Source organism: Sinorhizobium chiapasense (assembly GCF_045277575.1).
Taxonomy (GTDB): domain Bacteria; phylum Pseudomonadota; class Alphaproteobacteria; order Rhizobiales; family Rhizobiaceae; genus Ensifer; species Ensifer chiapasense_A.
In genome coordinates this window covers 2,722,501-2,778,340 of sequence record NZ_CP144205.1, presented here as the reverse complement: position 1 = coordinate 2,778,340, position 55,840 = coordinate 2,722,501, and the positions used below count along the sequence as shown (strand labels likewise).

At 62.9% G+C, this 55,840-nt stretch carries 53 protein-coding genes, 1 tRNA gene and 1 pseudogene (2 of these 55 running past the window's edge); 29 read left to right on the top strand and 26 right to left on the bottom strand.

Annotated elements, in window-relative coordinates:
- The 3 genes from QM996_RS13460 to ftsE all read right to left on the bottom strand — a co-directional run.
- A protein-coding gene (locus tag QM996_RS13460) for a YdcF family protein (RefSeq protein WP_500267911.1) crosses the window boundary here: on the bottom strand, positions 1-455 show its 5' portion. Its footprint begins 244 nt before the window's first position; 455 of the gene's 699 nt are visible here — the first part of the coding sequence; it begins with the start codon at positions 453-455; its stop codon lies beyond the left edge, outside the window.
- Positions 456-552: 97 nt separating this feature from the next.
- The gene (locus QM996_RS13455) at positions 553-1,500 is read right to left on the bottom strand and encodes a cell division protein FtsX (RefSeq protein WP_500270311.1); all 948 of its coding nucleotides are present in this window, start codon (positions 1,498-1,500) and stop codon (positions 553-555) included.
- Positions 1,501-1,567: 67 nt separating this feature from the next.
- Positions 1,568-2,227, bottom strand: a complete 660-nt coding sequence (ftsE, locus tag QM996_RS13450; protein WP_173520545.1) for a cell division ATP-binding protein FtsE — start codon at positions 2,225-2,227, stop codon at positions 1,568-1,570.
- 312 nt (positions 2,228-2,539) lie between these two features.
- On the opposite strand from ftsE, the gene QM996_RS13445 reads away from it, so the two are divergent.
- The 3 genes from QM996_RS13445 to QM996_RS13435 all read left to right on the top strand — a co-directional run bounded on the left by QM996_RS13445 (position 2,540) and on the right by QM996_RS13435 (position 4,395).
- Entirely contained in the window at positions 2,540-3,202 is a 663-nt protein-coding gene (locus QM996_RS13445; RefSeq protein ID WP_500267910.1) for a hypothetical protein, read from the top strand.
- A gap of 63 nt (positions 3,203-3,265) precedes the next feature.
- Positions 3,266-3,811 (top strand): hypoxanthine phosphoribosyltransferase, encoded by a 546-nt coding sequence (hpt, locus tag QM996_RS13440; protein ID WP_429819963.1) that lies wholly within the window; start codon positions 3,266-3,268, stop codon positions 3,809-3,811.
- Between the two features lie 224 nt (positions 3,812-4,035).
- On the top strand, positions 4,036-4,395 hold the full coding sequence (locus QM996_RS13435; RefSeq protein ID WP_173520548.1) for a response regulator: 360 nt from the start codon (positions 4,036-4,038) through the stop codon (positions 4,393-4,395).
- A gap of 199 nt (positions 4,396-4,594) precedes the next feature.
- On the opposite strand, the gene QM996_RS13430 is transcribed toward QM996_RS13435, so the two are convergent.
- The 4 genes from QM996_RS13430 to argH all read right to left on the bottom strand — a co-directional run bounded on the left by QM996_RS13430 (position 4,595) and on the right by argH (position 10,501).
- Positions 4,595-7,249: a TIGR02302 family protein gene (locus QM996_RS13430; RefSeq protein ID WP_500267909.1), complete on the bottom strand. Its 2,655-nt coding sequence runs from the start codon at positions 7,247-7,249 to the stop codon at positions 4,595-4,597.
- 202 nt (positions 7,250-7,451) lie between these two features.
- Positions 7,452-8,720, bottom strand: coding sequence for a diaminopimelate decarboxylase family protein (gene lysA, locus QM996_RS13425; protein WP_500267908.1), 1,269 nt, complete (start codon positions 8,718-8,720; stop codon positions 7,452-7,454).
- A gap of 73 nt (positions 8,721-8,793) precedes the next feature.
- Positions 8,794-8,988 (bottom strand): LPS translocon maturation chaperone LptM, encoded by a 195-nt coding sequence (lptM, locus tag QM996_RS13420; RefSeq protein WP_500267907.1) that lies wholly within the window; start codon positions 8,986-8,988, stop codon positions 8,794-8,796.
- Positions 8,989-9,097: 109 nt separating this feature from the next.
- The gene (gene argH / locus QM996_RS13415; protein WP_500267906.1) at positions 9,098-10,501 is read right to left on the bottom strand and encodes an argininosuccinate lyase; all 1,404 of its coding nucleotides are present in this window, start codon (positions 10,499-10,501) and stop codon (positions 9,098-9,100) included.
- A gap of 26 nt (positions 10,502-10,527) precedes the next feature.
- Here argH and tlpA point away from each other — a divergent pair, with 26 nt between their 5' ends.
- The gene (gene tlpA, locus QM996_RS13410; protein WP_500267905.1) at positions 10,528-11,187 is read left to right on the top strand and encodes a TlpA family protein disulfide reductase; all 660 of its coding nucleotides are present in this window, start codon (positions 10,528-10,530) and stop codon (positions 11,185-11,187) included.
- A 3-nt stretch (positions 11,188-11,190) separates the two neighbouring features.
- Here tlpA and QM996_RS13405 read toward each other — a convergent pair whose 3' ends face one another.
- From QM996_RS13405 to QM996_RS13370, 8 genes are all read right to left on the bottom strand, one after another.
- Complete coding sequence (locus QM996_RS13405) at positions 11,191-12,546, bottom strand: alkaline phosphatase family protein (protein ID WP_500267904.1); 1,356 nt, start codon at positions 12,544-12,546, stop codon at positions 11,191-11,193.
- Between the two features lie 159 nt (positions 12,547-12,705).
- A complete protein-coding gene (locus QM996_RS13400) occupies positions 12,706-13,578 on the bottom strand; it encodes a 3-hydroxybutyryl-CoA dehydrogenase (protein WP_500267903.1) in 873 nt (290 codons plus the stop codon).
- Positions 13,579-13,727: 149 nt separating this feature from the next.
- A complete protein-coding gene (locus QM996_RS13395) occupies positions 13,728-14,657 on the bottom strand; it encodes an electron transfer flavoprotein subunit alpha/FixB family protein (RefSeq protein ID WP_500267902.1) in 930 nt (309 codons plus the stop codon).
- 23 nt (positions 14,658-14,680) lie between these two features.
- Positions 14,681-15,430 (bottom strand): electron transfer flavoprotein subunit beta/FixA family protein, encoded by a 750-nt coding sequence (locus tag QM996_RS13390; RefSeq protein ID WP_500267901.1) that lies wholly within the window; start codon positions 15,428-15,430, stop codon positions 14,681-14,683.
- Positions 15,431-15,721: 291 nt separating this feature from the next.
- Positions 15,722-16,513, bottom strand: coding sequence for a rhomboid family intramembrane serine protease (locus QM996_RS13385; RefSeq protein WP_500267900.1), 792 nt, complete (start codon positions 16,511-16,513; stop codon positions 15,722-15,724).
- Positions 16,514-16,575: 62 nt separating this feature from the next.
- Entirely contained in the window at positions 16,576-17,154 is a 579-nt protein-coding gene (locus tag QM996_RS13380; RefSeq protein WP_500267899.1) for an ATP:cob(I)alamin adenosyltransferase, read from the bottom strand.
- A 128-nt stretch (positions 17,155-17,282) separates the two neighbouring features.
- Positions 17,283-17,486, bottom strand: a complete 204-nt coding sequence (locus QM996_RS13375) for a twin transmembrane helix small protein (RefSeq protein WP_429820712.1) — start codon at positions 17,484-17,486, stop codon at positions 17,283-17,285.
- A gap of 24 nt (positions 17,487-17,510) precedes the next feature.
- The gene (locus QM996_RS13370; protein WP_500267898.1) at positions 17,511-18,344 is read right to left on the bottom strand and encodes a Rossmann-fold NAD(P)-binding domain-containing protein; all 834 of its coding nucleotides are present in this window, start codon (positions 18,342-18,344) and stop codon (positions 17,511-17,513) included.
- A gap of 182 nt (positions 18,345-18,526) precedes the next feature.
- Between QM996_RS13370 and QM996_RS13365 the strand changes: the two genes are divergently transcribed.
- Positions 18,527-19,435, top strand: coding sequence for a YihY/virulence factor BrkB family protein (locus QM996_RS13365; protein WP_429820708.1), 909 nt, complete (start codon positions 18,527-18,529; stop codon positions 19,433-19,435).
- Here QM996_RS13365 and gluQRS read toward each other — a convergent pair.
- Complete coding sequence (gene gluQRS / locus QM996_RS13360; protein ID WP_500267897.1) at positions 19,424-20,305, bottom strand: glutamyl-Q tRNA(Asp) synthetase; 882 nt, start codon at positions 20,303-20,305, stop codon at positions 19,424-19,426. The genes QM996_RS13365 and gluQRS overlap by 12 nt on opposite strands.
- 54 nt (positions 20,306-20,359) lie before the next feature.
- Between gluQRS and QM996_RS13355 the strand changes: the two genes are divergently transcribed.
- On the top strand, positions 20,360-21,007 hold the full coding sequence (locus tag QM996_RS13355; protein ID WP_500267896.1) for a DNA-3-methyladenine glycosylase family protein: 648 nt from the start codon (positions 20,360-20,362) through the stop codon (positions 21,005-21,007).
- Between the two features lie 107 nt (positions 21,008-21,114).
- Positions 21,115-21,672, top strand: a complete 558-nt coding sequence (locus QM996_RS13350; RefSeq protein WP_500267895.1) for an HNH endonuclease — start codon at positions 21,115-21,117, stop codon at positions 21,670-21,672.
- A gap of 121 nt (positions 21,673-21,793) precedes the next feature.
- On the opposite strand, the gene QM996_RS13345 is transcribed toward QM996_RS13350, so the two are convergent.
- Positions 21,794-22,306 carry a disulfide bond formation protein B gene (locus tag QM996_RS13345; RefSeq protein WP_500267894.1) on the bottom strand — a complete coding sequence of 171 codons (513 nt, stop codon included), beginning with the start codon at positions 22,304-22,306 and terminating at the stop codon, positions 21,794-21,796.
- A 216-nt stretch (positions 22,307-22,522) separates the two neighbouring features.
- On the opposite strand from QM996_RS13345, the gene QM996_RS13340 reads away from it, so the two are divergent.
- From QM996_RS13340 to QM996_RS13330, 3 genes are all read left to right on the top strand, one after another.
- A tRNA-Leu gene (locus tag QM996_RS13340) sits at positions 22,523-22,607 on the top strand.
- A gap of 420 nt (positions 22,608-23,027) precedes the next feature.
- The gene (locus QM996_RS13335; protein ID WP_500267893.1) at positions 23,028-23,381 is read left to right on the top strand and encodes a hypothetical protein; all 354 of its coding nucleotides are present in this window, start codon (positions 23,028-23,030) and stop codon (positions 23,379-23,381) included.
- A 191-nt stretch (positions 23,382-23,572) separates the two neighbouring features.
- Positions 23,573-25,213 (top strand): acyl-CoA synthetase family protein, encoded by a 1,641-nt coding sequence (locus tag QM996_RS13330; protein ID WP_500267892.1) that lies wholly within the window; start codon positions 23,573-23,575, stop codon positions 25,211-25,213.
- A 42-nt stretch (positions 25,214-25,255) separates the two neighbouring features.
- Here QM996_RS13330 and QM996_RS13325 read toward each other — a convergent pair whose 3' ends face one another.
- The gene (locus tag QM996_RS13325; protein WP_500267891.1) at positions 25,256-26,530 is read right to left on the bottom strand and encodes a GNAT family N-acetyltransferase; all 1,275 of its coding nucleotides are present in this window, start codon (positions 26,528-26,530) and stop codon (positions 25,256-25,258) included.
- Entirely contained in the window at positions 26,527-27,918 is a 1,392-nt protein-coding gene (locus QM996_RS13320; RefSeq protein WP_500270310.1) for a lipopolysaccharide biosynthesis protein, read from the bottom strand. The genes QM996_RS13325 and QM996_RS13320 overlap by 4 nt, the downstream gene beginning before the upstream one ends.
- Positions 27,919-28,045: 127 nt before the next feature.
- Here QM996_RS13320 and QM996_RS13315 point away from each other — a divergent pair, with 127 nt between their 5' ends.
- Positions 28,046-28,279, top strand: coding sequence for a hypothetical protein (locus QM996_RS13315; RefSeq protein ID WP_500267890.1), 234 nt, complete (start codon positions 28,046-28,048; stop codon positions 28,277-28,279).
- A gap of 171 nt (positions 28,280-28,450) precedes the next feature.
- Here the strand turns inward: QM996_RS13315 and secA are convergent, their stop codons facing one another.
- Positions 28,451-31,165, bottom strand: a complete 2,715-nt coding sequence (gene secA, locus QM996_RS13310; protein ID WP_500267889.1) for a preprotein translocase subunit SecA — start codon at positions 31,163-31,165, stop codon at positions 28,451-28,453.
- 242 nt (positions 31,166-31,407) lie between these two features.
- On the opposite strand from secA, the gene QM996_RS13305 reads away from it, so the two are divergent.
- The 5 genes from QM996_RS13305 (at position 31,408) to QM996_RS13285 (ending at position 35,604) form a co-directional block, all read left to right on the top strand.
- Entirely contained in the window at positions 31,408-32,274 is an 867-nt protein-coding gene (locus QM996_RS13305) for a peptidylprolyl isomerase (RefSeq protein ID WP_500267888.1), read from the top strand.
- Positions 32,275-32,493: 219 nt separating this feature from the next.
- On the top strand, positions 32,494-33,735 hold the full coding sequence (argJ, locus tag QM996_RS13300) for a bifunctional ornithine acetyltransferase/N-acetylglutamate synthase (RefSeq protein ID WP_500267887.1): 1,242 nt from the start codon (positions 32,494-32,496) through the stop codon (positions 33,733-33,735).
- Between the two features lie 135 nt (positions 33,736-33,870).
- A complete protein-coding gene (locus tag QM996_RS13295; protein WP_500267886.1) occupies positions 33,871-34,686 on the top strand; it encodes a GNAT family N-acetyltransferase in 816 nt (271 codons plus the stop codon).
- A 4-nt stretch (positions 34,687-34,690) separates the two neighbouring features.
- Positions 34,691-35,104 (top strand): 8-oxo-dGTP diphosphatase MutT, encoded by a 414-nt coding sequence (gene mutT, locus QM996_RS13290; RefSeq protein WP_429820681.1) that lies wholly within the window; start codon positions 34,691-34,693, stop codon positions 35,102-35,104.
- Positions 35,105-35,283: 179 nt separating this feature from the next.
- A complete protein-coding gene (locus QM996_RS13285; RefSeq protein WP_173520573.1) occupies positions 35,284-35,604 on the top strand; it encodes a hypothetical protein in 321 nt (106 codons plus the stop codon).
- A 156-nt stretch (positions 35,605-35,760) separates the two neighbouring features.
- Here the strand turns inward: QM996_RS13285 and QM996_RS13280 are convergent, their stop codons facing one another.
- Complete coding sequence (locus tag QM996_RS13280) at positions 35,761-36,639, bottom strand: methyltransferase domain-containing protein (RefSeq protein WP_500267885.1); 879 nt, start codon at positions 36,637-36,639, stop codon at positions 35,761-35,763.
- Between the two features lie 58 nt (positions 36,640-36,697).
- Here QM996_RS13280 and QM996_RS13275 point away from each other — a divergent pair, with 58 nt between their 5' ends.
- The 5 genes from QM996_RS13275 to QM996_RS13255 all read left to right on the top strand — a co-directional run bounded on the left by QM996_RS13275 (position 36,698) and on the right by QM996_RS13255 (position 39,821).
- Positions 36,698-37,474 carry a ComF family protein gene (locus tag QM996_RS13275; RefSeq protein ID WP_500267884.1) on the top strand — a complete coding sequence of 259 codons (777 nt, stop codon included), beginning with the start codon at positions 36,698-36,700 and terminating at the stop codon, positions 37,472-37,474.
- A gap of 47 nt (positions 37,475-37,521) precedes the next feature.
- Positions 37,522-37,779 carry a glutaredoxin 3 gene (gene grxC / locus QM996_RS13270; protein ID WP_173520577.1) on the top strand — a complete coding sequence of 86 codons (258 nt, stop codon included), beginning with the start codon at positions 37,522-37,524 and terminating at the stop codon, positions 37,777-37,779.
- Between the two features lie 87 nt (positions 37,780-37,866).
- Positions 37,867-38,724 (top strand): carbon-nitrogen hydrolase family protein, encoded by an 858-nt coding sequence (locus QM996_RS13265; protein WP_500267883.1) that lies wholly within the window; start codon positions 37,867-37,869, stop codon positions 38,722-38,724.
- A complete protein-coding gene (locus QM996_RS13260) occupies positions 38,721-39,149 on the top strand; it encodes a DUF1178 family protein (RefSeq protein ID WP_500267882.1) in 429 nt (142 codons plus the stop codon). Before QM996_RS13265 ends, QM996_RS13260 begins: the two co-directional genes overlap by 4 nt.
- Before the next feature lie 105 nt (positions 39,150-39,254).
- Positions 39,255-39,821 (top strand): GNAT family N-acetyltransferase, encoded by a 567-nt coding sequence (locus QM996_RS13255; RefSeq protein WP_500267881.1) that lies wholly within the window; start codon positions 39,255-39,257, stop codon positions 39,819-39,821.
- A gap of 25 nt (positions 39,822-39,846) precedes the next feature.
- Here the strand turns inward: QM996_RS13255 and ubiG are convergent, their stop codons facing one another.
- Positions 39,847-40,593 (bottom strand): bifunctional 2-polyprenyl-6-hydroxyphenol methylase/3-demethylubiquinol 3-O-methyltransferase UbiG, encoded by a 747-nt coding sequence (ubiG, locus tag QM996_RS13250; protein ID WP_500267880.1) that lies wholly within the window; start codon positions 40,591-40,593, stop codon positions 39,847-39,849.
- Positions 40,594-40,704: 111 nt separating this feature from the next.
- Positions 40,705-41,109 (bottom strand): annotated as a pseudogene (locus QM996_RS13245) (dihydrofolate reductase family protein); the annotation flags it as partial.
- Positions 41,110-41,247: 138 nt separating this feature from the next.
- Between QM996_RS13245 and QM996_RS13240 the strand changes: the two are divergent.
- Positions 41,248-41,811: a class I SAM-dependent methyltransferase gene (locus tag QM996_RS13240; protein ID WP_500267879.1), complete on the top strand. Its 564-nt coding sequence runs from the start codon at positions 41,248-41,250 to the stop codon at positions 41,809-41,811.
- 23 nt (positions 41,812-41,834) lie between these two features.
- Here QM996_RS13240 and QM996_RS13235 read toward each other — a convergent pair whose 3' ends face one another.
- On the bottom strand, positions 41,835-43,367 hold the full coding sequence (locus QM996_RS13235; protein WP_500267878.1) for an ABC-F family ATP-binding cassette domain-containing protein: 1,533 nt from the start codon (positions 43,365-43,367) through the stop codon (positions 41,835-41,837).
- A gap of 643 nt (positions 43,368-44,010) precedes the next feature.
- On the opposite strand from QM996_RS13235, the gene QM996_RS13230 reads away from it, so the two are divergent.
- From QM996_RS13230 to QM996_RS13210, 5 genes are all read left to right on the top strand, one after another.
- Positions 44,011-45,285 (top strand): aspartate kinase, encoded by a 1,275-nt coding sequence (locus QM996_RS13230; protein ID WP_500267877.1) that lies wholly within the window; start codon positions 44,011-44,013, stop codon positions 45,283-45,285.
- A gap of 87 nt (positions 45,286-45,372) precedes the next feature.
- Positions 45,373-47,640 carry a phosphoenolpyruvate--protein phosphotransferase gene (gene ptsP, locus QM996_RS13225; RefSeq protein WP_500267876.1) on the top strand — a complete coding sequence of 756 codons (2,268 nt, stop codon included), beginning with the start codon at positions 45,373-45,375 and terminating at the stop codon, positions 47,638-47,640.
- A 71-nt stretch (positions 47,641-47,711) separates the two neighbouring features.
- On the top strand, positions 47,712-48,794 hold the full coding sequence (prfA, locus tag QM996_RS13220) for a peptide chain release factor 1 (protein ID WP_500267875.1): 1,083 nt from the start codon (positions 47,712-47,714) through the stop codon (positions 48,792-48,794).
- 3 nt (positions 48,795-48,797) lie between these two features.
- Positions 48,798-49,667 carry a N5-glutamine methyltransferase family protein gene (gene prmC / locus QM996_RS13215; protein WP_500267874.1) on the top strand — a complete coding sequence of 290 codons (870 nt, stop codon included), beginning with the start codon at positions 48,798-48,800 and terminating at the stop codon, positions 49,665-49,667.
- Positions 49,668-50,000: 333 nt separating this feature from the next.
- On the top strand, positions 50,001-50,660 hold the full coding sequence (locus QM996_RS13210; protein WP_500267873.1) for a DUF4167 domain-containing protein: 660 nt from the start codon (positions 50,001-50,003) through the stop codon (positions 50,658-50,660).
- A gap of 198 nt (positions 50,661-50,858) precedes the next feature.
- Here QM996_RS13210 and QM996_RS13205 read toward each other — a convergent pair whose 3' ends face one another.
- Positions 50,859-51,443 (bottom strand): TetR/AcrR family transcriptional regulator, encoded by a 585-nt coding sequence (locus QM996_RS13205; RefSeq protein ID WP_500267872.1) that lies wholly within the window; start codon positions 51,441-51,443, stop codon positions 50,859-50,861.
- A 129-nt stretch (positions 51,444-51,572) separates the two neighbouring features.
- On the opposite strand from QM996_RS13205, the gene QM996_RS13200 reads away from it, so the two are divergent.
- Both QM996_RS13200 and clpB read left to right on the top strand, forming a co-directional pair.
- The gene (locus QM996_RS13200) at positions 51,573-52,595 is read left to right on the top strand and encodes an SDR family oxidoreductase (protein WP_500267871.1); all 1,023 of its coding nucleotides are present in this window, start codon (positions 51,573-51,575) and stop codon (positions 52,593-52,595) included.
- A 270-nt stretch (positions 52,596-52,865) separates the two neighbouring features.
- On the top strand, positions 52,866-55,472 hold the full coding sequence (gene clpB, locus QM996_RS13195; protein ID WP_500267870.1) for an ATP-dependent Clp protease ATP-binding subunit: 2,607 nt from the start codon (positions 52,866-52,868) through the stop codon (positions 55,470-55,472).
- Between the two features lie 125 nt (positions 55,473-55,597).
- Here the strand turns inward: clpB and QM996_RS13190 are convergent, their stop codons facing one another.
- Positions 55,598-55,840, bottom strand: the end of a protein-coding gene (locus QM996_RS13190) for a M23 family metallopeptidase (RefSeq protein WP_500267869.1). 1,719 nt of this gene lie beyond the right edge of the window; only the last 243 of its 1,962 coding nucleotides appear in the window; the start codon falls outside the window, past its right edge — the gene reads right to left on this strand; the stop codon is at positions 55,598-55,600.

Sequence of the window (55,840 nt, the reverse complement as noted above, 5' to 3'; positions counted from 1 at the left end):
TTGTTGGTGACGACGAGCACGCTCGTATAGCCGCGGTCACGAATCCATTGCGCCGTCTCCGTGGCGTTGCCGATCGTATCGATCGCCTCATGGCCGATGTCGACGCAGCATTTGAAAAGATCGGCGGAACTCTGGGTGTTGCGCCGGATCTGGCTGCCGGTGGTCGTCGGGTGAACACCGGAGATCAGCAGGCGCCTGCCGGCGCCGCCCTTCAGGAGATCAACCGCCTGGTCGATGCGCTGGAAGCCACCGGTCAGGACGACGATCGCATCCGCCTTGGGATGCACGGGTGGCTGCAGCGATGCGACGGTGTCGGCAAAATTCAGGAAGGCGGCAATCAGGAGCGCGAGCGGCAGCAGCAGGACGAAGAAGGTTCGCCGGAGAATCTTGCGCAAGAGGCTGCGGGGCCGCCGGCGGTCGTCGGCTCTCCCCTGCCATTTGCCTCCTCCGGTCATCCCGTTCCCGCGTAATTCTCGCGCCATCATGATTCTCTTTCACATAGCCGCAGATTGCGGCAAGGAATAGATCGAGGCATAGCGAACATCAGGCGGATCAGCTTTGATAGAGGTCCGTGCGGCCGGGGTCCGAACGGATGAGATCGATCTCGTAGATCGTGCGCATGACGGTCAAGCGCGCGGTCACTGTTGTCAGGATGGCGATGACGACGATGATTGCGGCGATGCCGAGGTAGCCGCCATAGCCGATGGTGAAAGTGCCGAAGAGCGCGGTTGCCTGGTCGGTCTGCGGTGTCGCCAATGTCTGCGACTGCCAGAAGCCGGCAAGCGCGAAGGACAGCGCGGCCAAGAGGCCGCCGGTGCCGGCACCCTTGAGACTGATCCTCAAGAAATGCTTCTGGAACACGGAGGCGACGAAACCGGCCTCGGCACCGACGAAATGCAGGACCTCGACGATGTGGCGGTTGCCGGACAGTGCGCCGCGGGTGGCGAAGATCACGGTCAGCACCATGGCCGAGAAGACGAGCGCCAGCACGCCAGTGCCGATCATCGCCGTGGTGTTGGCCATGGCGACGAGCCGGTCGACCCAGGTGCGGTGGTCATCGAGGAAGGCCTGCGGAATCGTCTCCGTCAGCGCCTTGCGCATGGCGGCGAAATCGGGCGGATTGTTTTCGTCGATGGTGATGATGATCAGCCTCGGCACCGGCAGCTCGTCGAGATCGAGACCTTCGCCGAGCCAGGGTTCCAGGAGGCGCGCCGTGGCGGCGCGATCGACGATCTTGCCATCCGTCGTACCGCTGAAGGTCAGGGCCAGGTCGCGGGCGTCGGCAAGCGCCTTCTCCATGTCCAGGCTGTCGTCCGGCTTGATCTGGATGGTGATCTCGCGGGAAATCTGCGACTGCCAGCTCTGGGCGGTTGCCCGGACCATGCTGACGCCGCCGAGCGTCAGGCAGGCGAGGAACGACATGATGGCGATGACGCACATCAGCGCATGGCCGGAGACATTGGTCGAGGGCACGATCGGCCCGGTTGGCCGCACGCGCATTTCCGTCCGGCGGGGCTGCTGTTCCGGCTGCTGCTCGGCTGCGCTGTTCTGGCGTTTCGTGCGGCTGTCACTCATAGATGTCGAGCCGTCCCTGCGAAAGGATCATGCGCCGCGCCTCCACCTGATCCATCAGCGACAGATCGTGGGTGGCGATCACCACCGCGGTGCCAAGCCGATTCAGTTCAAGAAAGAGATTGAGGAGGCGCCTGGCCATTGGCGGATCGACGTTGCCGGTCGGTTCGTCGGCAAGCAGGATCTCCGGCCGGTCGATCAGCGCCCGGGCGATCGCCGCGCGCTGCTTCTCGCCGCCTGAAAGGACCGGCGGCAGGACATTGATGCGCTCGCCAAGGCCGACCCATTTCAAGAGTTCCAGCACGTCGGCGCGATAGCTCGATTCCTCCTTGCCGCGGACGCGCAGCGGCAGAGCGACGTTCTCATAGGTGGTGAGGTGATCGAGCAGGCGAAAATCCTGGAAGACGATGCCGACGCGCCGGCGCAGCATCGGGAATTCCTCGCGCGGGATCGACGAGATGTTGCGGTCGAACATCCGGATCAGGCCGCGCGTCGGCTGCAGCGAGAGGAAGAGCAGTTTCAAAAGGGTGGTCTTGCCGGCGCCCGACGGGCCGGTCAGGAACTGGAACGACCGGCGCGGAATATCGAAGGTCAGGTCCCGGAGGATTTCCGGTCCCATGCCATAACGCAGTCCGACGTTCTCAAAGTGAATCAAGCGGCAGCCCAGTCTCTCTCACGGCCCTGCAACCGATGGCCGGTTCCGGTCCTCCGCGCATAGGACGACCAGCCTCGAAAGGCAAAACCGCCAGCGGAATCATGGTTAAGCAGCGGTTAATTTTTCATGAAAAGGCGCCGCTTTCGCGACGTCTTTCCGAAACATTAACCATTCCGGTTTACGTGTCGGAAAGATTTGATGCAATGCCTAGATTCTTGCAGGCAAAGGGTCGGCATTGCCCGATGGTTTCGCGGTCGAGGCGGTAGGTCGAGTGGGCCGTGCCGTCTCCCTGTGGGACAGGAGGAACTGGTCATGCATGCGTTCCGGACCAAAACCGCTGGCACCCCGGCGGACTTCCTGCCGCCCGAACGGGGCGGACGTGAGGGAGCCGCAATGCCGCGACGCGTCGACTATGTCGATGCCGAGTTCGAGGTGATTGCTGCCTCTTCGCGCCGAGCGCCATATCCGGTGTTCAATGACAAGGCCAGGGTCGGAAATCAGAAACGGCCGGCCTTGACGGTCGTGGCCGACGAAACGTCGCTTACCAGCCGACTGCTGAGCCTTGCCGAAGCGCGGCTTCGCGATATGCCAACGCGCCGCTTCGCCGGCTTGGTCGCCGGTTTCGCGTTTGCATCCTTTCTGGTGATCGTCGGTTTCGCGGGTGACGGGCAGGCCGATGTCCAGCCGCTCACGATTTCAGGGGTGACGAGTTCACTGGATTATTCCGGCGGCATGCGCGTGCTTTCCGTCTACGGCTCCATCGACAACCGTTCGGATGCCGAACAGCGCTTGCCGCTCGTCGTGGTGGGGGTGGCAGCCAACGGCCGCCAGGTGACGACGACGCGAGTGATGCCCGAAGGGGCGGCGATCGCAGCGGGCGAGAGCCGTCATTTCATGACGCGGCTGCCCTATGCAGGTGGAAAAATGCCCGATGTGACCGTTTCCTTCGCTGAAAACGGTGTTTCAGCCCGCTGATTGTGCTAAGCGGCGCGGATGGGAAGGCCCAGGTCTTCCGGATGAAACGCTGGAGAAGCCTTGATGCCCGTTGTTCGCGGTAAGAATATCGAACCTCTCTACACGGCCGAAACGATTGCAGCGCGCAACAGCGAGCTGGCCGGGATGATCGTCAACGGTCCGCACAAGGATCTGCTGGTGATCGCGGTGCTCAAGGGATCGTTCATCTTCGCCGCCGATCTGATCCGCGCCATGCATTCGGCCGGTCTTGCGCCGGAAGTCGAGTTCATTACCCTGTCGAGCTACGGCACCGGCACGGTTTCGCAGGGCGTCAAGATTACCAAGGATATCGACAGCGACGTGCATGGGCGCGACGTGCTCTTGATCGACGACATTCTCGAATCCGGCCGGACGCTGCGTTTCGCCAAGGAGCTGATGTACGAGCGCGGCGCGCGCAACGTGACGATCGCCGTGCTGCTCGACAAGCGGGTCAAGCGCAAGGTCGAGCTCGAAGCCGATTATGTCGGTTTCGAGTGCCCCGATCACTTCGTTGTCGGCTATGGCATGGATGTCGCCTATGCCTTCCGCGAGCTGCCTTTTGTCGGCGTCGTCACCGGTGATGCCGAGTAGGGTGTGTCAAAACAGCACGCCGATCCTGAAATCCGGTCGCTCAGCGTTTACCGAACACAAACGAAAAACTGATTGGTTGGGGATGCGCCGCGTGGTGATTCCCTATCGGATTCGCGGTGCTGCAGCGCCGTCATGTCCCGTCGATGACTGACGCCCGCTGTAACCTTTTGGATCAGGTGCGGGCGTCGGCGTGAGAGCCGCGCCTCGGAAACGCGGAGGCCATGATGGCGAAGATCCTGATTACCGAGGACGAGGATGCGTTGCGTTCCTTCGTCGCGCGGGCATTGAAGCTCGACGGCCATGAGACGGTCGAGGCGGGCGACGGTGCCGACGGCCTTGCCTGCCTCCAGACCGAGGCTTTCGATCTTCTGCTTTCCGATATCCGCATGCCCGTCATGGACGGCATCGAACTGACGCATCAGGCGTCGGCCGCCTTTCCGGCAATGAAGATCCTGCTGATGACCGGCTATGCCGAGCAACGCGAGCGGGCCGACGATCTCGCCGACAAGATCGTTGACGTCATCTCCAAGCCCTTTTCCCTTCCCGATATCCGCAAGGCCGTTGCGCTTGCGCTGGCTGCCTAACGAAGCCCAATCCGGCGATTGAGTGCTGTCCCGCTTGCGGGGCCCAACGCCGCGTTCCGCTTCATAGCGTACCAGTGCATGTCGCGCAGAAGTGCGCAGCCGTTTTGCGCGACAATGACTGAAGGGGGGCAGGCAGCGACACTGATAGATCGCGACATGCCTTAGATCAATTAATTGGTGCCAAACCGGCTCACAGGCCTCACTGCATATCGAGCAGGCGCTCAAGATATTGGCGTTCCACTTCCGGCGACAGGTTATCCCCGAGCCGGCGGCGGATTTCTTCGAGGATCTGACGGGCGCGTTGCGTGTCGAATTCCTCGGGCACCTTCACGTGGTCGCCAAATTCCGGACCCCGGTTGTTCTGGGGCCGGCCGAGCGGATCGCGTCCGTTCTGGCCGAATTGCGGAACGCCCATGCCGGGGCCCTGACCCTGGCTCTGCATCTGGTTCATCATGTCCTGGGCGCCCTGGCGTAGTGCCTGCAGCGCGCGACCCTGGTTGCCAACCGCCTGTTCGCCCTGGCCCTTGCCGAGCGCGCCGGAAGCGCCGTCCATCTCCCGCTGGGCTTCGCCGAAGCCCTTGCCCGGTTTGATGCCCATGCTTTCAAGGCTCTTGTTGAGTTCGCCGAGCTGCTTGCCGAGCTCATCCTGCTGCTGCTTCAACTGCTTCAGCGCATCCTTCAACTGTTCGGCCGTCATGTCGTCGAGCGGGTTGGGCTGGCCGTTCGGATCGCTGCGCTGTCCCGGGTCCTGCGGCATCTCCTGGCCGAAGAGTTCATTGTCCTCGCCCTGCAAGGGGTCGCCGCGTTGCATGCGGTCGCGCTGCGCCTGGTCGAGCTTGAACGTCTCATCCATAAGCTGCTGCTGCTGCTGCATCAGTTTGCCGAGCTTGTCCATCTGCTGGCGCATGGCGTCGTTCTGCTCGCCCATCTGCTGCTGGCCGCGGCCGGCCTGCAGGTTGTTCATCATGCGCTGCAGCTCCGAGAGCATCTGGCGTGCCTGATCACGTGCGCCGGAGCGCGCCAGGTTCTCGATCTGGTTCATCATCTTTTCGAGATCCTGTTGGCGCAGGATGTTGTTCGGGTTCATTTTTCCGGCCATGCGCGGGTCTTTCGCCGCCTGCTGGGCGAGGGCCTGCATGTATTCCTGCATGGCCTGGCGCAACTCCTGCATCAGCTTGGCGATTTCCTGGTCGGAGGCGTTGCGCTCCAAGGCGTCCGAGAGCGCCTGCTGCGCGTCACGCAGGCGCCGTTCGGCGAGCGAGAGGTCGCCGTCTTCGATACCGAGCGCAATCTCCCAGAGGTATCCGGCGGCGTCACGCAGCATGTCGTCGTTGTAGGCAAGCGCCATGCGTGTCCGCGCCGACTTCAACAGCAGGAAATGCGTGAGGTTGGGGATCCAGTCCTCGGCAAGGGAGGCCACGGCGTCGTTGAGGTCGATGGCGCGCGGCAGATCGTTGGCATCGAGCGCGAAGACCTGGCGCTGTTCCGCCACGGCGCCGGCGAGCGGCTGGGTGAACTGGCGGGCGGGCAGGATCATGTCCTGCGGCGGGCTGCGGCCCTCCTGGCCCGCGGCGTCGCGGGCGACGAGCGTGACCCGCACGCGCTTGCCCGCAAGCGGATGTTCGCTGAGGTTTCGGCTGGTCGTGCCCTTGGCCTCGCGCGCGTTGCGGCGCGGCAGGTCGAGCCGGTATTCGGGCAGCGGATAGAGCGGACGGGCCCCCTCCGCGGCTTCGTCGATCGGCTTGATCTCGGCCCAGGCCTGGGCGATGCCGTAGTCATCTGTCGCCGCGAAGGTGATTTCCAGCGCCGCATTGACGGTGGGACGGGGAATGCCGTCGAAGGAGATCTGCGGCACGCCGTCCGGGATGATCTTGAAAGCCCAGCGCCGATCCCCGACGACAAGCTCGCCGTCCTTGACGACCTTATAGACATGGTTGCGCACGGCATTCGGGTTGCGGGCAGGCGCCGGCGCAGCGACTTCCGCGACCTTCGGTCCGGCTTCGCCCACCTTCGGCTTGGGCTTCGTTTCCTCGGCTTTCTCGCCGGCTGCGGGAATGGCGATTGCCTTGGCCGCGCCACTCTCGGCAAAGCGGACGACCTGGTCCGGTCCTGCCCCGGTGACCCGGACGGTCAGATCGCTGAATTGCGGGATGGTGATGGCTCCGCCGTCCGCCGCCGCAGATGCCGTCTCCGGCTTGCCGGTGAGGAAGATCGGGGCGCGGCCGGTATAGGCCGGCGGCGTCACCCAGGCATCAATGCGGATGTCAGCCGTTTCGACCGAAGCCTGCGGCAGGCGCAGCGCGTCGCTGAGCAGGCCGGCGCGGTTGGAATAGGAGTAGGCAAAGGCGAGACAGGCGAGAAGAACCGGCACGGCACGCAGGGCAAAAGGGTCGTGCCGGGCAATATCAGGACGCGGAAGCCCCGTATCGAGCGCGCCGATCATTCGTGCCATGCGGGCCTGGTGCTCGCGCCAAAGCGCTTCGCCGAGGGGATTGTCGGTTGCCGGCCGGTCGTCCTGGACGCGGATTGCCTGATGGGGCAGGGCGTTGCGCTCTTCCAGCATGCGGTCGGCATCGACATTTCCGGGCAAGCGGATCCGCGCCAGCGGCACCAGGGATGCGAGGAAGCCGATGGCGAAGACAAAGAGCGTCACGGCATGCAGCCAGAACGGCGCCACGCGGAAGAAGCCGAGCCAGGCGAAGGCGAGAAACAGAAGGACGATGGAACCGGGTAGGAGGATGCGCGGCAGAAGCTGTTCGGCGACCAGCACCGAGCGCGCCAGCCATCTCTTCAGTGCCAGGGTTCTCGAAAACGGCTTCGGTTGTGGCGTTTCATCCTGCCGGAATTGCGTCATCCGCCCAAGTTTCCTTTCGGTCGCCCATCAACGCTCGTGGCTGACCCAATATAGTAAAGCGAGATGCGGCTGGAAACGGCACGCAGCTTCGCTTAGCGCGCTGGCCTTCAGGATACCATCGTTTGTGGCGAAGGCGAGGGCGCAAACAGAATCGTGATCGCCCGGGTGGCGACCACAGATTGTCGTCGTTGGTGCGGGTGCCTCAGGCGAGCCAGTCCGGAACCGAGTCGAGGCCGATCAGGGCATCGTAATCCTGGCGTGGGCGAACCACGTGGAAGCGGTCGTCCTTGACCAGAACTTCAGGGATCAACAGACGGGAATTGTAGGTGCTGGCCTGGACGGCGCCGTAGGCGCCCGCCGAGCTGATCGCGAAGAGGTCGCCGGGCTTCGGCATGGCCATCTCGCGATCGAGCGCCAGATAATCGCCGGTTTCGCAGACCGGCCCGACGACGTCGGCGCGGATGCGTGGGGCATTGGCGGCCGAAATGCGAACAGGGCGGATCTCGTGATAGGCCTCGTAAAGCGTCGGGCGGATGAGGTCGTTCATCGCGCCGTCGACGATGACGAAGGTCTTGTCGCCGCCATCCTTCACGTAGATCACTTCGGTCACGAGGATGCCGGCATTGCCGACGATCAGCCGGCCCGGTTCGGTGACGATCTTGCAGCCAAGCGATTGCAGCTGGCTCTTGACGATTTCGGCATAAGCGTCCGGCAGCGGCGGCGGGTTGTTGTCGTCCTTGTAGGGAATGCCAAGGCCGCCGCCGATGTCGACATGGTCGATCGAATGGCCGTCGGAGCGCAGCGTATCGACCAATTCACGCAGCAGCTTGAAGGCGTCGTCGAAGGGCTGCAACTCGGTGATCTGGCTGCCGATATGCATGTCGATGCCGGTCACCTCAATGCCGGGCAGGGTGGCGGCATGGGCATAGACGGCGCGGGCGCGCTCCCAGGAAATGCCGAACTTGTTTTCCTTCTTGCCCGTGGAAATCTTGGCGTGGGTCTTGGCGTCGACGTCCGGATTGATGCGGAAGGAAACGTGGGCGCGCTTGCCGGCGCGCACGGCACGCTGGTTCAGCACCTCGAGTTCCGGTTCGGATTCGACGTTGAAGCAATAGATGCCGGCGTCCAGCGCCAGGTCCATTTCCTGCGGCGTCTTGCCGACGCCGGAGAACATGATCCGGCTTGCGGGAATGCCGGCGGCAAGCGCGCGGCGCAATTCGCCACCGGAGACGACGTCGACGCCGGCGCCGAGGCGACCGAGCGTCTTCAGCACTGCCTGGTTCGAGTTGGCCTTCATGGCATAGCAGACCATCGCGTCCACATCGGCGAAGGCCTTTGAAAAGACCGTGTAATGGCGCTCGAGCGTGGCGGTCGAATAGCAATAGAAGGGTGTGCCGACGGCGCGCGCGATGTCGGTGACCGGCACGTCTTCGGCGTAGAGGATTCCGTCGCGGTACTGGAAGTGGTTCACGGGCTGCAGCTCGGCTTTCAGCAATTCCGGGAAAGTGTGATGCGATCTTCTCTCCGGAATTGCGTAATTTCAACTAGAGGAGGGGATCGAGCAGGAAAGGGCGATCGTCCGGCTTTTCCTTCTGCTCGACGGTTCCGGCGGGCGTCTTGGTATTGATCGGCGCCGTCGAACCGGGGCGGTCAAGATCACCCTTGCGTCCGCAACCGACAAGAACCAGCCCGGGGATCGCCAGCAGGAGCGCAAGCCGGGCCGCCTTCGTGAATGTCATCGTGATTTTCCTTCGCGGGACTGATGCTGGTGCGATGTCTTATCGATTTTTCCGGCGCTTGTGCACCCTGAATTTGCGGGCGGAAACCGCCCGCAGCTTCGTCCGTCCCTTAGTTGCGGGCGCGCCACCAGGCGATCTGCTTGCGAACCTCCTTGGGGGCCGTGCCGCCGAAAGAAGTGCGGCTGGCAACCGAGGCCTCGACCGTCAGAACGTCGAAGACCTTCTCGGTGATGTCGGCATGGATCGACTGAAGGTCGGCAAGCGAAAGATCCGCCAGATCGCAGGCCTTCTGTTCGGCGAGCGCGACGGCACGGCCGGTGACGTGGTGGGCATCACGGAAGGGCAGTCCCGCCTCGTGCACCAGCCAGTCGGCAAGATCGGTCGCGGTCGAATAACCGGAGCCGGCGGCCGCTTTCATGCGGTCGGCGCGAACAGTCATGTCGCGCATCATGCCGGTCATGGCGGCAATCGCCAGTTCGAGGCTTTCGGCGGCGTCGAAGACCTGTTCCTTGTCTTCCTGCATGTCCTTGGAATAGGCGAGCGGCAGGCCCTTCATGACCGTCAGCAGCGCGATCAGCGAACCGTTGATGCGGCCGGTCTTGGCGCGCACCAGTTCCGCGGCGTCGGGGTTCTTCTTCTGCGGCATGATCGAGGAGCCGGTCGAAAACGCATCCGACAGGCGGATGAAGCCGAATTGCGGCGTCGACCAGATGACGATCTCTTCGGCGAGACGCGACAGGTGGGTGGCGGCAATCGATGCCATCGACAGGAATTCGAGCGCGAAATCGCGGTCGGAGACGGTGTCGATCGAGTTGCGCGTCGGGCCGGCGAAGCCGAGCGCCTTGGCGGTCATGTGCCGATCGATCGGGAAACCGGTGCCGGCCAGTGCCGCCGCGCCAATCGGGCTCTCGTCCATATGCTCGATAGCGTGGCGCACGCGCGAGCGGTCGCGGCCGAACATTTCCACATAGGCCATGCAATGGTGACCGAAGGTGACGGGCTGCGCCGTCTGCAGATGGGTGAAGCCCGGCATGACGGTGTCGGCATGTTCCTCGGCGCGGTCGAGGAACGCGGCGATCAGCGCCGTCAGCGCCTTCTCGGTCTTCTGCAGCTCTTCCTTGACCCAGAGGCGGAAGTCGAGCGCCACCTGGTCGTTGCGCGAACGGGCGGTGTGCAGGCGGCCGGCCGACGGGCCGATCAGCGCCGCCAGCCGCGCTTCGATGTTCATATGGATGTCTTCGAGGCGGCGCGAGAACTCGAACTGGCCGCTTTCGATTTCTGACAGGATCGTGTCGAGACCGTGAACGATCTTGTCTTTGTCTTCAGCCGAAATGATGCCTTGATGCGCCAGCATGGTCGCATGCGCTATTGAGCCGCGGATGTCCTGGGCATAGAGCTTCTTGTCGAAGCCGATCGAGGCATTTATCTCCTCCATGATCGCGTCCGGACCCGAGGCAAAGCGACCGCCCCACATCTGGTTGGAGGATTTCGTCTCGGAATTGCCGTCAGTCATGAAGAATGCCCGCCTTGGAGAATGAAATGCCCGACCAGAGGAAATCCCCCCCGGCCGTGAAACTGTTCGCGCTCGCCGCCCTGTTCGGCGTGATCATCGGTGCGGCAGCGGTATACGTGAAGGAGACCGGGTCTGGCAATGGTGAGGAGACCGAAACGGCCAGTGCCAACTGCCCGCTGACATCAGCCAAGGTCGCATCGCTGACGCCATTGATGAAGGGGCAGGTGGCCGCCATGGCGCCAGCGTCGTCACCGCGGCCGATCGCACTCGACTTCAACGGTCCCGACGGCAAACCGACGACCGTCTCGGCCTTCGCCGGCAAGACCCTGCTCGTCAATCTCTGGGCCACCTGGTGCGTGCCCTGCCGCGAGGAGATGCCGGCGCTCAATGCGCTGCAGAAGTCGCTCGGCAGCGACAAGTTCGAAGTGGTGGCGATCAATATCGACGTCGGCGACGACGAGAAGCCGAAGGCGTTTCTCGACGAGATCGCCGTGCACGAGCTTGGCTATTATCGCGACGCGTCGATGGGCGTGTTCAACAACATGAAGAAGGAAGGCCTCGCCTTCGGCCTGCCGGCAACGCTGCTGCTCGACGACAAGGGCTGCCTCCTCGGCTCGATGAATGGCCCGGCCGCCTGGGACAGCGACGACGCAAAGGCGCTGATCGCGGCCGTCATTGGAGAGTAGGGGTCAATCTCTGTCCGATACACCCCGATTGTCGCGCAGCAGGTACCACTGAACCTTGTGGGGTGTGAAATGCGCTGCCGCTGCACGATTCCATAGTGGCGTGGTGTGGTCGCCGACGATGAAGATGTCGGTCGGCGGCAAGCCCGGGTCCTTGGCGATCGTTGCGACGCTGTCAAAGACGTCGGCCCACAACTCGGTCAACTCGCAGACTTGCGTGTGTGCTATCGCGGCTGCATCGCTGCCGCACTTTAGCTCGCCTTCCTGCTTGCGCACGTAAGGTATGTGGGAGTTCAGCGTCAGCCAGTACAAGAATTTCCGCTCGGCCGGTTGTTCCGTCAGCCGGTCGCGGATGGCGTCCGCGACATCCTTGTCGCACAGGCCCGCAAACACGCTGCCGCAGCGCCGGCGAAACCTATCATCGGTGCTCGTCAGACTCTCGAGGAAGTGCAATTCCTGAAAACCAATTCGTGGATACCACGTCTCCCGTTCGAACATCTTTTGAGAAAAGCCGTGATAGGAGATGGTGCGGTAGCCGCGATCAGCCAGTGCGGCCGGGAGGCAGTCATAGGCGGTCTGGTCAAGATAATCCGTGTGATCACCCCATTGCCCGCAGAGTTCGCGAGATTCAGCCCCGGTTGTCGAACCCTCGAAATTGCTGAGACCGCTCGAAAGCCTGTAGCGCCCGGTATCGAGGGCCGCCTGAAGGCGGTTTGAGAGAATTGCAGCATGCGCGGGGTTGGACAATGCACCAAGCCCCTCCACCATGACGAACAGCACGTTGCGACCACCGTCCGCTATGGCTGCGGCGTTGAAGTTATTGATCGAGAGGGCGCTCTCGAATGATTGAGCAGGCTGCTTGAGGAAAGGGCGATTGATATGGCGCTCAAACGACGCCAGGCCGATTGCGACCAGAACCGCTGGCAGCATCATTGCGCCTTGCAAGGCCTGACGATTGCGGTTCACGAGGCAGGCGATTGCAACGCCATTGGCGACAAAGAAGCCGAGCACCACCAGGTAGAAGACCGATGAGGTGAGATCCAGAGACGCCATGTAGCGCATGGACTGGATCGCAGTATCGAACGGCAGATGGAACGCCGCCATGGCCACGAGGCTCAAATCGGCGACGGCAATGAGTGGGAATAGAAGGTAGGCCAGCGCAGGTCGGGCGCGCAGTGCAAGTGGGCCTGCGAATACGTAGAGGAGTGGTGAAAGCGGTCGCGCGGCCACGTAGAACGGCAAGACCAGAAGCATTGCCAGATTGGGCGCCACACCGAGGATCAATGCAAATCGCCACGCCCTCGCATTCAACAATGAGGGCACCGACCGCGCTGCTATCGCGGATATGGCTTGCGAACCCATTCTCTTTCTCTCTCCCGCTTGGTTGGGAGAGGATAACGGCACCTTCTTTAGATTATACTACCATCGCTGCGGGCATTTTCTTCTGAAGATGTATTCAGAGTCGAGTTCGCCCCGAGCTGAGCAGGCATCCCCTATTGAAATGCCTCCTTGGTACAAGACTTACCGGGTCGGAATCGGGACGTCGCCGCGATAGTCGTAGAAGCCGCGGCCAGACTTGCGGCCGAGCCAGCCGGCTTCGACATATTTCACCAGGAGCGGGCAGGGGCGATACTTCGAATCCGCCAGGCCGTCATAGAGTACCTGCATGATCGACAGGCAGGTATCGAGGCCGATGAAGTCGGCAAGCTGCAGCGGGCCCATCGGATGGTTGGCGCCAAGTTTCATGGCGGTGTCGATGGCCTCGACGCTGCCGACGCCTTCGTAAAGCGTATAGATCGCCTCGTTGATCATCGGCAGCAGGATGCGGTTGACGATGAAAGCCGGGAAATCTTCGGCGACCGTCACGGTCTTGTCGAGCGTCGCGACGAATTCCTTGGCGGTCTTGAAGGTCTGCTCGTCAGTGGCGATGCCGCGCACGAGTTCGACGAGCTTCATGACCGGAACCGGGTTCATGAAGTGGATGCCCATGAAATGCTCGGGGCGATCGGTGGCCGAGGCCAGGCGGGTAATCGACAGAGAAGAGGTGTTGGTCGCCAGAATCGCTTCAGGCTTGAGGATCGGACAAACCTGGCCGTAGATCTTGCGCTTGATCGTTTCGTCTTCGGTGACGGCTTCGATCACGAGGTCGGCCTGCGACAGGTCGTTGATGTCGGAGGAACCCTTGATCAGCGCAAGCGCCGCCTTGCGCGCCTCGTCGGTCATCTTGCCGGAGGATACCTGGCGGGCGAGGTTGCCGTTGATGGTGGCAAGGCCCGCTTCGATCCGTTCAGCGGCAAGATCGTAGATCTGCACCTTGTATCCGGCGATTGCCGAAACATGCGCAATGCCGCAGCCCATTTGCCCGGCACCAATAACTCCGACCGTCTTGATCATTGCGGCGAACATCCATCTTCAAGTGGGCGGCCAGGCCGCCTCAGACACGCAAACCGGGCCGGTTTGGCCGGCCCGGTAGATTGTTAATGCCAAGTCCACGCTTTTGCCAGCCCTTTTCATGGGCGGCGGCGGGCGGGTCTTGCCGTGGGTTACAGGGCCTTCTGCAATTCCGGCAGGGCGTCGAAGAGATCGGCAACCAGGCCGTAGTCGGCGACCTGGAAGATCGGCGCCTCCTCGTCCTTGTTGATCGCGACGATAACCTTGGAGTCCTTCATGCCGGCGAGATGCTGGATCGCACCGGAGATGCCGCAGGCGATGTAGAGATCGGGCGCGACCACCTTGCCGGTCTGGCCGACCTGCCAGTCGTTCGGGGCGTAACCGGCATCGACGGCGGCGCGGGAGGCACCGACGGCGGCACCGAGCTTGTCGGCGACCGGCAGGATGACTTCCTGGAACTTCTCGGAGGAACCGAGGGCGCGACCGCCGGAGATGATGATCTTCGCCGAGGTCAGCTCCGGACGGTCGGACGACGACAGCGCGTCGGCGACGAAGGCGGAGACGCCCGGGTTGGCGGCCGCCGCAACGCTTTCGATCGCAGCCGAACCGCCTTCGGCAGCGGAGGCGAAGGCGGCGGTGCGCACGGTGATGACGCGCTTGGCTTCCGTCGTCTGCACCGTCTGGATGGCGTTGCCGGCATAGATCGGCCGCTTGAAGGTGTCGGCAGAGACGACCTCGATGATTTCCGAGACCTGAGAAACGTCGAGCAGGGCGGCGACGCGCGGCATGACGTTCTTGCCGACCGAGGTCGCGGCGGCAACGATCGTGTCGTAGCTGCCGGCGAGCGAGACGATCAGCGCCGCCAGCGGCTCGGCGAGGTTGTTGGCGAGCGAAGCGTCGGCGGCGACGAGCACCTTCGCAACGCCGGCAAGCTTGGCGGCCTGTTCGGCCGCCGTCTTGGCGCCGGCACCGGCGACCAGCACATGCACATCGCCGCCGATCTTCGAGGCAGCAGTCAGCGCCTTGGCGGTCTGGTCGGAAAGGTGGTTGCTGTCGTGGTCAGCCAGAAGAAGAATGGCCATGATGATATCTCCCTTTGCTGAACTTAGAGGACGCCGGCTTCGGTCTTGAGCTTCTCGACGAGCTCGGCGACCGACTTGACCTTGATGCCGGCCTTGCGGCCCGACGGCTCCTCGGTCTTCAGCACCTTGAGGCGGGCGGCGGTGTCGACGCCGAAGTCGGCAGGCGACTTCTTGTCGAGCGGCTTCTTCTTCGCCTTCATGATGTTCGGCAGCGAGGCGTAGCGCGGCTCGTTCAGGCGCAGGTCGGTGGTGACCACCGCCGGCAGCTTGATGTCGATCGTCTGCAGGCCACCGTCGACCTCGCGGGTGACGGTCGCCTTGCCGTCGCCGATCTCGACCTTGGAGGCGAAGGTGCCCTGGGCCCAGCCCAAGAGGGCCGACAGCATCTGGCCGGTCTGGTTCGAGTCGTCGTCGATCGCCTGCTTGCCGACGATGATCAGGCCCGGCTGTTCGGCCTCGGCCACACCCTTGACGAGCTTGGCGACGGCGAGCGGCTCGACCTGGTCCTCGGTCTCGACGAGGATGGCGCGGTCCGCACCCATGGCGAGCGCGGTGCGCAGCGTCTCTTCGGCCTTGGCCGGACCAACGGAAACGACGACAACTTCACTCGCCTTGCCGGCTTCCTTCAGTCGCAGCGCCTCTTCGACCGAGATTTCGTCGAACGGGTTCATCGACATCTTCACATTCGCAAGCTCGACGCCCGAACCGTCTGCCTTCACGCGGATCTTGACGTTGTAGTCAACCACCCGCTTCACCGTCACAAGTATTTTCATGGATTCTTCCCTCCAAGAGCTTTCGCAGGAAAATGCGCCTTAACGGAGCCGCCTGATTGTCGGTTGGCGACATCGATACGCGTTTTTTCTCCAATTACAATCGCTGTGCATGGCGCTAAATCGATATAACCCCGAGAATTGGAATGACGTTTACGTACACGTAAGATAGGCGGATGGCAAGCGGCTTCCGAGGCCGGTCGCCTGCAGGTCGTCAAGGCATGGCCAGTGTCAGGCAAGTCCTTGAAATGGCGCCCGATCCGGGCCGAATGAGTGGGAGCGGCGAGGGCGCGCTCAGGTCTGGCGCCCCCAGGGCATCGGCGGTTTTGTCGCATCCGCAGGCGGCTGTTGTCCCGCCGTAATGGGTTCCGCCTTGTGCCGGACGGCGCGCGGCGTGACGAGGGTGCGGTCGAAAAGCGGCACATCGCGGCGTCGCAAAATGACCACCAGGACGAGGCCGGCGACAATGCCGCCGACATGGGCGCTCCAGGAAACGCCGCTGCCGGGATCGACGACCAGCATGAAGAACTGCTGGCCGATCCAGAAGGCCAGCGGAATGGCGGCTGGCAGGGGCAGTGGGATGCGGAAGAACACCAGAACCCAGACCCGCACCTTCGGATGCAGAAGGAAATAGGCGGCAACGACGCCGGAGATCGCGCCGGATGCGCCGATCAGCGGTGCTTCGGACGCCGGATCGAAAAGCCCGTGGGCGAGCGCCCCTGCGGCGGCGCAGAGAAGATAGAAGGCGAGATAGCGGAAATGCCCGAGCGCGTCCTCGACATTGTCGCCGAACACCCAGAGAAACAGCATGTTCATCGCCAGGTGCATGAAGTCGCCATGCAGGAAGGAATAGGTGACGAAGGTGAAGCCGTCGGGAACGATGACCAGCGAAGGGTCGAGTTGGGCATAGTCGAAGATGAGCGCCGGAATATAGCCGAAGCCGAGGATGGCGGCGTTGGCGATCTCTTCCGAGGCGATCGGCCCGGTGATCAGCCAGACGGCGATGTTGATGGCGATCAGGCTGATGGTGACGTACTGGACCTTGATGTGCTTCAGGGTGTTCGTATCGTGAAGCGGTATGAACATGCGATCTCCCGAAGCGCGGATCATGCCAAAGTTCCCCGCGGGGAACTTTGTGGAAGCGGACGTTATCTGTTTTTTCCGGGAATCCAAAGGACGTCGGCTTGACCTTTGTCATTTGCCGAGCGCGCCGCGACGAACAGGAAATCGGAGAGCCGGTTGATATAGGCGATCGCTTCGGCACTGACGATCTCGCCTTCGACATTGGCGAGCGCCACCATCTGCCGCTCTGCCCGCCGCGCCACGGTGCGGGCGACATGCAGCGCGGCGGAAGCGGGGCTGCCGGCCGGTAGCACGAAGGAGCGCAGTGGCTGAAGGTCGGCATTCAGCCGGTCGATTTCGGTCTCGAGCCAGGTCACCTGCGCTGCGACGATGCGAAGCGGCTCATATTGCGGCGGCTCGCCCGTATCCGGGGTCGCCAGATCGGCGCCGAGATCGAAGAGGTCGTTCTGGATCCGCATCAGCGCGTCGTCGAGTGCGGAGATATCGGCCGTGTGCTGTCGCGCCAGGCCGACGAAGGCGTTGGTTTCGTCCACCGCGCCATAGGCATCGACCCGGAGGTCGCTCTTGAGGCGGCGCGGACCTGCAACGAGCCCGGTGGTGCCGTTGTCACCCGTCCGGGTATAGATCTTGTTGAGCTTCACCATCTATCGTCACGGTCCTCTAGGGCAATTCCAGGAAAGGTGTGGAACGGCTTTCCGTCCGGAATTGCGTCATCCAGGTCGGGCAATTCCAGGAAAGGTGTGGAACGGCTTTCCGCCTGGAATTGCGTCATCTAGGTCGGACGGCCGCCGCCGGTGAGCCACAGCGTCACCATGATCAGGACGATGGCGATCGCCTGCAACAGCACGCGTGCCTGCATCAGCTTGTTGGAGGTGTTGCCGCTGCCGCCCTTCGCCATGTTCACGAGACCACGGATCAGGACGATCACGACCAAGCCCATGATGAACAGGGTCAGGCCGGTAAAGAAGCTGGACATCGAACTCTTCCTTGCAATTCTACTTCAGCCAAGTCGGCCGATGATGCGATAAAACAATGCAGCCGGCAGGAGTTTTTTCAGAAGCGCGCCCTGCCTGGCGGGCCTTGTTACAATATAGTGCGGTTTGGGTTTCTTTGCTGTCAGCGCGTGCTTCAAAACCGCATAAACCGCATCGGGGCCGAGCTTGCCCGGGGCGGGTTTGCCTTCGCCCCTGAGGCGCCGCATCTGTCGTTCGTATTCGGCGCGGTGCACCGAATTCTTGAGATCGATGAAGCGCTCGATATAGCCGATCGCATTGGTCGTGAATTTAGAGGCGATCGGCCCGGGCTCGATGAGGCTCACCTCGATGCCGCTGCCGGCAAGTTCCATCTTGAGGGTGAGCGACAGCCCCTCGATCGCAAACTTGGAGGCGTTGTAGGCGCCACGCCAGCGATAGGGCACGATGCCGAGGATCGAGGAACACTGCACGATGCGGCCGCGCCCACGCGCTCGCATGGCCGGGATCACCCGCCGCGTCAGGTCGTGCCAGCCGATGACGTTGGTCTCGAGTTGAAGCCGAAGCGCTTCGGTCGGCAGGTCCTCGACCGCACCCGCCTGGCCATAGGCGCCATTGTTGAACAGCGCGTCGATCCGTCCGCTGGAAAGCGCGAGCACCGTGTCGGCCAGGGCGGCAATGGTTTCCGGCTTGGTATAGTCCATCAGGAAGGTTTCGATGCCTTCGGCCTCAAGGGACTGGCGGTCTTCTTCCCGACGCACGGTCGCAAAGACCCGCCAGCCATCGGCGTGGAGCGCGCGCGCGCAATAGGCGCCGATCCCGGATGAACATCCGGTGACAATGATTGTGGGGCGATCAGTCATCCGATCGATTCCTGTAGAAATCCTGCCTCCGTTTCCCATATTCATCGGCGGGATACAATTGAATTGCGCAAGCCGGAACCCGCCAGCGTTGTCGCCGTTGCGATTGTGTCAAGCCAAGGAAACGGTACCGGGACAACGGCGCGGGAGCGTGCGGTCTCGGGGCCCTTTAGGATTGGAGTGGAATGCCAGCATTCATACGCATCACCTGGAAAGTCGTATTCGATGCGCTCTGGCATTTCAGCCTCGATGACGGTTGGGCGATGGCAAGCCATGTGGCTCTGTCGTCGCTGCTTGCCGTCTTTCCCTTTCTGATCTTCGGCACTGCGCTTGGTAGCTTTCTCGGCGCCGATCAGTTCGCCGAAACGGCTGTACACCTGATATTCGACGCCTGGCCGGAATCGATCGCCAAACCTGTCGCCGACGAGATCGTGCGGGTGTTGACGATCCCGCGCGGTGGGCTCTTGACCGTTTCCGTTCTCGCCGCGGCCTATTTCGCCTCCAACGGCGTGGAGGCGCTGCGCGTCTCGCTGAACCGCGCCTATCGCGTCAGCGAGAGCCGCTACTGGTACGTGACCCGGCTTGCGAGCCTTGGCTTCGTGCTTGCCGGCGTGCTGATCCTGGCGGCGCTCAGCATCCTCTTGGTCGCGGTGCCGCTGGCGGTACGTTACGCCGGAGAATGGTGGCCGTGGTTCGGCGGCGTGCTGGCAACCGTCGACAACTGGAGCCTGCCGCTCGCCCTGGTCGTTTTGACCGGTGGACTTCTGGTGTCGCATCTCTGGCTGCCCGATGGCCATCGCAAGGTGGTCGACGTGCTGCCCGGCATCGTGCTGACGCTCGTCTGCTGGACGATCGGTGCCTACGCCTTCGCTTCCTATCTCGCGACCTTCGCCACCTATGTCTCGACCTATGCGGGCCTGGCGTCGATCATGATCGTGCTCGTGTTCCTCTACATGATCGCGGCGATCTTTATCATCGGCGCCGAGATCAATGCCGCGATCCTGAAATACCGGGTCAAGCGCATGGTGCGGCGGAGCTTTCAGTTCCGCAATGGAAACGAGGCCGTTCGCGAAGAACAGGATCTAGACGATTAACGCCCGGACCTCTTCCGGAGTGCGACCGGCGGCGCGGAACGCCGCTATGCCGGTATCCTGGTTGCTCTTGGACAGCTTGCGGCCATCCGGTCCGAGGATCAGCCGGTGGTGGTGGTAAAGCGGCTGCGGTAGCTCCAGAAGCCGCTGCAGCAGCCGGTGCACGGAAGTCGCATGATAGAGATCGCGGCCACGCACGACATGGGTGATGCCCTGCAGCGCATCATCGACGACGACGGACAGATGATAGCTCGACGGTGCATCGGAGCGCGACAGGATGACGTCGCCCCAGGCGGTAGGGTTGGCCAGGATGACGCCAGCTTCGCCCATTGGGCCGGCACCGCTCTCGTCCCAGGTGAGAGGGGTGCCTCCGAGGAGACTGATCGCCCTCTGCATGTCGAGCCGCCAGGCATAGGCTCTGCCGCTTGCGAGCAAGTCTGCTCGCTCGCGCGCCGAACAGGTGCGTTCGCGACCGGGATAGAGCGGGCTGCCGTCCGGATCGCGCGGCCAGCTCCGGCCGTCGACCTCGGCCTCGGCGACGGCCGCCTTGATCTCGCCGCGGGTCATGATCGAAGGGTAGACCACGCCGAGCTCGTTCAGCCGTTCGAGAGCTGACGCATAGGCATCGAGGTGGTCCGACTGGCGGCGCACGGGACGCTCCCAGTCCAGGCCGAGCCAAGCGAGATCTCTCAAGATTGCGGCCTCGAATTCCGGGCGGCAACGGGTCTGGTCGATATCCTCGATGCGCAGCAGGAAGCGGCCGTTCGTGGCCTTCGCCATGTCGTGGTTCAGCACCGCGGAGAGCGCGTGGCCGAGGTGTAGCAGGCCGTTCGGGCTGGGGGCAAAGCGGAAAACGGGTGGCGTGTCTGGCATCCTTTCCCTTTGCCATGGAAGGGGTATAAAAATCATCCGCTTTGTGGAGGCATCATGCGGATCATCCGGACACATGAGGATATCGAGGCCGGGCTTTCCGGTCTGGTGATGCTGGATGCGCGCCTGGAGCACGTGGTCGCCAAGGCCGGGCCGGTGCCGCTTCGGCGAACCGATCCCGGTTATCGCGGCCTTGCCAGCATCATCGTGTCGCAGATGGTCTCGAAGGCGAGTGCCGCGGCGATCTGGCGGCGGATGGAGGAGAGGCTCGGCGAGGTCACGGCATCCGGGGTGATTTCGCTCAGCGATGAGGACTGCCGCGCAATCGGTCTTTCACGCGCCAAGGCGGATGCGCTGCGTCGCGTCGCCGAGGTGGTGGTTGCAGGCGAAATCGATCTCGATGCGATCTGCGACGCCGAGGCGACCGAGGCGATCCGGGACCTGACGGCGATCAAGGGCGTGGGACGATGGACGGCGGAGGTCTATCTCTTGTTTTGCGCCGGCCACCCGGACGTCTTCCCCTCCGGCGACATAGCGCTGCAGAACGCGATCGGCCACGGACTGGGCCTCGAATTGCGCCCGACCGCACGCGAAATTGATTCGCTCGCCGCCTCCTGGTCGCCTTGGCGCAGCGTCGCCGCGCGGCTCTTCTGGGCCTATTACGCACAGGAAATGCGCCGCGATGCTGTTCCTGTGACACCTTGAAGGAAAAAGCGAATCCAGCGAGCGCATTTTTCTTTCCGGCTTCACAATCCTGTTGCAACGGGCCTAATATAGAAGGTGCAGATGCCGAATCGATCAGGAGAATACGCTTGACGATTGCAGTCTCACCACAGGCCTTACCAGCGCTCGTCTTGAACGCTGACTATCGGCCGCTGAGTTACTACCCCTTGTCGCTTTGGTCCTGGCAGGACGCGATCAAGGCAGTCTTCCTTGACCGCGTACACATCCTTGCCGAGTACGAACATTCGGTGTCGTCTCCGAGTTTCTCGATGCGACTGCCGAGCGTTGTTTGCCTCAAGAGCTACGTGCAGCCCTCGCGCCACCCGGCCTTCACCCGGTTCAACGTGTTCCTGCGCGATAAATTCGAATGCCAGTATTGCGGTTCGCCCGACGATCTTACCTTCGATCACGTGGTACCCCGCGCTCACGGCGGCCAGACGACATGGGACAACGTCGTCGCAGCCTGCTCTCCCTGCAATCTGCGCAAGGGCAGCAAGCTGCCGAAGCAGGCCGGCATGTTCCCGCACCAGAGGCCCTACCAGCCGACGGTACAGGACCTGCACAACAACGGCCGGCTCTTTCCGCCGAACCATCTGCATGAAAGCTGGATGGACTATCTCTACTGGGACGTCGAACTGCAGCCCTGACGCTGTTCGTGCCTTCTTGCCGGATCAAGCCCCGGAGGGGGATCAGGGCAGGTGCGTGCGTTCGCCAACCCCTCGTCGGGTTGTCACGCGATGCTGTCCGTTTTCCTGGAGCGATCCGGGATCAGCGCGCCTTCGCAGCGCCGCGAAGCGCGATCGCTGCAAGGATCAGGCTGGCGATCACGTTCCATCCGGCGAAGGAAAGGCCGAGCACCCGCAATGCGGCTTCCGTGCAGGACGGGCCATGCTTCGAGTCAAGGTCGCCGAGCAGGTCGCCGACATTGGACGACACACCCTGCGCCGTCGTGGCACAGGTGGACGGCCCTTCCCAGAAGTGCCATTCCGCGCCCGCGTGATAGACGCCCATGCCGGCGCCGACGAGCATCAGGATGCCGATGATGGCAAGCAGCGTGCGCGTCAGCCATACGGGCAGCTTCAGCGCGCTGGTGATGATGGCGAGGATGCCGACCGGAATGCCCCAGTAATAGGGGTCGCGCTGCAGCAGGCAGAGCGCGCAGGGGATGTAGCCGCCAATATGCTCGAAGCCAAGCGCCCCGCCGACGGTTGCCGCCATGCCGAGGGTCACGACAATGGCGATCAGCAGGTGCTGGCGGGATTGGGTGGCGGCGTCGATCATCTATACCTCGCGGGCGGCAGGCCTATGGAAACCGGCACTTGCCGCGGTGCAGACTGGATGGCGTCTTCTTAGGCAGGATCGCTCGCGCTGTAAATCGCGGTGGCCGCGACAAGTCCGCACGCTTTCGTGATTGTCCGCGTGGCATCTTGAAAATGATGGTTGACCATCGCGAAATCCTTCGTGTAAATCCGAGCCGCTGATATCGCACTTCCCTGAGCCCCATTGGCGGAATTGGTAGACGCGCTCGACTCAAAATCGAGTTCCGAAAGGAGTGCTGGTTCGACCCCGGCATGGGGCACCAATACTAAAACAGCATTGTTTTTGTTGATTTTTTGCCTCTAGATATCCAGAAAACTTCCACCATCCTGAAAAGCTGGACACTTTTGTTCCGGTTTTGATCGACCCTATTCTTCCTCAACATCCTTATTCATCAGCCCGACAGCGCTCCTGGCGAGACGTTTTTGATTTGCCGCCTTCGTGTAGCGGGTCACCTCTTTCGCGGTCGCGTGTCCGGTGATCGACTTGACCTGATGCTCTGTCGCGCCGCGATCGGCATCAGCTAAGCGCCAGGCGGGGCCTTGGTGATCAGACCAATATGCGAAGGCCGCCGACGGAGTGCAATGTGCCGCCCGAAAGGGCTAATGTGATTGCTGCCGGCCTTCGGGTACTGTCTTGGAAAGCGCAAATTTTACGGTGTCCCGTCCTTTTTAGGAGTGACCCGATGACCTCCAGAATGTCGGCGATGTTCGTTCTGATCGCGGCGGTTTCGTCTGGTCTCGTCAGCAATGCCGATGCCCACCAGGCGCGCGCACACTGGAAATACCCGCCCGCGTGCTGCAAAGGGAATGAGGTACGTGGGGATTGCGAACCAATACCCCGCGCCGAAATCAGGAAGGGGCCAAAAGGGTTTTCGGTTCACCTCCATGCCGGCGATCACCACCTTGCAACGAGAGAGCACTGGTTTTTCGTTCCCTACGGAAACGAGCTTCCATCCGGCGACAGTGATTTTCACATTTGCCTTCACCCGACCGAAGACTACGTGAATTGCTTCTTTGCCCCACCGGACGGATTCTAAGCGGAACAAAAAAGGCCCGGCGACGTTCTCGTTACTATCCTTTGGTGCCGGTACATGCGCGGTCGACGGCACCGGGCGGCAATTTTCGGTATCATTCTCAGTCCACCCCGCTTGGACGCCGCTCTGGTTATTGAAGAGGGGCAAGCGAAGGTGTTAGGTGCGCTGCAGCACAAATCTGTCATGGCAGCGTCATGTTACCGAAAATCGAGATCTACGACGAACTCTACCGCGCCTTTCGCTGGCAGATCCCGGAAAAGTTCAATATCGGCGTGGCGGTCAGTGACGCCTGGGCTGCACGGGAGTCGCAGCGCGTCTGTCTGCAGCATTTCGATCCCGGTGGCGCGCATCGGACGCTGACCTACGGCGCCTTCGCTCGGCAATCCTCCGCCTTTGCGCAAGGGCTCTCAGGAGAGGGCATTGCGCCGGGCGAGCGCGTCGCGATCCTGCTGCCGCAAGGGTTCGAGGCGGCGATCGCCCATGCGGGGATCTATAAGCTCGGTGCCATTGCACTGCCGTTGGCACTTCTCTTCGGTGTCGAGGCGCTCGAATACCGGCTGAGGGATGCCGGCGTTTCGGCTGTTGTCACCAACAACTTTGGCTTCGAGCGCGTGGCCGCAATCCGGGATCGGTTGCCGGAGCTGCGTCTGGTGGTGTTGGCGGAAGAACAGCCGCAGCCGGGTACGATCACCTTTTCTTCACTTGCCTCGGGTGATCCCGTTGGCTTCGTGCCGGCGGATACCGGTCCGGACGATCCGGCTTTAATGATCTACACCTCGGGCACCACGGGGCCGCCGAAGGGCGCGCTGCACGGGCACCGGGTGCTGCTCGGTCATCTGCCGGGCTTCGAGTTTCATCATCACTTCCTGCCGCAGCCTGGCGACCGGATGTGGACGCCGGCGGACTGGGCCTGGGCGGGAGGGCTGCTCAACGCGCTGTTGCCGTCGCTGCTGCATGGCGTGCCCGTCGTATCGTCGCCGGCGCAGAAGTTCGACCCGCATACGGCGTTCCGTATCTTGGAAGAAATGGACGTGCGCAACGCCTTTATTCCACCGACGGCGCTTCGGCTGATGAAGGCGGTGGAGAAGCCGCGCGAGCGTTATCGCCTCAATCTCCGGACCATCGGCTCGGCCGGGGAATCCCTCGGCCGCGAGACCTATGAATGGGCGAAGGCAGCGCTCGGTCTCGAAGTCAGTGAATTCTACGGCCAGACCGAGTGCAACATCGTCATCTCGTCAGCCGCCGATCTCGGCGTTGTCAAGCCGGGATCGATGGGTAAGGCGGCACCGGGCCACCGGGTGGCGATCATCGACGGCGAGGGTCACGAACTGCCGCCCGGCAGTGTCGGCCAGGTGGCGGTGGGGCGGCCGGACCCGGTGATGTTTCTCGGCTATTGGGGCAACGAGGCGGCGACCGAGAAGAAATTCATCGGCGACTGGATGACGACGGGCGACCAGGGGGTGATGGACGAGGAGGGGTATTTCACCTTCTTCGGCCGCGATGACGACGTCATCACCTCGTCCGGTTACCGCATCGGCCCCGGCGAAATCGAGGATTGCCTTGCCGGTCACCCGGATGTGCAACTGGCCGCTGCCGTCGGCAAACCCGATCCGGTCCGCACGGAGATCGTCAAGGCCTATGTCGTCCTGCGGCCTGGCGTGGACGGTGACGAGCGGGTTGCGACCTCCATTCGCGAGTGGGTGAAGACCCGGCTGTCAATGCACGAGTATCCGCGCGAAATCGCCTTCGTCGACAGCCTGCCGCTGACGACCTCGGGCAAGGTTATCAGACGGTTCCTGCGTGAACGGGCGGCAGCGGAGGCGCGCGGCGACTGAGGCCGCGAGCGGCGGCGCGGCTCTGCCGGAACGGCTCTCAATTTAGCGCCCGGCCAGTGCCTTGATCTTGTCGCGCAGCATGCGCGCCATGTTGCGGGTGTTGCGGTAGAGGTGGAGCTGGGCTGCGACCTGACGCACGTCGCGGTCACGGGTCTGCTGCAGGCCGATGACCAGCGTACCCATTTCCTCGCGCTCCTGCCAGAAGCGGCTCATGACCGGGTGATCCGGCACGGCGCAGGAATCGGAGCGGGCGATGTTGGCATCGTCGAGGTGCCATTCCGTCAGCTCGGCCAGCAGCAGCTTACCCGGGGAGAACTTGGCATAGCGTTCGTCATAGGCCGTCTTCCAGGTATAGGCCTCACCCGACATCAGGAACACCACCATGGATGCGATCGCCCGGCCATCGAGGTCGAGCGTGTGGATGCGCACGCTGTCGCCGTCAGCAAGATTGGTGATCGCCTCGCGGGCAAAGGCCGCACGGAACCGGTCGAGCACCATGGCGCTGCGACCCTTTCCCTTCCATCCGGACGCTTCGAGCGCCAGGAATTCCTCCATGCGCAGGCGGATCTCGGCGGGTTGACGGGCGACGGAATAGTTCAGCGCGCCCTGTTTTTCCAGGTTGTTCCACTGCCGCCGCAGCTCGCGGAAATGCGCCGGGCTGATGGCGTTGCGCAGATAGGTCGGGCCATCGAGCAGGCTTTCGAGCATGGGGCGGCTGTAGGTGTCCGTTACCGTCAGCGGCAGGTTGCGGCCGATGGCAACGGCGCGCGTGAGGCGGGCCACCTTGCCGTTGAGGCGCATGTCGGGAAGGACGAGCACCGAGGGCAAGCCGCCGGAGGGGGCGGCTAAGGCCTCGAACAGATTGTCGAGGGTCTCTGCCGCATCCTCCGCGTCCAGCAGCGGGACGCCGAGCGGACCGAAAGGGTTGGACCAGGCGCGAATGATCGGCGCGCCGATCGAGAAGCCCGGCTTTTCGATCGAGAACGGCATCAGGAACCGTAGCCGGCTGCGGCGTTCATCGTTGTCACGCATGATCGCGAGGCGGATCACCCGGTCTTCGAGGCGGGGCATCGCGGGGGCGAGAAAGCGCCCGGTGAAGAAAACGTTCGGTTCCAGGGCCCGGTTCGACAGGAAGTCGAGCTCGCGTTGCAAATCGTAGCCGGCCTTCGCCGGGTAGATGGCGAGATGGCGTCCAGGGCGGCCGACCTCGATCATATGTTCCGCGGTCGGGCCTGCATCGCCAGGTTGCGCCAGCCCGCCAAGGACTCGGGCGGCCCGACTGTTTGCATCGCTCGGAAGATTGGTATTGCCGATCATGGATGGACAGTCCCGTTGTTATCATTGCCGGCGCGCACGCTCGCGAAGGCGAAAAGCGCGAAACCGAAGGTATGCCGGACGGCGATATGCAGCAACAGCGCCTCGACGAACATTGCACCTGCGGTTGCAAGAGCGGCGCCGGTCAGTCCGAGGAGAGGGATGAGGCTGAGGTTGAGTGCGATGTTGGCAACCAGCGCGCCGGCGTAGAGGATCACGCAGAGTGTCTGCTGGCCCGCCATGGTCAGAAGCGTTTCCGCCGGCCCGACGAAGGCCTTGGCGAGAATGCCGCCGAAGAGGATCATCATCAAGGGCATGCCGGTGACGAAGGCCGGCCCGAAGAGCGAGAGCAGGAACGGGCCTGCGAGCAGCACCAGCGCGCCGACCAGCAGCGACGGCCAGAAGGCCCAACGCGCGCTTTCGATCGCGATACCCGCGAGCTGCCTGCGGTCACGGGCCATGGCGTTCGAAACGCGGGGGCCCGCCGCCGCCTTGACGGCGAACATGACGAAGTGCACCAGCGCCATGGTTTTGGCGGCGGCGAAATAGATCGCGACGTCATCGGGATCGAGATAGAGGCCGACGATCACGACGTCGGAGTTGGTCAGCAGAAAGCCGAAACCATCGACCAGGAAAATGGGGATCGAAACCCGGAGCCAGCGGCCAAGCTCGGCACGCCGCGGCCCTTCCTCGTAGCGCGAGCGGAGACGATAGGTCAGCACGAGGAACTGCGAGACGGTGGTGGCATAGGCGGCGGCCATGGCAGCGACCATGGCGGTTTGCGCCGTGTGCGGCGCGCCCGCCGAGACCGCCAGCACCATGAAGGCGAGGACCAGCAGGGGACGAATGATGAAGGTGGGGCTCATGGCCGAGAGCGCCCAGCCATGGGCCCGCGACGTTCCGTCCATGACGTCGCCAAGGGCGATCATCGGCAGGGTGAAGAGGCCGAGATGGAGCGGCACGAGATAATAGGCCTCGACGTGCTCTGAAAAGAGCCAGATGCCGAGCAAGCCGACGACGGCGACCGCGGTGGCGGAGGTGAGGGCGAAAACACGCACTGTCGTCGTCACGCCGCGGATTTCGTCGAGTGCGGCAGTCGCCTGATATTCCGGCAGGAAGCGGATCACGACGGAATGGAAGCCGACGCAGGAGAGGCTGCCGAAGAGGATCACCAGGACCCAGACGAAGACGAAGATGCCGTATTCGAACTCGCCCATCATCCGGGCCAGGATGATCTGCGACAGGAAAGCGATGGCTGCGCTGAGGATGCGAACCGTGAAGGCGACGATCGCCATGCGGCGAGCCGTGTTCTTCATGTCGGAGCCGGTCAGGATGGCAACAACTGCGCCGATCATCGCGGACAGGCGGTGTCTCATCGCCGACGGCAGCATTCGTCCGGCCGTTTGACATACCGCCATGAACACGAGAACACCCTGAGATTACGCAATACAGGGTTTCACTACTGCCAGAACAGCGTTAACAAAGGGTTCAGTGCGGTTGTATTGGCGAGATGAGGCCATGCCGATAAGCGATGGTGAGCGAGAGCGGATGATGCGGGCGAAATCGATCGGCCCGCGCATGATTGGCTATCTCGAGGAGATCGGCATCGAGCGGCTTGCTGATCTGAAAACGGCGGATGCCGAGGAGCTCGCCTTCCGCATCAACGCCACGCTCGGTCGCCGCCACATCAATCGCCTGGGCATTCACGCGCTCGAAAACCTCATCGCCTACGCCAAGTCGTTCGATCGTTAAGTAGCTCGCGGTCTTTCAGATCAGCTGCTTGCGCTTTGAGTTTTGATAGACTGCTGCGCACTTTTGCGCCTTGGAAAGCGCGTAAGCCGAAACGAAAATGCCGCCCGAAGGCGGCACTTCTTGCAAAAGGGCATGGGCGCGGGCGAAACCCCAAGCTATCTCTCGTCTCGCTTATGCCTCGTAGACGCCGTGGCAGTGCTTGTACTTCTTGCCGGAGCCGCAGGGGCAGAGTTCGTTGCGCGAGACCTTGCCCCAGGTCGACGGATCGTTCGCATCGCGTTGCACGGGAGCGGGGGCCAGAAGCGTTCCAGCGCCGCCACCGAAATCGTCTTCGCCGGTCAACGGATCGATATGGTGGCCGTGCATGACCGGCGGTGCCGGCTGCGGCGCTTCGGCTGCTTCGCGCACCAGCTCGACGCGCATGAGTTGTGCGGTCACCGCCTGGCGCAGGTTGCCGAGCAGGGCCTGGAACAGTTCGAAGGCCTCGGACTTGTACTCCTGCAGCGGATCGCGCTGTGCGTAGCCGCGGAAGCCGATGACCGAGCGCAGATGGTCGAGGTTGACGATATGCTCGCGCCAGAGATGGTCGAGCGTCTGCAGCACGACCGAGCGTTCGACATATTGCATGATCTCGAGGCCGAAGCGTTCGGCGCGATCTGCCGCTTCCTTCTCGGCAGCGGCGGTGACGCGCTCGAGAATATCGGCCTCGTCGATGCCTTCCTCGGCAGCCCATTCGACGACCGGCAGATCGAGATTGAGGTATTGCTGCACGTCGGCCTTCAGGCCCTCGACGTCCCACTGCTCGGCATAGGCGCGCTCCGGGATGCGCTTGCTGACCATGTCCTCGATGACTTCGGTGCGCATGTCGGTCACGGTTTCGGTGACGTTCTCGGCATCCATCAGTTCAATGCGCTGCTCGAAGATCACCTTGCGCTGATCGTTGAGAACGTCGTCGTATTTCAGGAGGTTCTTGCGGATGTCGAAGTTGCGCGCTTCGACCTTCTTCTGGGCGCGCTCGAGCGCCTTGTTGATCCAGGGATGGACGATCGCTTCGCCTTCCTTGAGGCCCAGCTTCTGCAGCATGCTGTCCATGCGGTCAGATCCGAAGATGCGCATCAGGTCGTCCTGGAGCGAAAGGTAGAACTTCGAACGGCCCGGGTCGCCCTGACGGCCAGAACGGCCGCGAAGCTGGTTGTCGATGCGGCGGCTCTCGTGACGCTCGGTCGCGAGGACGTAGAGGCCGCCGGCAGCAAGCGCCTGCTCCTTCAACTTCTGCACTTCGGCGCGGATCGCTTCGATGCGCTGGTCGCGCTCTGGACCCGGCTCGACGTCGGCAAGCTCCTGCTGGATGCGCATGTCGACGTTGCCGCCGAGCTGAATGTCGGTACCACGACCGGCCATGTTGGTGGCGATCGTGACCGCACCCGGCACGCCGGCCTGGGCGACGATGAAGGCTTCCTGCTCGTGATAGCGGGCGTTCAGCACCTGGAACTTGCCGAATCCGGACTTCTTGAGGAGATCGGCCAACTGCTCGGACTTTTCGATCGAGGTCGTGCCGACCAGCATCGGCTGGCCGCGCTCATGTGCCGACTTGATTTCGTCGATGATGGCCTTGAGCTTTTCGCCGGCGGTCCGGTAGACCTCGTCGTCCTCGTCGATGCGCTGGATCGGCAGGTTGGTCGGCACTTCGACCACTTCGAGGCCGTAGATGTTGCCGAACTCTTCCGCTTCGGTCGCCGCCGTACCGGTCATGCCGCCGAGCTTGGAATACATGCGGAAATAGTTCTGGAAGGTGATCGAGGCGAGGGTCTGGTTCTCGGGCTGGATCTGCACCTTTTCCTTGGCTTCGAGCGCCTGGTGCTGGCCTTCGGAATAGCGCCGTCCCGGCATCATGCGGCCGGTGAACTCGTCGATGATGACGATCTCGCCGTTGCGGACGATGTAGTCCTTGTCGCGGGTGAAGAGCTTGTGGGCCTTGAGCGCGTTGTTGACGTGATGGACGATCGCGACGTTTTCGATGTCGTAGAGCGTTTCACCCTTCAAGAGACCCGCCTGACGCAGCAGGTTCTCGAGCTTCTCCGTGCCGTCTTCCGAGAAATTGGCGGAGCGCTGTTTCTCGTCGATTTCGTAGTCCTCGGGCGAAAGCAGCGGGATGAAATCGTTGATCGTGTTGTAGAGATCGGAGCGGTCGTCGAGCGGACCGGAGATGATCAGCGGCGTGCGCGCCTCGTCGACCAGGATCGAGTCCACTTCGTCGACGATGGCGAAGAAGTGACCGCGCTGGACCATCTGTCCGCGTTCGTACTTCATGTTGTCGCGCAGATAGTCGAAGCCGAGCTCGTTGTTGGTCGCATAGGTGATGTCGCAGGCGTAGGCGTCGCGGCGCTGCTCGTCGGTCAGACCGTGGACGATGACGCCGGTCGTCATACCGAGGAAGCCGTAGACGCGCCCCATGGTGCCGGCGTCGCGCTGGGCGAGGTAGTCGTTGACGGTAACGACGTGCACGCCCTTGCCGGCAAGGGCATTCAGGTAGACGGGGAGGGTCGCGACGAGGGTCTTGCCTTCACCGGTCTTCATTTCGGCGATCGCGCGTTCGTGCAGGATCATGCCGCCGATGAGCTGAACGTCAAACGGGCGCAGACCAAGAACGCGCAGCGCGGCTTCGCGCACGACCGCAAAGGCCGGAACCAGGAGGTCATCGAGCGTCTTGCCCTCTTCCAGCTGCTTGCGGAACTCCACCGTCTTGGCTGCGAGCGCCTCATCCGACAAAGCCTTCATTTCGGCTTCAAGAGCGTTGATGGCATCCACCCGACCCTTGTAGCCGCGGACGCGGCGATCATTGGCGGAACCAAACAACTTGCGGGCTAGGCCGCCGAGACTGACCATATGAATGGTCCTTTCTTTTTTGTTGCCTAGGGTCCCATGGCCGCGCCGCAAAAACCGCGCAATGCCGCGAAACGCCCGGAAACTGTTCTGGACGCGAGGTTGCGTGACAGATAAGAGGGGGGTCGAATTATGTCAACGCACTTGCACTGCCGGACGGCTACAGAACCGCCACATTCTGGTGGTGTGCAGCCGCTACAAGCCGGACGCAATCGCGCTGAAGGCCAATTGAAAGGTAAGTGAGCATGTCCAAGTTGAAAACCCTGGCTGCTGCGGCACTGGTTGCGGCAATGGCCGCTCATGGTGGCGCACGGGCGGAAGACGCCGATCCGGTGATCGCGAAGGTTGGCGGCGAGGAAGTGCGTCAGTCCGAACTCAACCTGGCGCTGGGTGGTCTTGACCCGCAGCTTCAGCAGATGCCGGACGAACAGAAGCGTGCCGCCGCCCTCTCGGCGATCATCGACGTCAAGCTCCTGTCGAAGACGGCCGAAAAGGAAGGCCTGCAGGAAGATGCGACCTTCAAGCAGCGCGTCGCCTACCTGACCGCGCGCGAACTGCACAACGCCTACTTCAAGAAGCACGTGGTCGACGCGATCACCAAGGAAGAGGTGAAGGCGCGCTACGACAAGGAGATCGCAGCGATCCCGGCGCAGGAAGAGGTGAAGGCTCGCCATATCCTGGTCAAGACCGAGGATGAGGCCAAGGAAATCATCAAGGAACTCGACGCCGGCAAGAGCTTCGTCGAACTGGCCAAGGCGAAGTCTTCCGATCCGAACAAGGACGATGGCGGCGATCTCGGCTACTTCACCAAGGGCCGCATGGTGCCGGAATTCGACACGGCTGTCTTTGCCCTCGAAAAGGGCGCCTATACCAAAACCCCCGTCAAGACGCAGTTCGGCTTCCACGTGATCCTGGTCGAAGACAAGCGTCCGCAGGCGCCGCCGACGCTGGAGCAGGTCGAACCGCAGGTTCGTCAGCTTGTCATGCGTGACAAATACGTTGAGCTGCTTGCTGCCGCCAAGAAGGATGCAAGCGTCGAGATTTCCGATCCGGCCCTGAAGAAGGCCTATGACGAGGCCAACAAGGCGCAGGGAACTCAGGAAGCCAAGTAAATTCGATTGGCAGGTCCTGCCCTTGGCGGGGCCTGCCATCACCGCTTTTTGCTGATGCCCGGCGGTGAAAACCGTTCGGGCATTTGTCGCAAGATAGATCGGGAGCGGGTTCGGTTGTAAATCGCTCCAGATCTTTGTTCTTACGCATTTCCTGACGGAAAGCCGCTCCGCAGTTTTCCTGGAAATGCTTTGGCCCCAACACGTCACAGCAGGTTTCCCATGTCCGGCTCAGTCTCCCCGCTCGCTCCGAAAACCTTCGCCGAAATGCCATCCGTATGCGGTGTCCGCATGGCGACCGCTGCCGCCGGCATCAAGTACAAGAACCGCACCGACGTGCTGATGATGGTGTTCGACAAGCCGGCGGCTGCCGCCGGCGTTTTCACCCGCTCCAAGTGTCCGTCCGCTCCTGTCGATTTCTGCCGCCAGAACCTTGCCGGCGGCGTCGCGCGCGCGGTCGTCGTCAATTCCGGCAACGCCAATGCCTTCACCGGCAAGAAGGGACGCGAGGCGACGGAGCTGACCGCGAAGTCGGCGGCGAAGGCGGTCGGCTGCACTGAGAGCGAAGTTTTCCTCGCTTCCACCGGCGTCATCGGCGAGCCGCTGGATGCAACCAAGTTCGCCGGCGTGCTCGACGATCTGGCGGCGGCCGGCAAGGAAGATTTCTGGTTTGAGGCCGCCAAGGCGATCATGACGACGGACACCTATCCGAAGGTCGCCACCCGCACGGCCGAGATCGGCGGCGTCAAGGTCACGATCAACGGCATTGCCAAGGGCGCCGGCATGATCGCGCCCGACATGGCGACGATGCTCTCCTTCGTGGTGACCGATGCAGACATTGCCCCGGCAGCGCTGCAGGCTCTGCTTTCGGCCGGCGTCGGCCCGACCTTCAACTCGGTCACCGTCGATAGCGACACGTCGACCTCCGACACGCTGATGCTCTTTGCGACGGGGGCTGCGGCAGCGGACGGACAGCCGACGATCTCCGACGCGGCCGATCCGCGCCTCGATGCATTCCGTGTGGCGCTGAACGACCTGCTGCGCGACCTGGCGCTCCAAGTTGTGCGTGACGGCGAAGGCGCGCGCAAGATGGTCGAAGTCACGGTCGAAGGCGCTGAAAACGACGCTGCCGCCAAGCGCATCGCGCTATCGATCGCCAACTCGCCGCTCGTCAAGACCGCCGTCGCCGGCGAGGACGCCAATTGGGGGCGCGTGGTCATGGCTGTCGGCAAGTCCGGTGAGATGGCCGAACGCGATCGGCTGGCGATCTGGTTCGGCGATGTGCGCGTGGCCGTCGAAGGCGAGCGTGATCCCACCTATTCGGAAGCGGCAGCCACCGCCGTCATGAAGGCCGAGGACATCACGATCCGCGTCGACATCGGCCTCGGGTCCGGCCGCGCAACGGTCTATACCTGTGACCTGACGAAGGAATATGTCGAGATCAACGGCGACTACCGGAGCTGAGGTTCCGGTCCAGGCTGGCTACAGTGCCGCGCGTCTTGTCAGACATGCAAAGGTCGCTGTAGCACTTTGATTTTCTGCATGTCTTCGTCCTTAACTCGAGATCGATTTGAGGAGACATGCAGTAGGGGTAGCAAGATGACATCGAGTGATACGCGGCCGGCGGGCAACGTCGCGGCCGAAGGTGGGGAAGCGGTAATGGTTGATCTCCCGAGCGTGCGCCGTCTCGAGGCCGTGGGCTTCCGGGCCTGGCCGGCAGCGTCGGTGCAATATGACGGCAGCTGGCTGATCCGGCTCAATGCAGGGCATGATTCCAAGCGTCTCAACTCCGTCAACCCGCTCGATCCATCCGACTATCGCGACATCCCGGTGCGCCTTGAAAAGGCGGCCCGGCGTTTTGCCGACTACGGTCGATCCCTGACCGTGCGCCAGACGCCGCTGACGCCGCCGCAACTCGTTGCCCATATGGATGCGCAAGGTTGGACGGCCTTCAGTCGCAGTCTGGTGATGACGACCGATCTTGCCGAGCGTGAATTCGGCGACGGCATCGACCATCTGCCGATCAAGGACACCGGCCGCTTTGTCGATGCCTGTATCGGTATCGCCAAGGGCGATCCGAAGAGAAAGGCCGCGCTCGCCGAGATCATCAATGCGATCAAGCCGGAAAGCGGCCTCTTCCTATTCGAAGATGCCGAGACCGGGCCCACCGCCGTGGCTCTCGTCGTCCAGGACAATGATCTCGCCGGCATCATGCAGTTTGCCGTCGACGCACGGGTTCGCGGGCGCGGCGTCGGCAAGGCGATGCTCGACGTCTGCCTGCGTTGGGCGCGGCTGCGCGGCGCCAGGAAAGCCTGGCTGCAGGTCGAGGCGGAGAACAGCGCGGCGCTGGCGCTCTATCGTGGCGCCGGGTTCTCCGAGGTCTACAGCTACATCTACAGAACGCCTGGGGCTTGAGGTGATAGACGTCAACGGAAAGAAGATCGTGCTCGTTGCGGCCTGTGCTCTGGTCGATGCCGACGGCCGTATCCTGCTGGCGCAACGGCCGGAAGGAAAGTCGCTGGCCGGTCTCTGGGAGTTTCCGGGCGGCAAGGTCGAAGCCGGCGAGACGCCCGAGGAAACCCTGATCCGTGAATTGGACGAGGAACTCGGCATCCGCACCAAGGTCGCCTGCCTCGCGCCACTGACCTTCGCCAGTCATACCTATGAGGACTTCCATCTGCTGATGCCGCTCTATGTCTGCCGGCGCTACGAAGGGGTGGCGACCGGACGGGAAGGCCAGGCGATCAAATGGGTGCGGCCGAAGGCCCTGCGCGACTATCCGATGCCGCCGGCGGACGAGCCGTTGATCCCGTTTCTGATGGATTTGCTCTGAACCTACCCGAAATCTGATTGATTATTAATCGATCGTTTATCTCCCTCGCGCAAAGATAGCTCAATTCATTTTCGGTACGCATTGTTGGTGAACGGCGTATTGATTTCAGGCAGTACGGTGGAACCAAGCTTGGGAAGGGCGCTTGCGTTCGCCGTGCTTTGTGCGTTTGTGAGGCTGGGATGGTGGACGACGATTTCTGGAGCACGGTTCAGGAAAAGGATCTGATGAACAATCAGTCCCGCCGGACGGGTGTGCTCAATCTGTCCCTGCTGTTTGGAACGGCAGTGATCGCGCTGACGCTGATCCTGACGCCGATGCTGTCTTCGAAGAACGACAGGCGCATCATGGCGAACACGCCCGTCGATTACGACAACATTTCCACCGGCTCCATCCCTTCGAGCGGGACTACCAAACGCTACACGGTACGGCGCAGCGTGCTGCAGGAAATGCCTGGGGCGGTCTGCATCATCGATGCGGATGGCCGCAAGAGCGGGTGCTGAACTAACGCCATCCGGTTTTCCGGTGCGTTTCGGAACACGCTTCTTGGTCCCGAACAGGTCCGCGACGCGCTGAGGGCCGTCCTCAACCTGCTGGCGACGACATTCCAGAACGCACAGGTCTGAAGGCCTCGCCGGAACGAACGCCGCCGGCGTCCGTCAGAGCGGCTGCTCCTTCGTGCCGAGTGCAGTCGACAGCCGCTGCTTCGCGGAGCCTGGTTTCAGCGGCTTCTGCTGGCTTTCATGCGGTGCCCAGCCGGACAGGTAGATGATCGAAAACGTCGCGCGAACGCGGCCGTCCGGGTCGGAGAAGCGTTCGGCGTAGATTTCAGCAGCCCGCAGGAAGAAGCGCCGCGAGACGGGCACGCGGCTGCGCGCTGTCAGCGGGCTGGTCATGCCCATGGCGCGCAAGTCGCGGATCAGGGCAAACAGCGAATCGTAACGCACCGTGTAGGTTTCTGTGTCGGCGACCGGCAGCGCGAAGCCGGCGCGTTGCAGCAGGGCGCCGATATCGCGGACGTCGGCGAAGGGAATGACGCGCGGACTGGCGCCGCCCGTCAGCTCCGCCTCGGCGGCCAGAAGCGCCTCGCGCAGTTCCTGCAGCGTGCCGCTGCCGGGGATGGCGGCGAGGAAGAGCCCATCGGGTTTCAGTGCCCGACGAACCTGGATGAAGGCGCCCGGCGTATCATTGGTCAGGTGCAGGGAGAGCGGCGAAACCACCAGGTTGAAGCTCTCCGCTTCGCCCGGAACCTCTTCGAGCGAGGCGATCGTTACCGGTGCCTGGTCGGAGCCAAAACGCGCATCCGTTTCCACGCGCTCGACGGCACCGACCTTGCCGGTTGCCATGAGGTCCCGCGCTGTCTGCCCGGTATAGCCGTGCAGTTCCAGCGCGCGGTCGAAGTGACGTTCGACGACGCTGACGCGTTCGGCAAGTTCCTGCGCGACGATATCGAGAAGGAAGCCGGCTTTCGAATCGGCGTTTCTGAGCGCTCTTGCCCGATGTGCCTCGACGAGGCTCTGGTCAAAGATTTTTTCCACGATACTGTCTCCGCAAGCTGGCCAGCAAAGAGACCGTCGGAGGTTCAAAGTCAACAGTATGGCATGGGAGAGACCGCGGTTTCCGGAGGAGGGGTGGGGGCGCGTTCTGCGGGGGCTCGTGTCAGGGGTCGTCGATATCGTCTATCCGCCGGTCTGCTGCGGCTGCGGCCGGATGGTTGGCAATCATCGCGCGATTTGCGCCCCTTGCTGGTCGACCCTGCCGCTGATCGAGCGCCCCTATTGCGATGTTCTTGGGACACCGTTTTCGGTCGACCATGGGCCGCGCTCGGTTTCGCCTGAAGCCATTGCCAATCCGCCCGCTTTCGATCGGCTGCGGTCGGTCGCAATCCATGAGGGCATCGCCCGCGATCTGGTGCACGGGCTGAAGTATCGCGACCGCACCGATCTCGCGCCGATGATGGCGGAGTGGATGATCCGGGCGAGCGACGGTGCGGTGGCCTCGGCCGACGTTATCATTCCGGTGCCATTGCATGCCTTCCGGCTCTGGAGGCGCCGGTTCAACCAATCGGCGGAACTGGCGCGGGCCATCGCGCGGCTCTCCGGCAGGCCCTACCAAGCCGATGTGCTCATGCGTATCCGACGCACGAGCCGGCAGGTGGGCCTTGCCCGGCAGGCCCGTGAAGACAATGTGCGCGGCGCCTTCGCGGTCTCGGAAAGCGGCAAAGTGGGTCTCCGTGGGAAAAGCATCGTTCTCGTTGACGATGTATATACGACCGGTGCAACCGTCTCGGCAGCGACCCGCGCGCTGAAACGGGCGGGAGCCGGGCCGGTCACGGTTTTGACCTTTGCAAGAGCCATATCCGGTCCTATATGACAATCAGTTGTCCGGCACGGTTGCCGGCGAAGGAGCAAACCAGGATCATGGCTTCAGTGGTCATTTATACGCGTCAGTTCTGCGGCTATTGTTCGGCCGCCAAGAAACTACTGGAAACCAAGGGCGTGTCCTTCCTCGAACACGACGCTACCTATGATCCGACGGTTCGGCAGGTGATGATCGAGAAGGCGCACGGCGGCACGACGTTCCCGCAGATCTTCATCAACGACATCCATGTCGGCGGCTGTGACGACCTGCACGCGCTGGAACGAGCCGGCAAGCTCGACGCGATGCTTGCCGCCTGAAGCGCCTGACGACCCGATGTTCTGCAAGCCGCTAGAGCGAGAGAGGCCGTTCGCTCTGGAGCGGCGTGCGCCAGGAGTTAAAGCAAGATGACCTTCAAGGCCGCAGCCGTTCAAATGTGTTCCGGTGTCGATCCGCGCAAGAATGCGGAGACGATGGTGCGACTGGTGCGTGAGGCGGCTGCCCAGGGCGCGACCTATGTCCAGACGCCGGAAATGACCGGCGCGCTCCAACGAGACCGGGCGGCTCTGCGCGCGGTCCTGAAGGACGAGGCAAACGATATCATTGCCGGCGACGCGGCGAAGCTTGCCGGTGAACTCGGCATCTATCTCCATGTCGGCTCGACGCCGATCGCGCTTGCCGACGGCAAGATCGCCAATCGCGGCCTGCTGTTCGGACCGGACGGCAAGAAGATCTGCGACTACGACAAGATCCACATGTTCGACGTCGACCTCGACAACGGCGAAAGCTGGCGGGAAAGCGCCGCCTATCAGCCCGGCAGCACGGCACGCATCGCCGATCTCGACTTCGGCAAGCTTGGTTTCACCATCTGCTACGATGTGCGCTTCCCGGAGCTTTTCCGGCAGCAGGCGGTGGCCGGCGCTGAGATCATGTCGGTGCCCGCCGCCTTCACACGCCAGACCGGCGAGGCGCATTGGGAAATCCTGCTTCGTGCCCGTGCGATCGAGAACGGCCTCTTCGTCATCGCTGCCGCGCAAGGGGGCACGCATGAGGACGGGCGCGAGACCTTCGGCCACTCGATGATCATCGATCCCTGGGGCAGGGTGCTTGCTTCCGCCGGCCCGACCGGTGAGGCGATCGTGCTTGCCGAAATCGATGTCGCCTCCGTGCATTCGGCACGCGCCAAGATACCGAATTTGAAGAACGCCCGCAGTTTCGTGCTCAACGAAGTGGCGCCAACCGGGAAAGGAGGCGTCGCCGCTTGATCCGCTATACGCTTTCCTGTGACAACGGCCATTCCTTCGAGGGGTGGTTCTCGTCGAGTGACGATTTCGACCGCCAGGTCGGTCGCAAGCTGGTTTCCTGTCCCTCTTGCAGTTCAACGTCCGTTGCCAAGCAGTTGATGGCGCCGTCCGTCGCGACCGCGCGCAAGAAGGAGGCAACGCGGGCGGTGATCATGGATCAGGCGCAGAAGGAAACGATCGCCAAGATCCGCGAATTGGTAAAGACCGTGCGCGAGAACGCCGAGGATGTCGGCGAGCGCTTCCCCGAGGAGGCGCGCAAGATCCACTATGGCGAAGCGGAAGAACGCGGCCTGATCGGCAAGGCGACGGCGGAAGAGGCCGTGGCGCTTCTCGAAGAAGGAATTGCGGTCGCGCCTCTGCCGGTCCTGCCGGACGAGGTCAACTGAAGCGCGGTCCAACGCCTGCCCGATGGGGCAAACTTTGCCGACGGCTCTTTAAAAACAACGCCTTGCTTCCCATTTCGCGGCTTCGCAATGGGAGATTTTCAGCCAATGACATTGTCCGAGCTACGCATTTCCACCGATCGCCTCGTCATCAGGCCATTCGCGCCCGACGACTTTCCGGCCTTCTTCGCCTATCATCGGCTGCCGGAGGTCTATCGTTATCTCTATCAGGAACCGCTGGACGAAACGGCGGCGCGGGCGAAGTTCGTCAAGGCGTCGAAGCCGCGCCTCGACGAAGACGGAGATGTCGCAGTCTTTGCCGTCGAGCGGCAGGAGGATGGCACCCTGATCGGCGAGGTGCTGCTGAAGCTCGCAAGCCGGGCGGCGAAGCAGGCGGAGACCGGATACATCTTCAGTCCCGCCTTTGCCGGCAAGGGCTATGCGACCGAGGCGATGCGGGCCGTGCTCGAACTCGGTTTTTCGACGCTGCGCTTTCACCGGATCTTCGCCCGGCTGGATGCGCTCAACAAGGGTTCGGTCGGCGTGGTCGAGCGTCTCGGCATGCGTCGCGAGGCGCATCTGATCGAGAACGACCGGTTCAACGATACCTGGGGCGACGAATTCGTCTATGCGCTGCTGAGACGTGAATGGCAGGCCAAGTCGCAGGTCGGTTGAAACTGTCGGAGCCGTTCGACAGCGTTTACAGCGGGCGCTTGGCGACGATCATATAGTTGACGTCCATATCCTTGGACAGGTTCCACTGATTGGCGAGCGGGTTGAAGAAGACGCCGGTGCGCTCGGTGACTTCGAGCCCGTTGGCCACAAGCGGCTTCTCCAGTTCTTCCGGGCGCACCAGCTTTTCATACTGGTGCGTGCCGCGCGGCAGCCAGCGCAACACGTTCTCGGCCGCGAAAATGGCAAGCGCCGCCGCCTTCATCGTGCGGTTGATGGTGGCGACGAACATCAGGCCGCCGGGGCGCACCATATGGGCGCAGGTGGTCATGAAGAAATCGACGTCCGCAACGTGCTCGACCACTTCCATGTTGAGCACGATATCGAAACTCTCGCCGGCTTCGGCGAGCGCTTCCGCGGTCACGGCGCGATAGTCGACCGTCACGCCGCTTCCGGCCGCATGCGTCTTGGCGATGCCGATGTTCTTCTCGGAGGCATCAGCACCGAGGACGTCGGCGCCCATGCGCGCCATTGGCTCCGACAGGAGGCCGCCGCCGCAGCCGATATCGAGCAGCCGCAGACCTTTCAGCGGTTGCGGGCTCCTGGGATCGCGGCCGAAATGCTCGGCCACCTTGTCGCGGATATAGGCGAGGCGAACGGGGTTGAACTTGTGCAGCGGCCGGAACTTGCCGGTCGGATCCCACCATTCCGCCGCCATGGCGGAAAACCGGTCCACCTCGCTCTGGTCGATCGTCGTGCGTGCGGTCTCGCTCATGTCGCCGTCTCCTTCCATCTTTCCTGGTGAAGTCGGACGATCAGGCAGGGAAGTCAAGAGCCGGCGATGGGCCAGATGAGCGCAGATCAGGCGGGAGCGATGTTCTGTCTCCTACAGCGCGTCCGTCTCCGGTTGGTAGTGGAGGATGACGACGCCCGATTTCAGCGGGCGTGTGTCGGTCAATTTCAGCTTCGTGCGCTTCAGGCCCGGCCTGAACAGGGGCACGCCGCTACCGAGAAGCACGGGATTGATGCCGAGACGATACTCATCGACGAGGCCCTTCTCGATCAGTCCTGTTGCGAAGTCCGCACTGCCGAATACGAAGATCGTGCCGCCATCGAGTTGCTTCAGTCGCTCGACTTCCTTGGCGGCGTCGCCGGTCACGAGCGTTGTCCTGTGCCAATCGGCGGATGTCAGCGTGCGCGAGAAGACGAACTTCTCGACGCCATTCATGAAGGTGGCGATGTCGCCCTCTGCGGATGGCCAGTAGGCGGCCATCATCTGCGTCTTTCTCCCGTTGTGGTGCGTTTGTTTGGAGGAGACTGTCAAAACTGATCTATTTTTGCAAGTGGTTTAATTATTGCATCAGATTAGTTCGCGCCGAAGCACGTCACCGTGCTAGTTTCGTCGAATCTGCAATGCAGGGGAATCCAGATGTCGTTGGACAGGATCGGCTGGGCAGTCGACGTCGTTGCGCCGCAGTCTTCAGATCAGCTTCTCGAAATCGGCTGCGGCCACGGCGTTGCGGTGACGAAGGTTTGCGAGCGGCTCGTCGACGGGGAGATCGTGGCCATCGATCGTTCGGCCATCATGATCGCGGCGGCAGCGCGGCGAAACAACCGATATGTTGCTACCGGTCGGGCCATTTTGCAGGTCGCTGACCTTGGGTCACTCGATCTGGGTGGTCGTCGTTTCGACAAGGCATTCGCGATGCGCGTCGGCGTGTTCGCGCGGGGCGATCCCACCCGTGAGTTTGCCGCACTGGTACGGCTGTTGAAGCCGGAAGGGCGGCTCTTTCTCTTCCATGACGAGCCGTCCACGGATGCGGACGAGGTCGTTGCGCGGCTCGAAGCCGCGGCCCTTCGTCATCGATGGATCGTCGAGGCGCGGCTGACGCATGTTTGTGAAGGTGGCGAGGTTGCCTGCGTGATCGCCCGGCCGCCTTCCGAGGATCCGATCGGTGACGCCCGCCCTTCGCGGGCGTCACCGATGCGATGAGTGCGGCTTCGCTGACGCGATCGCTACCCGAGCTCGCTCGCCGCGGCCGACGCGAAGAAGTCCTCCGGGTCCTCGACTTCGACGAGACGACGCTTCTCGATCAGCCAGAAGCGATTGCCGACGTTGCGTACGAAGCTGCGATCGTGGGAAACCAGCAGGCAACTCGTCTCGTGTTTCAGCAGCTCCGCTTCGAGCGCTTCCTGGCCCTCGATGTCCAGATGGTTGGTCGGCTCGTCGAGCAGGTAGAAATTCGGCTCCTTCAAGCGCAGGAGCAGCATGGCGAGGCGCGCCTTCTGGCCGCCGGAGAGCCGGCCGATCGCCTTTTCCTGCATGTCGATGCCCACGCCGGCGCCGGCGAGCAGCGAGCGCGTCCGCGGGTCGCTCATCGAAAAGCGGCCGGAGAGGGCGGCAAGCGGCGTCTGGTCGTCGGACAATCCCGCAAGCGCCTGATCGCTATAGCCTAGTACGAGCGAGGGTGTCGCCTTCAGGCTTTCCGGTGCACGCCCGGGCTCTTCGATCGCCGTGCGGATGAGGTTGACGAGCCGCGTCTTGCCGGCGCCGTTTTCGCCGAGCAGCACGATGCGATCGCCCTGGCAGATCCAGCGCTTGCCGGTGCGAAAGAGCGGGGTTCCGTCCGGCGTTTCGATGGCGACATCGTCGAGCGTTACCAGGATCTTGGCGTGGGTGCCGCGGTTGGCGAGCCGGATCGCGCCGGCGGAACGTTCCTGATGCGCAGGTTTTGCCGCATCCTCCAGCCGCTCGGCCCGCTGCTTCAACTGCTTCGTCTTCACGGTCAGCAGGTCGCTGCCGGAATTGATGCCGATATTGTTGAGCTTGGCGGCCTGGCGGCGAAGCTGCTGCGCCACCTTCATGTCGCGCTGGTAGCGCCGCTCCTCGGAAGCATCGACCTCGTCGAGCGCTGCGCGTGAGCGTGAGTAGGGAAGCGCGAAGATCGGCGACTGCTCGGGCCTGAGGAACAGCGTGCGGTTGGTGGTTGCATCCAGGAAGGCGCGGTCGTGGCTGGCGACCAGCACCGGCACGTCGCGCGGCAGGGCGTTCAGCCAGGCTTCGAGCCGGGCGATCTTGGCGAGGTCCAGATGGTTGGTCGGCTCGTCCAAAAGCAGCGCATCCGGATCGGTGACCCAGACGCGGGCGAGAAGCGCCAGCCGCTGCCAGCCGCCGCTCAATTCCGAGACGGCTCGACGGCGCAGAGCCTCCGGCACATCGAGGGAGTCGAGCACGATGTCGACGCGCCAGGCTTCGTTCTCCGCCTGATCGGCCGGAAGGGCCGAGAGAACGGCATCGTGGAAGGAGAGAGGTAGCAGGGGAGCAGGCACGTTCTGCTCGACGTGGCCGATGGTCAGGCCCCGCGAACGCGTGATCTCACCGGCGGTCGGGTCGAAGGTGCCGGCGATCGATTTCAAAAGTGTCGACTTTCCGCGGCCGTTCGCGGCGACGATGCCGATGCGGTCACCTGCGGCAACGGAGAGATTGAGGTTGGAAAAAAGTGGTGCGCTCAGGCTGACGCCGAGATTGCGGATATTGATCAAGGCCATGGTCGTTCTCTGGACTGCGAGCGACGGTGAGACATCCGTGGGCGGCAAGGTCATGCCGTGGTTGGCGGATGGTCGAGCCCGCGACAGCAAGTCTGCTGCACTCGGGCCGTCACTCGGTAATGGAAGACGATGCAGGCGTTCGAACCGAAACGGTTTCGCGCTACATCACTCTGGGCAGACCAGGGATAGGATTCGCAAACGTGCGAAGTATGTCCGGTCAGCCCTGCAAACGCATCTGCAGGGCTTGGACGGGGCCACGCTGGCGGTGGTGCCGGAAGAATGTAATCACGCGCAGCCCCCCTTTCTCGAATTCGAGTTGCGAGCCACGTTTAGCATCGGCGCCGGTAATTTTCAACGCGGCATTGCAGGCTCCCGCGGCACGGATATTTCCGTCACGTCGTGCCTTTGGCAATATTGTTGCGAAACGGACCTGTCCGAGCCGTCGGCGCGGCCCGAATCTGTGTCCGCTTGCCATTGCGTGCGGCCCCCTGATCCGCTAAGAGACGCCGCGACTTTCCGCTCCCCGAAGCGGTGACTGCCGATGTCCGAGAAGTCTCCCAAGCTTTTTGACCGTCGGGCGCCGGCGGGGGCTTTCCTGTCACGCGCGCCTCGCGCGCGCAAAATTGGGTACCGGTAGAGGCACATGGCACGCATCGTGATGAAATTCGGCGGAACCTCCGTCGCTGATTTGGACCGCATCCACAATGTCGCCCGCCATGTGAAACGCGAGGTCGATGCCGGCCATGAAGTCGCCGTCGTCGTTTCCGCCATGTCCGGCAAGACCAACGAGCTGGTCGGCTGGGTGCAGAACATGCCGAAGACCACCGGCGCCAACTCGCCCTTCTACGACGCGCGCGAATACGACGCGATCGTCGCGTCCGGCGAACAGGTGACCTCGGGTCTTCTTGCAATCGCGCTGCAGTCGATGGGCATCAACGCCCGCTCCTGGCAGGGCTGGCAGATCCCGATCCGCACCGACAACGCCCATGGCGCTGCGCGCATTCTCGACATCGAGGGTGCCGAAATCATCCGCCGCATGGGCGAGGGCCAGGTGGCCGTCGTCGCCGGCTTCCAGGGCCTCGGCCCGGACAATCGCGTCGCCACGCTCGGCCGCGGTGGCTCCGATACCTCGGCGGTTGCGATCGCCGCTGCCGTCAAGGCCGACCGTTGCGACATCTATACCGACGTCGACGGCGTCTACACGACCGACCCGCGCATCGAGCCGAAGGCGCGGCGGCTGAAGAAAATCGCGTTCGAGGAAATGCTGGAAATGGCATCGCTCGGCGCCAAGGTGCTGCAGGTGCGCTCGGTCGAGCTCGCCATGGTGCACAAGGTCCGCACCTTCGTGCGTTCGTCTTTCGAAGATCCCGATGCGCCGGGCATGGGTGACCTTCTCAATCCGCCCGGTACGCTGATTTGTGATGAGGATGAGATCGTGGAACAGGAAGTCGTAACCGGCATTGCCTATGCCAAGGATGAAGCCCAGATTTCGCTGCGCCGTCTCGCCGACCGGCCGGGCGTCTCCGCCGCGATCTTCGGACCGCTCGCCGAAGCCCATATCAACGTCGACATGATCGTCCAGAACATTTCCGAGGACGGTTCGAAGACCGACATGACCTTCACGGTTCCATCGGGCGACGTCGACAAGGCGCTGAAGGTGCTCGGCGACAACAAGGAAAAGATCGGCTACGACGTCGTTCAGTCCGAGGCTGGCCTCGTCAAGGTGTCGGTCATCGGCATCGGCATGCGCAGCCACGCCGGTGTCGCTGCTTCCGCCTTCCGCGCGCTCGCCGAGAAGGGCATCAACATCAAGGCGATCACCACCTCCGAGATCAAGATTTCGATCCTGATCGACGGTCCCTATGCGGAATTGGCGGTTCGCACTTTGCATTCCGCTTACGGTCTCGATAAGAGTTAATCGACAGGCGACTGATTTGGGATTCGCGGCGGTTTACGCCGCGCGTCCGGCTGTCGCCGTCTACTCTATTTCGGGAGACCCTACGCGATGAGAGACCTTTCCGCAGGTCCGCGCGTTCTCCTCAAGCGGTTGCGCGAGCTTATGGCGGAACCGCTGGAGCCGCAGGAGCGCCTTGACCGTATTGTGCGCCAGATCGCGCAGAACATGGTTGCGGAAGTGTGTTCGGTCTACGTCCTGCGTTCCGACGGCGTGCTCGAACTCTACGCGACGGAAGGTCTGAACAAGGCCGCCGTCCACCTGGCGCAGTTGAAGATGGGGCAGGGCCTCGTCGGCACCATTGCCGCCTCGGCGCGGCCGCTCAACCTTTCCGATGCCCAGTCGCATCCGGCCTTTACCTACCTGCCGGAAACCGGCGAAGAGATCTACCACTCCTTCCTTGGCGTGCCGATCCTGCGCACGGGCCGTGCACTTGGCGTACTCGTCGTCCAGAACAAGGCGATGCGCAACTATCGCGAGGACGAGGTCGAGGCGCTCGAGACCACCGCCATGGTTCTCGCCGAGATGGTGGCGACTGGCGAGCTCAAGAAGATCACCAAGCCCGGCCTCGAGCTCGATCTCTCGCGTCCCGTCTCGATTGAGGGCAACAGCTACGGCGAAGGCATCGGCCTCGGTTATGTCGTCCTGCACGAACCGAGGATCGTCGTCACCAACCTGCTCAACGAGGATACCGACCAGGAGTTGCAGCGGCTTGCCGAAGCGCTGGGGTCGCTGCGCATCTCGATCGACGACATGCTGTCGCGCCGTGAGGTGTCGATGGAGGGCGAGCATCGGGCGGTGCTCGAAACCTACCGCATGTTCGCGCATGACCGGGGCTGGGTGCGCAAGCTCGAAGAGGCGATCCGCAACGGTCTGACGGCGGAAGCCGCAGTCGAGCGCGTCCAGAGCGAAACCAAGGCGCGCATGATCCGCCTGACGGATCCGTATCTGCGCGAGCGCATGCATGATTTCGACGATCTGGCCAACCGTCTGCTGCGCCAGCTTTCCGGCTACGGCGCCAAGCTCTCGGCCAGTGACTTCCCGAACGATGCGGTGATCGTCGCGCGCGCCATGGGCGCTGCCGAACTGCTCGACTACCCGCGCGAAAACGTCCGCGGCCTGGTGCTCGAAGAGGGCGCCGTCACCAGCCACGTGGTGATCGTGGCCCGTGCCATGGGCATTCCGGTGATCGGACAGGCGACGGGGGCTGTCGCGCTCGCGGAAAACCGCGATGCGATCATCATCGATGGCGACGATGCCAAGGTGCACTTGCGGCCGCTCGCCGACCTGCAGCGCGCCTATGAGGAAAAGGTTCGCTTCCGGGCGCGGCGCCAGGCGCAGTTCAGGGCGCTGAAGGATGTCGAGCCGCTGACCAAGGACGGCAAGCGCATCACGCTGCAAATGAATGCCGGCCTGCTCGTCGACCTGCCGCATCTGAACGAGGCGGGTGCGGAGGGCATCGGCCTGTTCCGCACCGAACTCCAGTTCATGATCGCCTCGACCATGCCGAAGGCGGAAGAACAGGAAGCGTTTTACCGCAATGTGCTGAAACAGACGGGTGGCAAGCCCGTGACCTTCCGCACCCTCGACATCGGCGGCGACAAGGTCGTTCCCTATTTCCGCGCGGCGGAAGAGGAAAACCCGGCGCTTGGCTGGCGGGCGATCCGACTGTCGCTGGACCGGCCGGGTCTTCTGCGGACCCAGCTTCGCGCGATGCTCCGCGCTGCGGCCGGTGCCGAGCTCAAGCTGATGCTGCCGATGGTCACCGAGGTTTCCGAGCTCAGGATTGCACGCGACCTCTTGCAGAAGGAAATCGAGCGGCAGTCGAAGCTTGGCGAACAATTGCCGCGCAAGCTGCAGTTCGGCGCGATGCTGGAGGTACCGGCGCTGCTGTGGCAGCTCGACGAGCTGATGACCGAAGTGGATTTCGTCTCGGTCGGCTCGAACGACCTCTTCCAGTTCGCGATGGCGGTCGACCGCGGCAACGCCCGTGTATCCGATCGTTTCGATGTGCTCGGACGGCCGTTCCTCAGGATCCTGCGTGACATCGTGCGCGCCGGCGACCGGCACGATACGCCTGTGACGCTCTGCGGCGAGATGGCGAGCAAGCCGCTCTCGGCCATGGCGTTGCTGGGCTTGGGCTTCCGTTCGGTGTCGATGTCGCCGACGGCGGTGGGACCGGTCAAGGCGATGCTCCTGGCGCTCGATGCGGGCAAGCTTGCTGCCGCGCTGAACGCGGCACTGGACGACACGCGCGACCAGACGCCCGTTCGCCAGATGCTGGTGGATTTCGCCGCGGAAAACGGCATTCCGGTTTAGATTGAATTGACGCGTCGTGACCCTCGTCCGGACCCCGATCCGGGCGAGGGGAGACGCATTTGGAGTGAGACTTGGCAAAGCTTCCCGTTGAAAAGATGCGCGAACTGGAACGGCGGTTCGGTGAGATCGAGGCCCGCATGTCTGCCGGCCCGGCTGCGGACGTTTATGTCAAGCTCGCCTCGGAATATTCCGAACTGCAGCCGGTCGTGACGAAGATCCGCGCCTATGAGAAGGCGATGGCCGAGCTTGCCGACATCAACGCCATGCTCGCCGACAAGTCGACCGACCGGGAGATGCGTGATCTCGCCGAAATGGAAAAGCCCGAGGTCGAAGCGACGATCGAGACGCTGGAGCAGGAAATCCAGATCCTGCTTCTGCCGAAGGATGCGGCCGACGAGAAGAGTGCGATCCTCGAAATTCGCGCCGGCACCGGTGGATCGGAAGCGGCGCTCTTTGCCGGCGATCTCTTTCGCATGTACGAGCGCTATGCCGCCGCAAAAGGCTGGCGTGTCGAGGTGCTTTCGGCAAGCGACGGCGAAGCCGGCGGCTACAAGGAAATCATTGCGACGGTTTCCGGGCGCGGCGTGTTCTCGCGGCTGAAATTCGAATCCGGCGTGCACCGGGTGCAGCGCGTGCCGGAGACCGAAGCGAGCGGCCGCATTCATACGTCGGCCGCCACTGTCGCCGTGCTGCCTGAGGCCGAAGACATCGATATCGAGATCCGCCCCGAGGATATCCGGATCGACACGATGCGCTCGTCGGGCGCCGGCGGTCAGCACGTCAACACGACGGATTCGGCCGTGCGTATCACCCATCTTCCGACCGGGCTCGTCGTCACCAGTTCGGAAAAGTCGCAGCACCAGAACCGGGCCAAGGCGATGCAGGTCCTGCGCTCGCGCCTCTACGACCTGGAGCGCCAGCGCGCCGACAGCGAACGTTCGGCCGACCGTAAGAGCCAGGTGGGCTCGGGCGACCGCTCCGAGCGCATCCGCACCTATAACTTCCCGCAGGGCCGCCTGACCGACCACCGCATCAACCTGACGCTCTACAAGCTCGACCGGATGATGATGGGTGAAATCGACGAGGTCGTCGATGCGCTGCTCGCCGATTATCAGGCAAGCCAGTTGGCGCAACTCGGCGAACAGCGGGGCTGAGCCATGGCCGAAACGCTTGCAAGCCTCGTCGCCGAAAGCCGCGATCGCCTGCAGGCAGGCGGTATCGAGCATGCGGCGCTCGACGCCCGGCATTTGATCTCCGGCCTGCTCGACCTGTCGCTGAGCGCGGTCGTATCGCGGGGCAGGGAACCCGTGTCGGAGGCGGATGCCGCGAAGATCCGGGCGGCGGTGGCGCGGCGACTGGCGCGCGAACCGGTCTACCGCATTCTGGGTGAACGCGAATTTTTCGGCCTGCCACTGAAGCTTTCGAAGGAAACGCTGGAGCCGCGCCCGGATACCGAGACGCTCGTCGATCGGATGATCCCCTATCTGCGCGAGGTGGTGGCGCGAAAGGGAAATTGCGCCCTCATCGATCTCGGCACCGGTACCGGAGCGATTTGTATCGCGCTGCTGTCGCAGGTTCTTGAAGCAAGGGGCACGGCTACCGATATATCGCAGGACGCACTGGCAACGGCGACGGCGAATGCAGCCGCTCTTGGTCTTGCCGATCGATTCCAGCCGCTTCTCAGCAACTGGTACGAAAAGGTGGACGGACGCTACGACGTGATCGTCTCAAATCCGCCGTATATCCGGTCCAGTGTCGTTCATGAGCTTGAGCCGGAGGTGAGACTTCACGACCCGGCCGCAGCGCTTGATGGCGGAGTAGACGGGCTTGATGCCTATCGCGCCATCGCTTCTCAGGCTGGTCATCATCTTGAGACAAATGGCGTGATAGGCTTGGAAATCGGTTTCGACCAGAAAGAGGCGGTGACGGCGCTGTTTAACGCCGAAAATTTCCGTCTGCGTGAAGAGGCGAAGGATCTTGGCGGTAATGACCGCGTCCTGATCTTCGAACGCGACATCAACCGTTGAAAAAATGCTGCACTGACGCATCTTCTTTCTTGCACAGGCAAAGAAAGGGCTTGGAATCCCAGAGGAAGCGGGCTAGTTTGCCCGCGCACTGGGCAGAAGGTCATGGACCTAAGATTCGTTCCGGTATGACCTGGCCACGGGGATTGCTCTCAAGAAAGAGTTGCTAGGGTTCAACAAGTGCCTTGTGCAGGTACCTGTTAATTTGACGTCAGTCGGCGCCGAAGCCGCCGTTGTGCGAGCGCAGCGGTGCGTGTTCTGCCGGGCGTGAACGGATCCGGCCGGAAGACGAAACCACATGATCATCATTATCAAGAGAATTCGGGTGAATGTACTATGAGGCCAGGACAGCAAAACAAGCGCGGCCGCGGGCGGAATAACAACAATAACAACAATGGAAACAACAACAATCACAACCGCAAGGGCTCGAACCCGCTGACGCGGACCTACGACAGCTCCGGCCCGGATGTGAAGATTCGCGGTACTGCCCAGCACATCGCCGAGAAGTACGCAGCGCTTGCGCGCGATGCCCAGAGTTCCGGCGACCGGGTGATGGCAGAAAACTACCTGCAGCACGCCGAACACTACAACCGCATCATTGCTGCCGCACAGGCGCAGATGCAGGACCGGTTCCAGCGCGAGGACCGTCAGGATTTCCGCGGCCACGATGCATCCGAGCAGGACCAGGACGATCTGGATCAGGTCTATGTCGACGATATGCCGGCCCCGGTTGCCGTGCCTGCCGCAGCACCTGCCGCCGAGCCGCAGCCCGTCGTTATCGATGGTACGGGTCCGCAGCCGGTAATCGAAGGCACGCCGGCGGAAGTGGCGATGGAAGAGGAAGCCCCGGCCGCCTCCGGCCGCGCCGCGTCACGCCGCCGCAATACGCCGCGTCCGCGCCGTCCGCGCCGCAGCGCGCAGGAAGGTGCTGCCGACGATGCCCAGCCTTCGGGCGATGCCGCCTCGGAAGCGCCGGTGCTTGCCGCTTCCGAGTAAGCGGCGACCTGACAACGACATTGCCCCTTCAGGGGCATGACAAAAACCCGGCATTGCATGGCCGGGTTTTTCTTTGCCTACAGCGCCGCGCGTCTTATCGGACGCGCGAAGGTCGCTGTAGCACTTTGAAGCGCTGTATGTTTTTGTCCTTTAATCGGCGACGATTAAAGGACAAAAACATACAGTAGCCGTTGGCGATCAATGGTCGACGCTGTCGACGATCAGTGCCGCAAGATTGGCACTCGCGGCTGTTTCGTTCGTCCGGCCTCGGATCAGTTCGCGGCCGATCGCCTCCGCTGCCCCCGCGATGCCGGTGCAACGCAGACGCAAATCGCCGGCCGGGATCTTCGCGAAGGGGCCGAGTGCCGCCTGGATCATGGCGACATAGTCGTCGGCCTGTTGCTGCTGTGTCGCGATCATGTCCGCATTGCCGCGCAGCGCTGCGGAAATCGCCTGCCATTCCTCACCACTGTCGACGGCACAGTCGATGTAAACCGAACTGATGATGGCGGCGACCGCACCGAGCTGTTTCGGCGCCTCGGCGAGCGCGGCCTGCAGCTTGGTCGCGTGGCGATCTTCGATTTCCTGGGACAGCGCGATCAGCAATCCCTCGCGCGTACCGAAATGTTCATAGGCGATCGGCTTGCTGACGCCGGCACGCTCGGCGAGGTGGCCGAGCGTCAGCGCATCGGCTCCGCATTCGCGCAGGATCGCCTTGGCGGTCTCGATCAACTGGGCACGCCGTTCGGGTTTGGCGAGCTTTCGACTTTTCGTCGTAGCCATCGATCGCAATCCTCTTTTCGCGTCGCCACGTCTCTTGAAAGCGGTGCTCGGCAACTTATCTACCAATAGTAACTTACTATTGGTAGGTTCGGTGGTCAGCCGGACACCTTTCGTTTAGGAGATAGGAAGATGTCGAGCAAGTTTCAGCCTGTTTTGATGATCGGCGGCTCAGGGGTTGTCGGATCGCAGGCTGCGAAAATCATCCGTCGGCTACATCCCACATTGCCGGTCGCCGTCGGCGGCCGCGATCTCGGCAAGGCAGAGGCCGTCGCGCGGGAGGTGGGAAACGCCGTCGGTGTCAGCGTCGATCTGGACCGGCCGGATCTCGGCCTTGGCGACGCGCCGCGCTTCAGCGCCGTCGTCATCTTCCTCAAGGACGAGAAGCTGAGCTCCATGCGCTATGCCCAGCGCCACGGGATCCCCTATGTCAGCCTGTCCAGCGGCACGTTCGAGGTGGGGCCGGAGATGGCGCAATATATCCACGCGCCGGACAAGGCGCCGATCCTGCTCGCCAGCCATTGGCTCGCCGGGGCCGCGGTCTTCCCGATCCTCGAATTTGCAAAAGCCTATAAGGCGATCGACCGGATCCGCATCGGGGTCCTGCTCGACGAACAGGACATGGGCGGTCCGGCTGCGCTCGCCGACTATAACCGCATTACCGGCTTCGCGCCGGCGGCTTTGACGGTCAAGGATGGCAGGCTCCACTGGACCGGTGGCGAGGATTCCAAGGCGCGCTATGTCAGTGTCGACGGCGTCGAACTCGATGCGGTTGCCTATTCGCCCTTCGACGTCATGGCGCTTGCGGCCCGGACGAATGCCGCCAACATCCGGCTGGACCTCGCCTATAGCGAATCCGCAAGCAGGCGTCGCGGTGAGCCGTTTTCGACCGAGATCGTCATCGAGATGGCGGGCCGGGGAAGGGACGGCCTGCCACTCGATCAACGTCATGAGATCGTGCAGCCGGAGGGCCAGGCACCGTTGACCGCCCTCGGGATTGCGCTCGCCGTGGAACGCATGCTCGGCCTTGAGGGGGGTGACGCGTCGGCTCCCGGTCTCTACCTCCCGGAGGTTCTGATCGACCCGGCCTATTATGTGCGGCGCATGAAGGAGTTCGGAGCGTCCTTCACCGAACGGTCGATGACCGCAGCATAGCAAAACCGCGGAGGCTCGCCTCCTCGACGGGCAAATGCGGCCGCGGGGCAAACCGTCAGGCGGCCGCATTTTTCGGTTGCAGATTTCCGTACAGGGGCTATGGCCGGCTCTTTAATTTCCAAAATCGGTGCCCCATATTCGCTTCGGATGCGTTGATCCGGCGCAAGGCGGGGATCGCTCCACACTGACAGGCTTGCCGAATGCGGGAGCTTGATCCTGAAACACCGACGGGTGCCACGAGATGGGCTTGCCGGGCTATGGAGGTAAAGTATGAACATTGAAAAATATTCCGAGCGCGTGCGCGGTTTTCTGCAATCGGCGCAGACCTATGCGCTGGCGCAAGGACATCAGCAGTTCACGCCCGAGCATGTGCTGAAAGTGCTGCTCGACGACGATCAGGGCATGGCCGCTTCGCTGATCGAGCGCGCCGGGGGCGACGCCCGCGAGGCGCGTGCCGGCAATGATGCGGCACTCGCCAAGCTTCCCAAAGTTTCCGGCGGCAATGGCTCCGTTTACCTGTCGCAGCCGCTCGCACGGGTTTTCTCGAGTGCCGAAGAGGCCGCGAAGAAGGCCGGTGACAGCTTCGTCACCGTCGAACGGCTGCTGCTGGCGCTTGCGATCGAAAGCTCGGCGGCGACCTCTGGCATTCTTGCCAAGGCCGGCGTGACCCCGACCAAGCTCAATCAGGTGATCAACGACATCCGCAAGGGCCGCACTGCCGATAGCGCCAATGCCGAGCAGGGGTTCGACAGCCTCAAGAAATATGCGCGCGACCTGACGGCCGACGCGCGTGAAGGCAAGCTTGACCCCGTCATCGGCCGTGACGACGAGATCCGTCGCACCATCCAGGTGCTGTCGCGCCGCACCAAGAACAATCCTGTGCTGATCGGTGAGCCCGGCGTCGGCAAGACTGCAATCGCCGAGGGGCTGGCGCTGCGCATCGTCAATGGCGACGTGCCGGAAAGCCTCAAGGACAAGCGGCTGATGGCGCTCGACATGGGCGCGCTGATTGCCGGTGCGAAGTTTCGCGGCGAGTTCGAGGAGCGGCTGAAGGCTGTTCTCAACGAGGTGCAGTCCGAAAACGGCGAGATCATCCTGTTCATCGACGAGATGCATACGCTGGTCGGTGCGGGCAAGGCGGACGGGGCGATGGATGCCTCCAACCTCCTGAAGCCGGCGCTTGCGCGCGGCGAGCTGCATTGCGTCGGCGCCACCACGCTCGACGAATACCGCAAGCACGTCGAGAAGGATGCTGCCCTTGCCCGCCGGTTCCAGCCGGTCATGATCGAGGAACCGACGGTCGAGGACACGATCTCGATCCTGCGCGGCCTGAAGGAGAAGTACGAGCAGCACCACAAGGTCCGGATCTCGGATTCGGCGCTGGTCGCCGCCGCGACGCTTTCCAATCGCTACATCACCGACCGGTTCCTGCCGGACAAGGCGATCGACCTGATGGACGAGGCGGCGTCGCGCCTGCGCATGCAGGTGGACTCCAAGCCGGAAGAACTCGACGAGCTCGACCGGCGCGTCATTCAGCTGAAGATCGAGCGCGAGGCCCTGAAGAAGGAAACCGATGCGTCGTCGAAGGATCGGCTGGAGAAGCTCGAGCTCGATCTCGCTTCGCTCGAAGAGCAGGCATCGGCGCTGACGGCCCGCTGGCAGGCGGAGAAGCAGAAGCTCGGTCGCGCCGCTGACCTCAAGAAGCAGCTCGACGAAGCCCGCAACGAACTGGCGATCGTCCAGCGCAAGGGCGAGTTCCAGCGTGCTGGCGAACTGACCTACGGCGTCATTCCGAAGCTCGAGAAGGAGCTTGCGGATGCCGAAAGCCAGGAAAACGCCAATGCCAATCCGATGGTGCAGGAGGTCGTGACCCCCGACAACATCGCCCATGTGGTCTCGCGCTGGACCGGTATTCCGGTCGACAAGATGCTGGAAGGCGAACGCGACAAGCTGCTCAGGATGGAAGACGAGCTGGCGAAGTGGGTCGTCGGCCAGGGTGACGCCGTGCAGGCGGTCTCCCGCGCCGTCCGGCGTTCGCGCGCCGGGCTTCAGGATCCGAACCGGCCGATCGGCTCGTTCATCTTCCTTGGCCCCACCGGCGTCGGCAAGACGGAGCTCACCAAGGCGCTTGCCCGATTCCTCTTCGACGATGAAACCGCACTGATGCGTATCGACATGTCGGAATACATGGAGAAGCACTCCGTGGCCCGGCTGATCGGCGCGCCTCCCGGCTATGTCGGCTACGAGGAAGGCGGAGCTCTGACCGAGTCCGTTCGCCGCCGGCCTTACCAGGTCGTGCTGTTCGACGAGATCGAGAAGGCGCATCCGGATGTCTTCAACGTGCTCCTGCAGGTGCTTGATGACGGCCGGCTGACCGATGGTCAGGGCCGCACGGTCGACTTCAAGAACACGATGATCATCATGACCTCGAACCTCGGGGCCGAATATCTGACCGGTCTCGGCGAGAACGAGGACAGCGATGCGGTTCGCGACCAGGTGATGGAGGTGGTGAAGGCCGCCTTCCGTCCGGAATTCCTGAACCGCGTGGACGAGATCATCCTGTTCCATCGGCTGCGCCGCTCGGAAATGGGCGCGATCGTCGATATCCAGCTCGAAAGGCTGCGCAAGCTGCTTGCCGAGCGCAAGATCACGCTGGAACTCGAGGACGATGCGCGCGCATTCCTGGCCGACAAGGGCTACGACCCCGCCTATGGCGCCCGCCCGCTGAAGCGGGCGATCCAGAAATACGTGCAGGATCCGCTCGCCGAGAAGATGCTGCAGGGCGAGTTCCCGGATGGTTCGACCGTGAAGGTGCTCGCCGGCTCCGACCGCCTCAACTTCAAGCGCGGAGCGACGGCGGACAAGGAAGCCGCCTGACAACACATCAAAGATGGGGCCGCCCTTCGGGGCGGCCGTTTCATTTGCGCAGGCCCTTGAAGAGGGGAGGGGCGCCAGAACGTGTCGCGCAAAAATGCCGAGCGACTTTGCGATAACGACCCGCTTTAGTTGCTTGCGACTTCGGCGCCGTCCTTGTTCAAGAGCTCGTCGATGCGATCGCGTTCCTTCTCGAACTTCGCCAGCGCGTCGCCGGAAAGTGACTTGCCGCCGGGAAGGCGGATGCGCAGCGGATCGACCTTGTTGCCGTTGACGATCAACTCGTAATGCAGGTGCGGACCGGTCGAAAGACCCGTTGTGCCGACCCAGCCGATGACCTGACCCTGGACGACCTTGCTGCCTACCTTGAC

Bases quoted from the DNA above. Each gene is read 5' to 3' on its own strand.
- QM996_RS13205 (WP_500267872.1), bottom strand. From the start codon at position 51,443: ATGGCTACGACGAAAAGTCGAAAGCTCGCCAAACCCGAACGGCGTGCC.
- gluQRS (WP_500267897.1), bottom strand. From the start codon at position 20,305: ATGCCAGACACGCCACCCGTTTTCCGCTTTGCCCCCAGCCCGAACGGC.
- lptM (WP_500267907.1), bottom strand. From the start codon at position 8,988: ATGACATTCACGAAGGCGGCCCGGCTTGCGCTCCTGCTGGCGATCCCC.
- QM996_RS13230 (WP_500267877.1), top strand. From the start codon at position 44,011: ATGGCACGCATCGTGATGAAATTCGGCGGAACCTCCGTCGCTGATTTG.
- QM996_RS13255 (WP_500267881.1), top strand. From the start codon at position 39,255: ATGACATTGTCCGAGCTACGCATTTCCACCGATCGCCTCGTCATCAGG.
- QM996_RS13210 (WP_500267873.1), top strand. From the start codon at position 50,001: ATGAGGCCAGGACAGCAAAACAAGCGCGGCCGCGGGCGGAATAACAAC.
- QM996_RS13275 (WP_500267884.1), top strand. From the start codon at position 36,698: ATGGCATGGGAGAGACCGCGGTTTCCGGAGGAGGGGTGGGGGCGCGTT.
- QM996_RS13455 (WP_500270311.1), bottom strand. From the start codon at position 1,500: ATGCGCGTGCGGCCAACCGGGCCGATCGTGCCCTCGACCAATGTCTCC.
- ubiG (WP_500267880.1), bottom strand. From the start codon at position 40,593: ATGAGCGAGACCGCACGCACGACGATCGACCAGAGCGAGGTGGACCGG.
- grxC (WP_173520577.1), top strand. From the start codon at position 37,522: ATGGCTTCAGTGGTCATTTATACGCGTCAGTTCTGCGGCTATTGTTCG.
- QM996_RS13330 (WP_500267892.1), top strand. From the start codon at position 23,573: ATGTTACCGAAAATCGAGATCTACGACGAACTCTACCGCGCCTTTCGC.
- QM996_RS13385 (WP_500267900.1), bottom strand. From the start codon at position 16,513: ATGTTCATACCGCTTCACGATACGAACACCCTGAAGCACATCAAGGTC.
- QM996_RS13390 (WP_500267901.1), bottom strand. From the start codon at position 15,430: ATGAAAATACTTGTGACGGTGAAGCGGGTGGTTGACTACAACGTCAAG.
- QM996_RS13355 (WP_500267896.1), top strand. From the start codon at position 20,360: ATGCGGATCATCCGGACACATGAGGATATCGAGGCCGGGCTTTCCGGT.
- QM996_RS13320 (WP_500270310.1), bottom strand. From the start codon at position 27,918: ATGCTGCCGTCGGCGATGAGACACCGCCTGTCCGCGATGATCGGCGCA.
- QM996_RS13335 (WP_500267893.1), top strand. From the start codon at position 23,028: ATGACCTCCAGAATGTCGGCGATGTTCGTTCTGATCGCGGCGGTTTCG.
- QM996_RS13370 (WP_500267898.1), bottom strand. From the start codon at position 18,344: ATGACTGATCGCCCCACAATCATTGTCACCGGATGTTCATCCGGGATC.
- QM996_RS13325 (WP_500267891.1), bottom strand. From the start codon at position 26,530: ATGATCGGCAATACCAATCTTCCGAGCGATGCAAACAGTCGGGCCGCC.
- QM996_RS13240 (WP_500267879.1), top strand. From the start codon at position 41,248: ATGTCGTTGGACAGGATCGGCTGGGCAGTCGACGTCGTTGCGCCGCAG.
- hpt (WP_429819963.1), top strand. From the start codon at position 3,266: ATGCCCGTTGTTCGCGGTAAGAATATCGAACCTCTCTACACGGCCGAA.
- QM996_RS13265 (WP_500267883.1), top strand. From the start codon at position 37,867: ATGACCTTCAAGGCCGCAGCCGTTCAAATGTGTTCCGGTGTCGATCCG.
- argJ (WP_500267887.1), top strand. From the start codon at position 32,494: ATGTCCGGCTCAGTCTCCCCGCTCGCTCCGAAAACCTTCGCCGAAATG.
- QM996_RS13365 (WP_429820708.1), top strand. From the start codon at position 18,527: ATGCCAGCATTCATACGCATCACCTGGAAAGTCGTATTCGATGCGCTC.
- QM996_RS13235 (WP_500267878.1), bottom strand. From the start codon at position 43,367: ATGGCCTTGATCAATATCCGCAATCTCGGCGTCAGCCTGAGCGCACCA.
- clpB (WP_500267870.1), top strand. From the start codon at position 52,866: ATGAACATTGAAAAATATTCCGAGCGCGTGCGCGGTTTTCTGCAATCG.
- secA (WP_500267889.1), bottom strand. From the start codon at position 31,165: ATGGTCAGTCTCGGCGGCCTAGCCCGCAAGTTGTTTGGTTCCGCCAAT.
- prmC (WP_500267874.1), top strand. From the start codon at position 48,798: ATGGCCGAAACGCTTGCAAGCCTCGTCGCCGAAAGCCGCGATCGCCTG.
- QM996_RS13315 (WP_500267890.1), top strand. From the start codon at position 28,046: ATGCCGATAAGCGATGGTGAGCGAGAGCGGATGATGCGGGCGAAATCG.
- QM996_RS13445 (WP_500267910.1), top strand. From the start codon at position 2,540: ATGCATGCGTTCCGGACCAAAACCGCTGGCACCCCGGCGGACTTCCTG.
- argH (WP_500267906.1), bottom strand. From the start codon at position 10,501: ATGACTGACGGCAATTCCGAGACGAAATCCTCCAACCAGATGTGGGGC.
- QM996_RS13395 (WP_500267902.1), bottom strand. From the start codon at position 14,657: ATGGCCATTCTTCTTCTGGCTGACCACGACAGCAACCACCTTTCCGAC.
- QM996_RS13295 (WP_500267886.1), top strand. From the start codon at position 33,871: ATGACATCGAGTGATACGCGGCCGGCGGGCAACGTCGCGGCCGAAGGT.
- QM996_RS13400 (WP_500267903.1), bottom strand. From the start codon at position 13,578: ATGATCAAGACGGTCGGAGTTATTGGTGCCGGGCAAATGGGCTGCGGC.
- QM996_RS13285 (WP_173520573.1), top strand. From the start codon at position 35,284: ATGGTGGACGACGATTTCTGGAGCACGGTTCAGGAAAAGGATCTGATG.
- QM996_RS13435 (WP_173520548.1), top strand. From the start codon at position 4,036: ATGGCGAAGATCCTGATTACCGAGGACGAGGATGCGTTGCGTTCCTTC.
- QM996_RS13200 (WP_500267871.1), top strand. From the start codon at position 51,573: ATGTCGAGCAAGTTTCAGCCTGTTTTGATGATCGGCGGCTCAGGGGTT.
- QM996_RS13430 (WP_500267909.1), bottom strand. From the start codon at position 7,249: ATGACGCAATTCCGGCAGGATGAAACGCCACAACCGAAGCCGTTTTCG.
- QM996_RS13375 (WP_429820712.1), bottom strand. From the start codon at position 17,486: ATGTCCAGCTTCTTTACCGGCCTGACCCTGTTCATCATGGGCTTGGTC.
- ptsP (WP_500267876.1), top strand. From the start codon at position 45,373: ATGAGAGACCTTTCCGCAGGTCCGCGCGTTCTCCTCAAGCGGTTGCGC.
- tlpA (WP_500267905.1), top strand. From the start codon at position 10,528: ATGCCCGACCAGAGGAAATCCCCCCCGGCCGTGAAACTGTTCGCGCTC.
- QM996_RS13305 (WP_500267888.1), top strand. From the start codon at position 31,408: ATGTCCAAGTTGAAAACCCTGGCTGCTGCGGCACTGGTTGCGGCAATG.
- QM996_RS13345 (WP_500267894.1), bottom strand. From the start codon at position 22,306: ATGATCGACGCCGCCACCCAATCCCGCCAGCACCTGCTGATCGCCATT.
- QM996_RS13380 (WP_500267899.1), bottom strand. From the start codon at position 17,154: ATGGTGAAGCTCAACAAGATCTATACCCGGACGGGTGACAACGGCACC.
- QM996_RS13405 (WP_500267904.1), bottom strand. From the start codon at position 12,546: ATGGGTTCGCAAGCCATATCCGCGATAGCAGCGCGGTCGGTGCCCTCA.